Source organism: Staphylococcus schweitzeri (assembly GCF_002902405.1).
GTDB classification, from domain to species: Bacteria; Bacillota; Bacilli; order Staphylococcales; family Staphylococcaceae; genus Staphylococcus; species Staphylococcus schweitzeri.
Map to the genome: position 1 here is coordinate 32,308 of NZ_PPQS01000016.1, position 57,671 is coordinate 89,978.

Sequence of the window (57,671 nt, forward strand, 5' to 3'; positions counted from 1 at the left end):
AGGGGTTTATGTCCCAGCCTGATCTGATTTTTTTATATTTAAAAGATACGCGAATAATCCATGATGATTCAAATTAGAAAATCCTTCATCAAAGGGGATATATCTTTTTTTATTTAATAACTTATAGTTAATAGATTGTGATATAAATTTATAGTCTAATAATTTTATAAAGAATATGGAAAAGTCACATCATCTTGCTATTAAATACATAGTCAATTAACTATCGCTATACATTTACAGTTAGCAATTGAATTGCATTTGGTATTACTTCAATATCAAGAGGTGTTTCTAATGATATTTCTCCATCTATATCGACCTTCATAACAGGATTAGTTGTCAGTGTAATATGTTTACCAGGAATATGTTCAATACCTTGAGTAATTTCATTCCAATTCATGCTATCACGCTTTTTGAAAATATCATTTAAAATACTGAAACTTTGTTCGTTAAAAATGAATGTATTTAATTCACCATCTTGAGGTGATAAATCAGTCAAAGGTATTCGACTACCTCCAATAAATGGGCCGTTCGCTGTCAATATCATTGATGTCTCACCTGAATATGACTTTTGGTCAACAGTTAAATGATAATTAAATTGTGTTGGGTTTAGTAGCGTTTTAACTGTAGAGCCAATATAACTTAACTTACCAAATATATCTTTTGAGCCGTCTTGCACATTTTCGGCATTTTGAACTATTAAACCTAATCCAACAAAATTAAGTGCATATTTCTGATTAACTTTAATAACATCATATGTGCCAACTTGTGCTGAAATCATTTGCTCGCTCGCTAACTTGTGATTAGGTTCTATGTTAAGTGTTTTTGTAAAATCATTAAAAGTACCGCCTGGTAATATACCAATAGGTAATTGAAGGTCATATGTCATAATTCCATTTATAAGCTCATTAACGGTACCATCGCCACCGAGAATAAATAATATGTCTACATCATTTGCGTAGTCTTTGGCTTTGATTTCTTGGCAATATTTAATGATATCTCCTTCATTCTCACTCAATTGAATAGAAAGATGTTTACAAATTGAACTTAATGCTGTTGTAACTTCCCCAATACCTTGATTAATATTTTTTAATCCACTGTGTTCATGGTAAAAGAGGACGCCATGGTGATATTTATTTTCCATTATTTAGCCTACTTTCTAAAAATTGATTCACTAAGTATATATACCCATTTTTAATTGTAAATACCAAAGAGGTTAGGACAAAAGCATTTAGGATTTGAGCAGAACCGAACGATGAGCAAAATTGTTTTCCAAATTTTGTCGAACCGTGAGAGTTTCTGCCGAAAATCCTGCTTTTGGGACGCCGTTAATCGGTTTCCCAGAGCACAAAAACTTTATGTCTCAACCTCAACTATAACACTAATATTTAATTTTCAATGTGAAACACAAAAAACTGTAAGCCAATTGATTGACTTACAGTTTTTGATGTATATAAAAGTAATTTTAAATTGTTGATTAGCGGATTCCTTTCATTGCTTTAATGATTATAGGTGAGAATGCTAATACAATTGTTGTAACGACAATTGCTACGATACCTAAGAAGATAAAGTAATTTGTTTGACCAAGTGGTTCAATTAACTTAACCAACGTACCGTTAATTGCTTGTGCGGAAGCATTTGTTAAGTACCAAATACTCATCATTTGTGCATTAAATGCCTTTGGTGCTAATTTCACGGCTGCACTATTACCTGTTGGTGATAAGCAAAGTTCACCGATTACACAGATAATATAAGATAAAATTACCCAGTTAACTGAGAAATGTGCAGATCCTGATGTGTAACCTACAATACCGATAAGTATGTAAGATGCACCTGCTAAAAATGTACCAATTGCAAATTTCACTGGTAAACTAGGCTGTTTAGTACCAAGCTTTTGCCATAAAAGCGAAATAATTGGTGCCAATAATAAAATAAATAATGGATTAATTGATTGGAAAATTGCTTCTCCAAAGTTTGTTTTCCAGCCAAATAGATTTAATTTCATGTCTGATTGTTCGATTCCATATATGTTCAATACATTTGATCCTTGTTCTTGGATAGCCCAGAAAACCATTCCAAGAATAAACAATGGAATAAATGCTTTAACTCGAGAACGCTCAGTATCTGTCACATCTTTACTTTTAATAATTAATGTGAAGTAAACGATAGGTAATGTAATACCTAAAACTAAAACAGTGTTACTAACTAAGTTAAATGATAGTGAATTAGTTAGAGCACCAATTGTGATTATTAGCCCAATAGCTAATACAACACTTCCGATAATAATTCCATATTTTTTCTTTTCGGCTGGTGTTAATGGATTAGTTGGTTTCATACCCACATTACCTAAGTTTTTACGGTTGAAAAGTACATACCATACCAAACCTAGTGCCATACCTACGGCTGCGATTAAGAATCCGCCATGGAAATTTTTAACATTTACAAAGTGTTGCAAGATGATAGGTGATAACAATGCACCCATATTAACAGACATATAGAAAATTACAAAACCAGCATCCATACGTCTATCATTTTCAGGATATAAACGACCAACAATATTTGAAATGTTAGGTTTCATTAAACCTGAACCAATAATAATGAAGAACATTGATGTGAATAAGCCAATTAAAGCAAATGGTAGGCTTAGACAAATATGTCCGATAATAATAAAGACTGCACCTAATAAGGTAGCACCTCTTGTGCCTGTAATTCTGTCAGCAATCCATCCACCTGGTATTGATGTCATATAGATTAATGAACCATATACTGACATGATTGACATAGCTGTTGTTTTGTCAATTCCAAGGCCATTATCTGTTACAGCGAAGTACATGTAGAAAATGAGTAGGGCACGCATGCCATAATAACTAAACCTTTCCCAAAATTCTACAAAAAATAGTACGCCAAGGCCTCTAGGATGCCCGAAAAATCCTGTTTGAGGTATGTCTTGAATTTGACTTCCATGGGAGTTTTGTTGTGCCATTTATACATCCCATCCTTTCTTCCCCTAATACAATAGTTAGTTAAAAATGGTTGTGCGGCATCAACTAAATACTTTCAATAAAACACAAAAAAATAGAAATATTGAGAATATTCTGTTATTAAGCGCGCACAATTAATTAGAGATAATATAAAAATATACTTAATGACGTTAAAGTGCAATAGGTTTCTATAAAATTGTTATTTATTTTGTGTATTATTATCCTTTTTGATTACTTGGGATTTTAAATTTTAAAAATTAATTACAAAACACGTACAAAAAATACACACCAAAAAGTCGATGTCTGAACAATTTTTGGTGTGTATTTGTATAAATTCATTAACGATTATCTATTTTTTCAGGGTATAAATCATGATTCATCAAACGATGTTCTGCCATTTTTTCATATTTAGAGTTTGGACGTCCATAGTTAGTATATGGATCAATTGAAATACCGCCACGTGGAGTGAATTTACCCCATACTTCAATGTAGTGTGGATCCATTAGTTTAATCAAATCATTCATGATGATATTCATGCAATCTTCGTGGAAATCTCCGTGGTTTCTAAAGCTAAATAAATATAACTTCAACGATTTTGATTCAACCATTTTAACGTTTGGAATATATGAAATATAGATTGTTGCAAAATCTGGTTGTCCTGTAATTGGGCATAAAGATGTAAATTCAGGACAATTGAATTTAACGAAATAATCACGTCCTTGATGTTTATTGTCAAATGACTCTAATACATCTGGACGATAGTCAAAATTGTAAGTATTGTCTTGGTTTCCTAATAATGTAATATCCTGTAATTCATCTTGTTGACGACCTTGTGCCATAAAAAACACTCCTTTAATTTTATTTATTTAATGATACTTTAGCGTCGCGGCGTGCTTTTTCAAACATGTAATAACTTGCACCGATAATAACGACATAACCTAATGTTGCATAGAAATCTGGTGACTCTCCAAATAAAATAAAGCCAAGTATTGCTGTAAATATTATAGACGCATACGTAAAAATAGAAATGTCTTTCGCAGCAGCAAAACTATATGCCAAGGTGACGCCAATTTGACCAACTGCTGCAGCTAGTCCTGCTCCTAACAGGTACAGTATTTGCATTTGAGTCATTGGAACATATGTATATGCAGTGAAAGGTATTAAAACGATGACAGAGAATAATGAGAAGTAAAATACAATTGTATATGGTGCTTCTCTTGTACTAAGTGCTCTGACACAAGTGTATGCTGATGCTGCAAAGATACCTGAGAATAATCCAGCTAGTGAAGGAATTATTGATGAAGAAAATTCAGGTTTAACAATTAAAAGCATACCTAGTATTGCAACTATCATAGCTGTGATTTGATACTTTCTCACTTTTTCATGCAAGAAAATAATGCTTAATAAAATCGTCCAAAAAGGGTTGAGTTTCATTAAAGAGTCTGCATCACTTAGTACCATATGATCGATTGCATAAATATTTAGCAATACACCAATAAGTCCTAGGGTTGAACGCATTAATAATAATGGTTGGCTAGAAAGTCTACCAAACATGGGTTGATGATATTTATATATAAAAAATAGTGGAATAAACATTGCTACTAAGTTTCGTGCTAATGATTTTTGAAAAACAGGTAGATCACCTGCAAGTCTGAAAAACACTGACATAAAACTGAAACCAATAGCCGAAACTAATATGGCAATGATACCTTTTACTTTAGGATTCAATTTTATCGCCTCTTTTATATAAAATTAACGTATTTATATTAGCATAAATCAACATACTGTGCATAAATAGTTGAAATTTAAAAGAAAAGAACTATAATTATTTGTACGAACAAATGTTCTTATGTTTATTTGACGGAATTATAGGGCATTACTTAGTCATGAATGTTTGTGTTATTACAATTAAATAAAATCAATTAAGCATCTATGTAATTGATTATTTCTTGATTTTTGTTGATACGATTGAGTTTGTTACAGATTTTAAAAAAGCAAGCGATATCTACTGAAAAAATTTTTTAAATTTACCGAGGTTTTTCTATTTAAGTAATGGTGCCTAATTGGAACGTTTTACGAACATTTAACCGGAAAATGACACTTTAAATCATTGATGGTCTTATGTATAATGAAACACATAATATAGTGTTGCTAACACGAAGAAGACACAATATCTTGTGTTTTGTATGCAAATGCTTTATTTATGAAGAAATTAATTTTAAAAGTAATTTAACACTGAAATTTAATAGTTATTATCAATTTATAGTCATATTTTCAGAAAATGCACTAAGCAAATGGAAGATGTCAAATGATGTAAACACTACATATAGTGATTTTGATACATGCAACCCATATGAGCTACTATTTTCTCAAATATAAATCTATGCAATTGGTTTGGTTTACATTTGAGAAAATAAGTAGCTTCATTCATAGTTAAAGCAATGCTGAGATAAACATGAATTTTAATGTTATTAAAGCATTTTTTAATTGTAATGACTACTTAATTTAAAAGGGTTGAAGAAAGAAGGTGATCCAATGAAAATAATATATTTTTCATTTACTGGAAATGTCCGTCGATTTATCAAAAGAACAGAACTAGAAAATACACTTGAGATTACAGCAGACAATTGCATGGAACCAGTACATGAACCGTTTATTATCGTTACAGGCACTATTGGATTTGGAGAAGTACCAAAACCAGTTCAATCTTTTTTAGAAGTTAATCATCAATACATCAGAGGTGTGGCAGCAAGCGGTAATCGAAATTGGGGACTAAATTTCGCTAAAGCGGGTCGCACGATATCAGAGGAGTATAATGTCCCTTTATTAATGAAGTTTGAGTTACATGGAAAAAACAAAGACGTTATTGAATTTAAGAACAAGGTGGGTAATTTTAATGAAAACCATGGAAGAGAAAAAGTACAATCATATTGAATTAAATAATGAGGTCACTAAACGAAGAGAAGATGGATTCTTTAGTTTAGAAAAAGACCAAGAAGCATTAGCTGCTTATTTAGAAGAAGTAAAGGACAAAACAATCTTTTTCGATTCAGAAATAGAACGTTTACGTTACTTAGTAGTTAATGATTTCTATTTCAATGTGTTTGATATATATAGCGAAGCTGATCTTATTGAAATTACTGACTATGCAAAATCTATTCCATTTAAATTTGCAAGTTATATGTCAGCAAGTAAATTTTTCAAAGATTATGCTTTGAAAACTAATGATAAAAGTCAATATTTAGAAGACTACAATCAACATGTTGCTATAGTTGCTTTATACTTAGCAAACGGAAATAAAGAACAAGCGAAACAATTTATTTCTGCAATGGTTGAACAAAGATATCAACCAGCGACACCAACATTTTTAAATGCTGGTCGTGCGCGTCGTGGTGAGCTAGTTTCATGTTTCTTATTAGAAGTAGATGATAGCTTAAATTCAATTAACTTTATTGATTCAACTGCAAAGCAATTAAGTAAAATTGGTGGCGGCGTAGCGATTAACTTATCTAAACTGCGTGCACGTGGTGAAGCGATTAAAGGTATTAAAGGCGTAGCGAAAGGTGTTTTACCAATAGCTAAATCACTAGAAGGTGGTTTCAGTTATGCAGACCAATTAGGTCAAAGGCCTGGTGCTGGTGCCGTGTACTTAAATATCTTCCATTACGATGTAGAAGAGTTTTTAGATACTAAAAAAGTAAATGCTGATGAAGACCTACGTTTATCTACAATTTCAACTGGTTTAATTGTTCCATCTAAATTCTTTGATTTAGCTAAAGAAGGTAAAGACTTCTATATGTTTGCGCCTCATACAGTTAAAGAAGAATATGGTGTGACATTAGATGATATTGATTTAGATAAATTTTATGATGACATGGTTGCAAATCCAAATGTTGACAAAAAGAAAAAGAATGCGCGTGAAATGTTGAATTTAATTGCACAAACGCAATTACAATCAGGTTACCCGTATTTAATGTTTAAAGATAATGCGAACAAAGTGCATCCGAACTCAAATATTGGTCAAATTAAAATGAGTAATTTATGTACTGAAATTTTCCAATTACAAGAAACATCAATTATTAATGATTATGGTGTTGAAGATGAAATCAAACGTGACATTTCATGTAACTTAGGTTCATTAAATATTGTGAATGTAATGGAAAGTGGTAAGTTTAGAGATTCAGTACATTCTGGTATGGATGCATTAACTGTTGTAAGTGATGTAGCAAATATTCAAAATGCACCTGGCGTTAGAAAAGCAAATAGTGAATTACACTCAGTCGGTTTAGGTGTTATGAACTTGCACGGTTACTTAGCTAAAAATAAAATTGGTTATGAGTCAGAAGAAGCAAAAGACTTTGCAAATATCTTCTTTATGATGATGAACTTCTACTCCATTGAACGTTCAATGGAAATTGCTAAAGAACGTGGTATTAAATATCAAGATTTCGAGAAATCTGATTATGCAAATGGTAAATATTTTGAGTTCTATACGTCTCAAGAATTTGAACCACAATTTGAAAAAGTACGTGAATTATTTGATGGAATGACAATTCCTACTTCAGAAGATTGGAAGAAATTACAACAAGATGTTGAACAATATGGTTTATATCATGCTTATAGATTAGCGATTGCGCCAACTCAAAGTATTTCTTATGTACAAAATGCTACAAGTTCTGTAATGCCTATTGTTGATCAAATTGAACGTCGTACTTATGGTAATGCTGAAACATTCTATCCAATGCCATTCTTATCACCACAAACAATGTGGTATTACAAATCAGCATTTAATACAGATCAAATGAAATTAATTGATTTAATTGCAACGATACAAACACACATCGATCAAGGTATTTCAACAATCCTATATGTTAACTCTGAAATTTCTACTCGTGAGTTAGCAAGATTATATGTATATGCGCACTATAAAGGATTAAAATCACTTTACTATACTAGAAATAAATTATTAAGCGTAGAAGAATGTACTAGTTGTTCTATCTAATAAATCAACGTTTATAGACAATATCAGCTAATCATCTGTAAAAGGTGACAGATGATTAGACTGTCATGTCTATATTTATCAATAATTGATTAACATTACAGGAGGAAATTATATTCATGATAGCTGTTAATTGGAACACACAAGAAGATATGACGAATATGTTTTGGAGACAAAACATTTCTCAGATGTGGGTTGAAACAGAATTTAAAGTATCAAAAGACATTGCAAGTTGGAAAACATTATCTGAAGCGGAACAAGACACATTTAAAAAGGCTTTGGCAGGGTTAACAGGTTTAGATACACATCAAGCAGATGATGGTATGCCACTAGTTATGCTTCATACTACGGATTTAAGAAAAAAGGCTGTTTATTCATTTATGGCGATGATGGAACAAATTCATGCGAAAAGTTATTCACATATTTTCACAACCTTATTACCATCTAGCGAAACAAATTATTTATTAGATGAGTGGGTATTAGAAGAACCTCATTTGAAATATAAATCAGATAAAATCGTTGCAAATTATCACAAACTTTGGGGTAAAGAGGCTTCAATTTATGATCAATATATGGCTAGAGTAACAAGTGTATTTTTAGAGACATTTTTATTCTTCTCAGGTTTCTATTACCCGTTATACCTAGCTGGTCAAGGAAAAATGACTACATCAGGTGAAATCATTCGTAAAATTTTATTAGATGAATCTATTCATGGTGTATTTACTGGATTAGATGCACAACATTTACGTAATGAATTATCTGAAAGTGAAAAACAAAAAGCAGATCAAGAAATGTATAAACTTTTAAATGACTTATACTTAAATGAAGAGTCATATACAAAGATGTTATATGATGATCTTGGAATTACTGAAGACGTGTTAAACTACGTTAAGTATAATGGAAATAAAGCACTTTCTAACTTAGGTTTTGAACCATATTTTGAAGAACGTGAATTCAATCCAATCATTGAAAATGCATTAGATACAACAACTAAAAACCATGACTTCTTCTCTGTAAAAGGTGATGGCTATGTCTTAGCATTAAATGTTGAAGCACTACAAGATGATGACTTTGTGTTCGATAACAAATAAATAATTTTAAAAGACCTTCTCATGAAAAGGGATAGTGATATATATCACCGCTTTCATGTGAAAGGTCTTTTTCTATTTAAATTGGAGAAGACTGGTTCTATATTTTGATAATTCGTTGGCAATATTACATAACAGCGAGTTTCTTATTTCGTATTATGGGTTTAAATACACCGTTAAGAAAATTAATATTCAATTTAATTGCAAAAATCAATAATATTGACAATAAATTATCTGAAAGGCTATTGAAATGAGTTTCGAAAAACGATACTATTAATGAGAAATATTATCAATGATAATGATTATCATTGAATAAAAGGGAGAAAAATTTGTAATGAAGTATTTATTAAAGGGAAATATTTTGCTTCTATTACTTATATTGTTGACTATTATTTCGCTGTTTATTGGTGTGAGTGAATTATCAATTAAAGATATATTTCATTTAACTAAAGATCAGCAAAATATTTTATTTTCAAGTCGAATTCCTAGAACGATGAGTATTTTAATTGCAGGTAGTTCATTGGCGCTAGCGGGCTTGATTATGCAACAAATGATGCAAAATAAGTTTGTAAGTCCTACTACAGCTGGAACAATGGAGTGGGCTAAATTAGGTATTTTAATAGCCTTATTATTCTTTCCAACAGGTCATATATTATTGAAATTAGTATTTGCAGTTGTATGTAGCATATGCGGTACATTTTTATTTGTTAAAATAATTGATTTTATCAAAGTGAAAGATGTCATCTTTGTCCCACTATTAGGAATTATGATAGGTGGCATTGTTGCTAGTTTTACAACCTTCATCTCATTGCGTACGAATGCTGTACAAAGCATTGGTAACTGGCTTAACGGGAACTTTGCCATTATTACAAGTGGACGCTATGAAATTTTATATTTAAGTATTCCTCTTTTAGCATTGACATATCTTTTTGCTAATCACTTCACTATTGTAGGAATGGGTAAAGATTTCACTAATAATTTAGGTTTGAGTTATGAGAAGTTAATTAATATTGCGCTATTTATAACTGCAACAATTACAGCTTTAGTTGTTGTCACAGTTGGTACTTTGCCATTTTTAGGTTTAGTTATCCCGAATATTATTTCAATATATAGAGGCGATCATTTGAAAAATGCTATACCACATACGATGATGTTAGGTGCTATATTTGTATTGTTTTCTGATATCGTAGGTAGAGTTGTCGTTTATCCATATGAAATAAATATTGGTTTAACGATTGGTGTTTTTGGAACAATTATTTTCCTTATCTTATTAATGAAAGGTAGGAAAAAATATGCACAACAATAATAAAAAGCTTGCTATTTTAATCATTGTGACATGTCTTATCGCTTTATTCTATTTATTTGTAGGCATTGATTTTGACATTTTTGAATATCAATTTTCAAGTCGTTTGCGAAAGTTTATTTTAATTATTCTTGTTGGTGCTGCTATTGCGACTTCAGTTGTCATCTTTCAAGCAATTACGAATAATCGTTTGTTAACACCTTCGATTATGGGACTTGATGCAGTTTATTTGTTTATAAAAGTTATACCGGTATTTCTACTTGGCATACAATCGGTTTGGGTGACTAATGTATATTTGAATTTTATTTTAACGTTAATTACCATGGTGCTTTTTGCATTGATACTATTCCAAGTCATTTTTAAAATTGGACATTTTTCAATTTACTTTATTTTGTTAATAGGAGTATTACTAGGTACGTTTTTTAGAAGTATTACTGGATTTATTCAATTAATTATGGACCCTGAATCGTTTTTAGCGATACAAAGTAGTATGTTTGCGAATTTCAATGCTTCTAATTCTAATCTAGTAACTTTTTCAGCAGTCATTTTAGTAGTACTATTAATCATTACGATTTTTTTACTACCTTATTTAGATGTATTACTTTTAGGTCGTGCAGAAGCGATAAATTTAGGTGTTTCGTATGAACAATTAACGCGTATGTTATTAGTGATTGTGTCAATTTTAGTTTCAGTTTCAACTGCATTAGTAGGTCCCATTACGTTTTTAGGCCTGTTAACTGTGAACTTGGCTCATGAATTAATGAAGACATATGAACATAAATATATATTAATTGCGACAATTTGTTTAAGTTGGATGAGTTTATTTAGTGCACAATGGGTTGTTGAAAATGTTTTTGAAGCTACGACAGAGATGAGCTTGCTAATTGATTTGATAGGTGGAAGTTATTTCATTTATCTATTAGTTAAAAGGAGAAATGCGCAGTGATACAAGTTAAGAATTTAACTAAGACGATACATAATCAACCGATATTAAAAGATATCAGTATAGCTATTGAAAATGGGAAGTTGACGTCATTAATTGGACCAAATGGCGCTGGTAAAAGCACATTACTTTCTGCGATATGTCGTTTAATTCGCTTTGATAAAGGTGAAGTGAAAATTGATGGACAAGGTATGTCTGATTATAAAAATAATGATTTATCTAAAAAGATATCAATTTTAAAGCAAACAAATCATACTGAAATGAACATTACAGTTGAGCAATTAGTTAATTTTGGACGATTTCCATATTCAAAAGGACGATTAACAAAAGAAGATCATGCCATTGTTAATAATGCATTAGATTTATTACAGTTACAGGACATTAGACATCGAAACATAAAATCATTGTCAGGTGGACAACGCCAACGTGCCTATATCGCAATGACAATAGCACAAGATACGGAATATATTTTACTAGATGAGCCTTTAAATAATTTAGATATGAAACATGCTGTTCAAATTATGCAAACGTTGCAAATGTTAGCACATAAAATGAATAAAGCAATCGTCATTGTCCTACATGATATTAATTTTGCGTCCTGTTACTCAGATCACATTGTTGCACTGAAAAATGGGGAACTAGTTAAATCGGATTTGAAAGATAAGGTTATTCAAAGTAGTGTTTTAAGCGATTTATATGATATGGACATACAGATAGAATTTATTAGAAACCAAAGAATTTGCTTATATTTTAAAGATTAACTTTAGAAAACACTTTAAAGGGGTGATGCGTTAATCAAAGAAGTATTAACTAATCATTGTACGTTTGTCATTTTAAGCACACAGATTAAGTCAATAGAGGAGACATTTATATTATGAAGAAAACAGTCTTATATTTAGTGGTAGCATTAATGTTAGTATTAGCAGCATGCGGTAATAATTCTGGAAAAGAACAATCAAAATCAGATACTAAAAGTTCAAAAGAAACAGTAAAAATTGAAAATAACTACAAAATGCGTGGCGAGAAAAAAGATGGTAGCGATGCTAAAAAAGTTAAAGAAACTGTTGAAGTTCCAAAAAACCCTAAAAATGCAGTTGTACTAGATTATGGTGCACTTGATGTCATGAAAGAAATGGGCTTAGCTGATAAAGTTAAAGCATTACCAAAAGGTGAAGGTGGTAAGTCATTACCGAATTTTCTAGAGTCATTTAAGGATGATAAATATACTAATGTAGGTAATTTAAAAGAAGTGAATTTTGATAAAATCGCTGCAACTAAACCAGAAGTAATATTTATTTCTGGACGTACAGCAAATCAAAAGAATTTAGATGAATTTAAAAAGGCTGCACCTAAAGCGAAAATAGTTTATGTTGGTGCTGATGAGAAAAATTTAATTGGTTCAATGAAACAAATTACTGAAAACATCGGTAAAATATACGACAAAGAAGCTAAAGCTAAAGAATTAAATAAAAATTTAGATAATAAAATTGCTTCTATGAAAGACAAAACGAAACATTTCAATAAAACTGTAATGTATTTATTAGTTAACGAAGGTGAATTATCAACGTTTGGACCTAAAGGACGTTTTGGTGGATTAGTATACGATACATTAGGATTCAATGCTGTTGATAAAAAAGTAAGTAATAGTAATCATGGACAAAATGTTTCTAATGAATATGTAAACAAAGAAAATCCAGATGTAATTTTAGCGATGGATAGAGGACAGGCTGTAAGTGGAAAATCGACAGCAAAACAGACGTTAAATAACCCAGTATTGAAAAACGTAAAAGCAATTAAAGAAGATAAAGTTTATAACTTAGATCCAAAGTTATGGTATTTTTCAGCTGGATCAACTACAACTACAATGAAACAAATTGATGAACTTGAAAAAGTTGTAAAATAATTAACAAGTGGAGAGCAAAGGTTATCTATTATAATCAATGTTCTCCACGTTTTTTGTCAAAATTCAAAGTAAAGGGACTTACTACTTATCGTAACGATAAATATATAAGCCCCTAGATGTAATGATTTAGTAAATTAAATCTCAAAATAAATATGATAGTGATATTTACAGCGATTGTTAAACTTTGAATGACAATTTGGACAATGCTCTACCATCATGTACTCGTTAATTGTCAATTCATGTTGACATACTCCACACAAAATTGCTTTTTCATTAAATGTACGTTCTGGCCAACGTTTAATAGTATGCTTTTCAAATTCATTATGACACTTATAGCATGGATAATATTTATTGCAGCATTTAAACTTAATCGCAATAATATCTTGTTCGGTAAAATAATGGCGACAACGTGTTTCTGTATCAATTAAAGAACCATAAACTATAGGCATAAATAAATCTCCTTAACTCATGATTCCTTTGGATGTTCGCCAATTATACGAACTTCACGATTTAACTCAATATCAAATTTTTCTTTAACAGTCTTTTGTACATAATGGATAAGATCTTCATAATCTGTTGCAGTTCCATTATCAACATTTACCATGAAACCCGCATGCTTAGTTGACACTTCAACACCACCAATTCGATGGCCTTGCAAGTTAGAATCTTGTATTAATTTACCAGCAAAATGCCCTGGTGGTCTTTGGAATACGCTACCACAAGAAGGATATTCTAAAGGTTGTTTTGATTCACGACGTGCTGTTAAGTCATCCATTTTAGCTTGTATTTCAGTCATATTTCCTGGAGTTAGTGTGAATGCAGCTTCTAATACAACCAAGTGTTCTTTTTGAATTATACTGTTGCGATAGTCTAATTCTAATTCTTTTGTTGTAAGTTTGATAATTGCGCCTTGTTCGTTGACACATAAAGCATAGTCAATACAATCTTTCACTTCGCCACCATAGGCACCAGCATTCATATAGACAGCACCACCAATAGAACCAGGGATGCCACATGCAAACTCTAGGCCTGTTAAAGCGTGATCTCTAGCAACACGAGAGACGTCAATGATAGCAGCGCCACTTCCGGTTATAATAGCATCGTCAGATACTTCAATGTGATCTAATGATAATAAGCTTATTACTATACCGCGAATACCTCCTTCACGAATAATAATGTTAGAGCCATTTCCCAAATAAGTAACCGGTATGCCATGTTGGTAGGCATATTTCACAACGGCTTGTACTTCTTCATTTTTAGTAGGGGTAATATAAAAATCTGCATTACCACCAGTCTTTGTATAAGTGTATCGTTTTAAAGGTTCATCAACTTTAATCTTTTCATTAGAAATAAGTTGTTGTAACGCTTGATAGATGTCTTTATTTATCACTTTTAAGTACATCCTTTCTCATGTCTTTAATATCATATAGTATTATACCAATTTTAAAATTCATTTGCGAAAATTGAAAATAAAGTATTAAAATTAGTATAATTGTAAAACACGATATAACTACTGTTATAAATATTTTTTACATAGTTTTTCGAAGTATTGTTGCTTTTGAATCTCATATTCTCTTAATGATGAAGAGTGTTGTAATATTTGTTGTTTCTTGGAATTAAACAGCAATGCTATTTCATTGTTAGTCGATAACAAATGATCAAGTGCAAGATATGATTCAAATGTTTGAGTATTCATTTGGATTATATGTAAGCGTACTTCTTGTTTCAAATCATGGTAATTGTTAAACTTTGCCATCATAACTTTTTTATTATATTTATGATGAAGGCGGTAAAAACCAACATAATTTAAACGTTTTTCATCGAGTGCAGTTATATCATGTAAATTTTCAACACCTACTAAAATATCTAAAATCGGCTCAGTTGAATACTTAAAATGATACGTACCACCGATATGTTTTGTATATTTTACAGGGCTGTCTAATAAATTGAATAATAATGATTTTATTTCTATATATTGCGTATGAAAGGCATAATATGAATCATTATTAATGAATGGTTGAACATTTGAATACATGATAAACTCCTTTGGTAATAAAACTTAATTTAATCGCGATAAAGTCTGAAATACTATAACATAATTCATTTTCATAATAAACATGTTTTTGTATAATGTATCTAATAAGGAGTGCAGCCATGAAAAAAATTGTCATATTCGCTATGTTAGCGATTTTAATTATAGTAATTAGTGCATGTGGTAATAAAGAAAAAGAGGCACAACATCAATTTACTAAGCAATTTAAAGATGTTGAGCAAAAACAAAAAGAACTGCAACATGTCATGGATAATATTCATCTTAAAGAGATTGATCATCTAAGCAAAACTGATACGACGGATAAAAATAGTAAAGAATTTAAAGCTTTACAGGAAGATGTGAAAAATCATTTAATGCCAAAGTTTCAAGCATACTATAAATCGGTTGAAAGTTTACCAGATGATACTGCAAAGGTGAAAGAGTTAAAAAAAGAATACATGTCTATCGCAAATGAGAAAAAGAAGTCGATAAAGCAATTAAAGACATTTATAGATTTATGTAATCAATCGATTAAGTATAATGAAGATATTTTAGATTATACGAAGCAATTTGAAAAAAATAGATACAAAGTTGAATCGGAAATAAAATTAGCAGATAATAAAATTGAAGCAACAAGTTTAACAACAAAGTTAGAACAAAATAATAAAGCATTAAGAGATACCGCTAAGAAAAATTTAGATGATAGTAAGGAAAACGAAGTGAAGCGTGCTATTAAAAATCATATTATGCCAATGATTGAGAAACAAATTACAGATATTAATCAGACAAATATAAGTGATAAGCATGTTAATAATGCTCGTAAAAATGCTATAGAAATGTACTATAGTTTACAGAACTATTATAATACACGTATAGAGACGATTGAAGTAAGTGAAAAGTTATCAAAGATTGATGTAGATAAGTTGCCGAAAAAGGGTATAGATATAACTAGTGGCGATAAAGTCTTTGAAAAAAAGCTTAAAAAATTAGAAGATAAATAACTATCATTATTATTCAAAGTTAAAAAATTTGAATTTATGGTTAACAGGACAACATACTATGTGTATAATGGTAAACATTGATATTAACTATATGTATAGAAATGTCACGCAGATGCTATTTATATGTGATAATTATTTTTAGAGGTGAATAGAGTGGCTATAAAGCTAAGTTCAATTGACCAATTTGAACAGGTTATTGAAGAAAACAAATATGTTTTTGTATTAAAACATAGTGAAACTTGTCCAATATCGGCAAATGCGTATGATCAATTTAATAAATTTTTATATGAACGCGATATGGATGGATATTATCTCATTGTCCAACAAGAACGCGATTTGTCAGATTATATTGCTAAAAAAACGAATGTTAAACACGAATCACCTCAAGCATTTTATTTTGTGAATGGTGAAATGGTTTGGAATAGAGACCACGGTGATATTAATGTTTCGTCATTAGCACAAGCAGAAGAATAATAAAAACTATAAGGTTGGAACATATTTGCCTAGCAATATCTCATGTGAATTGTAATTTTAAATTCATATGCAAGGTAATAAGGTTATAATCATGTTCTAGCCTTTTATTTTTTAATTATGTAAAAGCAGTAACGTTAGTACTTTTTAATAAACACAGGTATAATGTATTCGAGTATTTTTATTAAAAAGTATACGAGGAAATGCTTGGAAAGCAAAACTATTTAAATATTTTTTAATGGAAAATTTAAGAAAAAATGACTGATAATGAAGATAAACTATATGTATGATATGTGTTAAATATCAGTGTAAATAAAGATGTAAGTGATTGTAAATTACAAAATTAAATGTAAATAATAAGATTAGTTATACATTAATTGAAACGTTACACAATAAATAATAAAGTAAGGTGGTCAAGGTTATGAAAGTATTAGTAGCCATGGATGAATTTAATGGTATTATTTCAAGTTATCAAGCAAATAGATATGTTGAAGAAGCAGTTGCTAGTCAAATTGAAACAGCGGATGTTGTACAAGTACCTTTATTTAATGGACGACATGAATTGTTGGATTCAGTATTTTTATGGCAATCAGGTCAAAAGTATCGTATACCTGTTCATGATGCAGACATGAATGAAACTGAAGGGGTTTATGGACAAACGGATACTGGTATGACAGTCATTGAAGGAAATTTATTTTTAAAAGGGCATAAATCAATTACAGAGCGTACGAGTTACGGCTTAGGTGAAATGATGAAACATGCATTAGATAATGAGGCTAATCATATTGTCATTTCTCTTGGTGGTATTGATAGCTTTGATGCTGGAGCAGGCATGTTACAGGCACTCGGTGCGGCATTTTATGATGATGAAGGTCGCATCGTTGATATGAGAAAAGGAGCAGGATTAATTAAATATATTAGACGAATAGATATGTCAAAATTACATCCTAAAATGGCAGGGACAAGAATTCAAGTAATGTCAGATTTCTCAAGTCGATTATATGGAAAGCAAAGTGAAATCATGCAAACTTATGGAGCGCATCAACTAAATCATAACCAAGCTGCTGAAATTGATAATTTAATTTGGTACTTTAGTGAATTGTTTAAGAGTGAATTGAAAGTAGCTATTGGTCCTGTTGAACGCGGTGGTGCAGGTGGTGGAATTGCGGCTGTATTGAATGGTTTATACCAAGCTGAAATCCTAACGAGTCATGCACTAGTAGACCAACTAACACATTTAGAAGATTTAGTAGGACAAGCTGATTTAATTATTTTTGGTGAAGGTTTAAATGAAAATGATCAATTGTTAGAGACTACAACTTTACGTATTGCAGAGCTTTGTCATAAACATCAAAAAATTTCAATTGCAATTTGCGCTACTGCTGAAAAGTTTGATTTATTTGAATCACAAGGTGTAACAGCGATGTTTAATACATTTATTGATATGCCTGAAAGTTATACAGACTTTAAAATGGGCTTACAAATACGACATTATACTGTTCAATCATTAAAGCTGTTGAAAACGCAATTTAATGTAGAAAGTTAGTACATTATAGAAGAGTTACAAATCAAATTATGCAACGTTAGTTTTGTGGTAAATTAAGTGATAAATATTTGTAAGTGATAACCATGCCTGATAATTAGGATGTTTGTGGCTATAATTTAATTTTCGAATCGGATACAAATGATAGATATATAATTAAAAATCACGCTAACACAGTACTGTGTTAGCGTGATTTTTAATGTCAATTAAGATTGTAACGAAGTTCGTTTACATTAATGTGTCAGTTATTTATTTTCAGCGATATCTTGAACGATTCTAACAATAACATGTACAGCTTTTTCCATAACATCAATCGATGCATATTCATAAGGTCCATGGAAATTGCCACAACCAGTGAAAATATTAGGTGTCGGTAATCCCATAAAGGACAATTGTGATCCATCAGTACCGCCACGAATAGGTTCAGTATTTGTTGGGATATTTAATTTATCAAAAACTCGTTTTGGAATATCAATGATATGTTGTAATGGCAATATTTTTTCAGCCATATTAAAATATTGATCAGTAATATCAACTTTTACAGGATAATTTTCAAAATGTGCATTGATATCGTCGCGTATTTCTAATATACGTTTCTTACGTAATTCAAATTGTTTTTTATCATGGTCACGAATAATATATTGCAATGTTGCTTTTTCGACAGTACCTTCAAAGCGCATTAAATGATAAAATCCTTCGTAGCCTTCTGTACGTTCAGGTACTTCGTTATCAGGTAATAAACTATCAAATTGTTCACCTAAACGTATCGCGTTAAGCATTGCATTTTTAGCTGAACCTGGATGAACATTTACACCATGACATGTAATCACCGCTTCAGCGGCATTAAAGCTTTCGTATTGTAATTCGCCATATTGACTACCATCCATCGTATAGGCAAAGTCAGCACTGAATCGTTCGACATCAAATTTATGAGGTCCACGTCCAATTTCTTCGTCGGGTGTAAATCCAATGCGAATTGTACCATGTTTAATTTCAGGATGTGCTTTTAAATAACAAATGGCTTCCATAATTTCAACGATACCAGCTTTGTCGTCAGCCCCTAATAAAGAGGTGCCATCAGTAACCATCAATGTATGACCAACTAGACTATTAAGTTCTGGAAATACTTTAGGATCTAATACACGTTTAGTATCACCTAATTTATATGGTTTAGCATCATAGTTTTCAATAATTTGTGGTTTGACATTAGAAGCATTGAAATCAGGCGAAGTATCTACATGTGCTAGAAAACCAACAGTTGGTACATCATCATCGATATTGCTTTCTAGTGTAGCGAATAAATATCCATTTTCATCTAAATCAGTCGGCAATCCTAATTGTTGTAATTCTGTTTCTAATACATGTAGTAAATCCCATTGTTTCTCAGTAGAAGGCGTAGTTGTGGATTGTGGATCAGATTGTGTATCAATTGTCGCATATCTTGTTAATCTATCTATTAATTGTTTCTTCATCCTATTCGACCCCTTAAACTCTATTATTCATGTTGTAAGATTTTTTATATGTCTTACCTTTAATTTTACCATACAGTTGTTTGATACGTGTGTATAGGTAATACAGTATCTCGGATACTAAAATACCAAATGCAATGGCACCTGATATTAGAGTAACTTCTAAAAAGGTATTTACAGCACTGGTATAATCATTTGAAACTAAAAATCGAGTTGCCTGATAAGCAGCACCACCGGGTACTAATGGGATGATACCTGGCACTATGAAAATAATTACGGGGCGCTTATATCGACGGCTCATCGTATGACTCATTAAACCTAAAATTAAACTTCCTAAAAATGACGCGCCAACTTTTCCAAATTCTAAATCAACTGTTAATTGATATATTGTCCATGCAATGGCACCTACAAAACCACATGCAACTAAAAGTTTTTTTGGTGCATTAAAGATAATAGAGAAAAGTACTGTTGAAATAAAGCTTATCGTAAAATGAAATAAATAAAATAACATGCTTTAACAGTCCTTTCTTAAATAATTAGTAAAACAATTGCGACACCAGCGCCTATTGCGAATGCCGTTAATGCAGCTTCAACACCACGCGACATGCCGGCAAGTAATTCACCAGCTAGTAAATCGCGAATCGCATTGGTAATTAAAATACCTGGTACTAGAGGCATAACACTGGCAATGGTTATAATATCTTGGTTTGTTGCAATTCCTAATTTTGTAAATGTAGCGGCAATCGATATGACGACTGCTGCTGCAACAAATTCTGAGAAAAATTTAATTTGAATATAGCGTTGTACAAAACTAAATGTTAAAAATGCTGCACCACCTGCTATTACTGCTATCCAACAATCTGATGCAACGCCACCAAACATGAAAAGAAAAAAGCCACATGCGATGGCTGCTGCAAAGAAATTTGTTAAAAATGAGTATTGCAATGATGCATGTTGTAAATGAATGAACTCTGACTTTGCTTCGTCAATTGTTAATTCTTGGTTTGATATTTTTCGGGAAAGACTATTTGTTAAAGCGATTTTTTCCAAATCCGTAGTACGTTCTTGTACACGAATTAATCGCGTGCTTGTTCGATCATTTAATGAAAAGATGATTGCAGTTGAACTGACAAAACTATATGTATTATGAAGACCATAACTATGTGCGATACGATTCATCGTATCTTCAACACGATATGTTTCTGCACCAGACTCTAGCAAAATTCTTCCTGCAATCAATACAACATCAATCACTTTATTTTCATCTATAATTGTGATTGAATCAGGCATATCAATTCACCTCCAATGATTTTGTTTATTTATTTGAACAATTGAAGTTTACAACTTGTTGTTGCAACTTTCAATAGTGAGACGCCGGATATGTATGAAGTAATTGCAAGGTTAAAATTAAAATAATAAAAAACTGTTAATCTTTGCTATTGTATCATGGTTTAATAATAGCAAATGATTAACAGTTTTGTCGTTGTTATAAATTGATAATAGGGTTAAACATGACTTTATTTCGTCCTTGATTTTTGGCTACGTGTACCATATCATCTGCATCTTTAAATACTTTTCGCTGTGATTTAGGGTCTTCGTCTGTTAGATAGCCGACACCTATTGATACAGATAATTTAATAACTTCTTTGTTTGGTAAATGAAATGAAGATTTTTCAACTCCTGAACGAATGTTTTCAGCTAATTTAACACTTTGATCTAGTGAGTAATTGTGTATAACTACAGAGAACTCTTCGCCGCCATTTCTAAAAATTTTAAATTGATTTGGTACATAATTTTTAAGTAATTGTGACATTTGTTTTAATACTGCATCACCAGATTTATGTGAATAGGTATCATTGACATCTTTAAAGCCATCGATATCAATTAATAATAACGCAATGCTTTGATGTTCTTTTTCAGCTTTCTGTGAAATTTCATTTAAGTATCTATCGAATTCTTTTACATTGCCTAAACCTGTTAAATAATCATACTTGTCTTCATTTTCATAACGATTAACAAGTGAGAAGAAATGCCATATATCTACAAAAGTTATTGCAGATGCTAACGTGATAATTAATGATATTGGTATTAAAATGATAACTTCAGATAAGTTATAAAGCGGGCTCACTAAAGCAACACCAAATAAAATAATAATTGTGACAACATTAAGAATTAATAATGATAGTACATCGTTTTGTTTTAAAAATGGTCCTATAGCACTTGTTACGGCAGCAATAACGATTAATGTGACACCGTACATAATTGAGTTGTTGAATACTACGACTTCAACAATTGATACAATTAAAGTAGCAGATAATGTATAGACCATATTGGTAAATCTACCTAAAAATAATAAAGGGACGAATGTTAAATGAATTAAATAATCCTCACGATAAGGAATAGGGTAAACAGATAATAATAATGAAACGATTGTCATCAATACTGTGACATAGGCTTTAGAAAAAACCATACGTTTGTTTTCTGAATACTGTAATCGATGGAACAAATAGATTCCAGCGACGATAACAGATATATTGTATATAAATGCTTCGAACATGTCTTAATCGACTCCTTTAATTGACCACTAGCTATTGTAAGTGAAAACTTACATTTTGTCATTAATTTATATATAAAATTAACGTTTAATATAGACTTTAATGTTAAAATGTTGCCTTAAATGATATGATAAAAAAATGAGTAATAAACGATATAAACAAAATGAATCGTATATTTGTAAATATGATATCATTTATTGAGCGAATTAATTTATAATAAAGGCATAAGATATACCTTGAAAGTATATATGACATTCTTTAAAGATTATATTAAATAAATACAACGTTAAAAACAATTAATATCGATGAAGGTGAATAAATGGTTACATTATTACTTGTTGCAGTCACGATGATTGTCAGTTTGATTATAACGCCAATCGTTATTGCAATATCGAAAAGATTAAATCTAGTTGATAAACCAAATTTTAGAAAAGTACACACAAAACCTGTATCTGTAATGGGTGGAACTGTGATTCTCTTTTCATTTTTAATAGGTATTTGGATTGGACATCCTATTGAAACAGAAATCAAGCCACTTATTATTGGTGCGATTATTATGTACATACTTGGACTTGTAGATGATATTTATGATTTGAAACCTTATATTAAGCTTGCTGGCCAAATTGCTGCAGCTCTTGTTGTTGCTTTTTATGGTGTGACCATTGACTTTATCTCATTACCAATGGGTACAACGATACACTTTGGATTTTTAAGTATACCAATTACAGTCATTTGGATTGTTGCAATTACAAATGCAATTAACTTAATTGATGGATTAGATGGATTGGCATCTGGGGTTTCAGCAATTGGACTTATTACAATTGGATTTATTGCGATTTTACAAGCGAACATATTTATTACTATGATTTGTTGCGTATTATTAGGTTCATTGATTGGATTTTTATTTTACAATTTCCATCCAGCAAAAATATTCCTTGGAGATAGCGGGGCATTAATGATTGGATTTATTATTGGATTCCTATCATTATTAGGGTTCAAAAATATTACAATTATTGCTTTATTCTTCCCAATCGTTATTTTAGCAGTACCTTTTATTGATACATTATTTGCCATGATTCGACGTGTTAAAAAAGGTCAACATATTATGCAAGCTGATAAGTCTCATCTACATCATAAATTATTAGCTTTAGGTTATACACATAGGCAAACAGTATTATTAATCTATTCAATTTCTATTTTATTTAGCCTTTCTAGTATTATTTTATATGTGTCACCACCATTAGGTGTCGTATTGATGTTTGTGTTAATTATTTTTAGTATTGAGCTGATTGTTGAATTTACAGGACTAATTGATAATAACTACAGACCGATTTTGAATTTAATTAGCCGTAAGTCTTCTCATAAAGAAGATTGAGAAGTGAGATGGACTTTGGATTAATACTTTATTGGAATTAAAAAAGATAATAAATAAAGCACTAGCATGATCGTGTTACTTCAATTTGCATTTGAAATACACCATCATTTGCTAGTGCTTTTATGTTGTTGGAATATCGAAAGGTAACTGTTTTGTATTATCTTCAGTTAATTCAAAATTACCAGCAGTTATTTGATTTAGAAAATTGATGAAATCGTTGTAGTCAGTTTTAACAACATCGATGTAATAACTAACTTTATCAGTATAAGTTTGATTTCTTAACATAAAATGTGTAGAGGTTAATTCATATTCGAATTTTCCAGTTTGATCATAATTAAGTGTGACAATACAAGGAATGGCTTCACGGAGTTCAACACGTCCAGCATCATAAATGACATCTCTTACGGCACCACTATATGCACGAATTAAGCCACCACCACCTAATTTGATACCTCCAAAATATCTTGTAACAACAACGCATGTATTATGAACATCCAGTTTTTTCAAAATGTCTAACATTGGCACTCCGGCAGTACCTGTAGGTTCACCATCATCATTGGCTTTTTGAATATTCATCTCAGGACCTATTGTATATGCTGAACAGTTATGTGTGGCATCTTTATGTTCTTTTTTTATTGCAGCAATAAATTCTTTAGCGTCATCCTCACTTTGAACTGGTTTAATATGAGCAATAAATCTCGACTTACTAATTATATTTTCAATGGTGTGTTCTTTTTTAATAGTAATGATATTTTGTGTCATAATAACTCCTTAATTCATAAGCTTTAGATTATTTAAACTACATTATACACTGAAAATGACACAACAATAAATCGTTTGATTGCCATTTTCTTTTTAACAGAAATATTGTATCATGACTATGAGTATATTTGAGGAGGACGACTATGAAAATTGCTGTGATGACCGATTCTACAAGTTATCTGTCGCAAGACTTAATTGATAAATATAACATTCAAATCGCGCCATTAAGTGTGACATTTGATGATGGTAAGAATTTTACAGAAAGTAATGAAATAGCAATTAATGAATTTTATAATAAAATGGCATCGTCACAAACGATACCAACGACAAGCCAACCTGCAATTGGCGAATGGATTACAAAATATGAAAAGCTAAGAGATCAAGGTTACACAGATATCATCGTCATTTGTTTATCAAGTGGAATCAGCGGTAGTTACCAATCTAGTTATCAAGCAGGAGAAATGGTTGACGGCGTTAATGTGCATGCTTTCGATAGTAAACTAGCAGCGATGATTGAAGGGTGCTATGTTTTAAGAGCTATTGAACTAGTTGAAAAAGGGTATGAACCACAGCAGATTATTGATGATTTAACTGAGATGCGAAAACATACAGGTGCATTTTTAATTGTTGATGATTTAAAAAACTTACAAAAAAGTGGTCGAATTACTGGAGCACAAGCATGGGTTGGTACATTATTAAAAATGAAACCAGTACTTAAATTTGAAGATGGTAAGATAATACCTGAAGAAAAAGTCCGTACTAAAAAGCGTGCTATCCAAACTCTTGAAAAGAAAGTATTAGAAATTGTTAAGGACTACGAGGAAATAACGTTATTTGTTATTAATGGAGATCACTATGAAGATGGTCAAGCATTATACAGAAAGTTGTTAGAAGATTGTCCGTCAAATTATCAAGTTGCATATTCAGAATTTGGTCCAGTAATTGCAGCACATCTAGGTTCAGGTGGATTAGGTTTAGGATACGTTGGTAGAAAAATAAGGTTAACGTAATTATAAAATTTTACTTGAAGAGTCTACATTATGATTAAAGTTTTAAGTTTAGTATTTTAAGTATTATTATGATTTATCATTTAAATGCTGAAATTCTATAGTTAAAACGTAATAATTATTATATGTAGGCTTTTTTATTGAAAAGAGGTAAATCACATCAAACATTATGGAAAATTAATACACCCCCGAACGCAACTAACGACTGAGGTAATTAAAACAGAAGCTATAGGTATAATAAAAGAAGGGCGATATTATCGGTGCCTTCAATGTGAAAGTAATGAACCTCAACATTTTTATCAATATTACTCGCCAACTCTTTCAAAAATGATTGTGTATTGTCGAAATTGTATCGCACTTGGTCGCATGGATGATATGACAGTTTATAAAATAACAGAGAGTTCTCAGAATCCTTCGCAAGCTTATTATAATCTACCGTTTGAATTATCTGTACAACAAGCATATGCTTCTGAACATATCGTTCGGGCAATTCAGAACCGGCAAACAATTTTGTTATATGCAGTTACGGGTGCTGGTAAAACAGAAATGATGTTTCAAGGTATTCAACATGCAAGACGTCAAGGAGATAACATTGCTGTCGTATCGCCACGTGTAGATGTAGTTGTAGAAATTAGCAAACGAATTCAAGACGCGTTTAAAGGAGAGAATATAGACGTCTTACATCAGCAGTCACAGCAACAATTTAACGGTCATTTTGTAGTAAGTACTGTTCACCAGCTTTACCGCTTCAAAAAACATTTTGATATTATTTTTGTTGATGAAGTAGATGCATTTCCATTAGCAATGGACAATATTTTACAACAAACATTAATTTCATCTGCTAAAGAAATTCACGCAATGATTTATATGACTGCCACACCACCCAATCACCTTTTAGCCAAAATTCCTCGAGATAATATTATTACATTACCTGCACGTTTTCATAAAAAGTCACTACCAGTTCCAAAATTCCATTATTTCAAATTAAAAGAAAACAAAATTCAGCATACACTTTATAAATTATTAATAGAACAAATTTCTAATAATCGATACACACTTGTCTTTTTTAGTAATATAGACATAATGATTAAAACATTCTCGGCTTATAAGAATAAAATTTCAAGATTAACATATGTACATGGTGAAGACGTTTTTCGTTTTCAAAAAGTAGAAAATTTGCGAAATGGAAAATATGATGTCATTTTTACTACAACGATTTTAGAACGAGGATTCACGATGGCTAATTTAGATGTTATCGTCATTGATGCGCATCAGTTTTCTAAAGAAGCATTAATTCAAATTGCTGGAAGAGTTGGACGTAAATTAGAATGTCCTAATGGTAAAGTATTGTATTTACATCAAGGTGTTAGTTTAAGTATGATGCTAGCAAGAAAGGAAATATTTCAAATGAATCGATTAGCTTTAAAAAGAGGTTGGATTGATGAATAAGTGTTTGAATTGTGGTAGAAAAATAAATGAATCTATTTCAATTTATAATTTATTTAAGAAGCCTAATCGATTATGTAAACTTTGCGAGAGTGCATGGGAAGAGATGAAAATCAATAGTAAAGAAAGGCGATGTGTTAAATGTCTAAAATGTTTAAGTGATAAGGAAGAAATATGCTTAGATTGTGAATTTTTAGCAACACATTTTAAATTAATGGAACAATTGTATTGTGGATATAATTATGATGGGATAATGAAAGAGGTTATTCATCAATTTAAGTTTATGAAGGATTATTATTTATGTGAATTGTTGGCACATTTAATTGAAATACCTTCGACAACGTATGATTATATTGTGCCAATACCTTCATCTGCATCAAATGATCAATATAGAACATATAATCCAGTTGAAGAGGTTTTAACAGCGAAAGAGATTCAATTTGAAAAGGTTTTAAAAATGGTTGACAGGCCAAAACAAGCCGGACTATCTAAAAAAGAACGACTTATAGAAGAAAATCCATTTATAGTTGATACAAGTTTAGATTTAACAGATAAAGAAATATTACTCATTGACGATATTTATACAACAGGATTAACAATTCATCGTGCAGGGTGTAAATTATATACTAAAAATATCAGAAAATTCAAAGTGTTTGCGTTTGCACGATAGCGTAAAAATGTTAAAATATAATAAAGAGTTACCAATAAAGAGGTTTAAGGAGAGATTACTATGATTAGATTTGAAATTCATGGAGATAACCTCACTATCACAGATGCTATTCGCAACTATATTGAGGAAAAAATTGGTAAGTTGGAACGTTATTTTAATGACGTACCAAATGCAGTCGCGCATGTAAAAGTTAAAACGTATTCAAATTCAGCAACTAAAATTGAAGTAACAATTCCATTGAAAAATGTAACGTTACGAGCTGAAGAGCGCAACGATGATTTATATGCAGGAATTGATTTAATTAATAATAAACTTGAAAGACAAGTTAGAAAATATAAAACACGTGTTAATCGTAAGAGTCGTGATCGAGGAGATCAAGAAGTGTTTGTTGCAGAGTTGCAAGAAATGCAAGAAACACCAGTTGACAATGAGACTTATGATGATAACGAAATCGAAATTATTCGTTCTAAAGAATTCAGCTTAAAGCCAATGGATTCAGAAGAAGCTGTATTACAAATGAATCTTCTTGGTCATGATTTCTTTGTATTCACAGATAGAGAAACAGATGGAACAAGCATAGTTTATCGTCGTAAAGATGGTAAATATGGTTTAATTCAAACTAGCGAACAATAAATGAAATTTTAAGCACTTGTGTTCTTGCACAAGTGCTTTTTTAAATTCAAAATAGTTAGTTAAATTATTTCGTGATTCACTTATGTAATTTGTTGAATGAAACATAGTGTCTATGCTAATGTTAATGGATGTATATATTTGAATGTTAAGTTAATTATAGTATGTCAGTTTATTGAACAATCCACTTAAATAATCACAAAACACTGATGTTATATTTTATAGGGAAGTATTAATATGTATTGAGATTATATTTGATAGTGATAAACTTGTTATCAATAGAATGTGAATGAAGTTTGTCGTAAATATATTTATATTGATTCCTTAAATGAGTAAATAAGTATAATTTTATAACTATAAATGATAAGATATATTGTTGTAGGCCAAACAGTTTTTAGCTAAAGGAGCGAACGAAATGGGATTTTTATCAAAAATTCTTGATGGCAATAATAAAGAAATTAAACAATTAGGTAAGCTTGCTGATAAAGTAATCGCTTTAGAAGAAAAAACGGCAATTTTAACTGATGAAGAAATTCGTAATAAAACGAAACAATTCCAAACAGAATTGGCTGACATAGAAAATGTCAAAAAACAGAATGACTATTTAGATAAAATTTTGCCAGAAGCATATGCACTAGTTAGAGAAGGTTCTAAACGTGTATTTAATATGATACCGTATAAAGTTCAAATTATGGGTGGTATTGCGATTCATAAGGGTGATATCGCCGAAATGAGAACTGGTGAAGGTAAAACGTTGACAGCGACAATGCCAACATATTTAAACGCACTTGCTGGTAGAGGCGTTCACGTTATTACAGTTAATGAATATTTATCAAGTGTTCAAAGTGAAGAAATGGCAGAATTATACAATTTCTTAGGTCTGACTGTAGGATTGAACTTAAATAGTAAGACAACTGAAGAGAAGCGTGAAGCATATGCTCAAGATATTACTTATAGTACTAACAACGAGTTAGGCTTTGACTATTTAAGAGATAATATGGTGAATTACTCTGAAGATAGAGTTATGCGTCCATTGCATTTTGCAATCATAGATGAGGTTGACTCGATTTTAATTGATGAAGCGCGTACACCATTAATTATTTCTGGAGAAGCTGAAAAGTCAACGTCACTTTATACACAAGCAAATGTATTTGCGAAAATGTTAAAGCAAGATGAAGATTATAAATATGATGAAAAAACAAAAGCTGTACATTTAACTGAACAAGGTGCAGATAAAGCGGAACGCATGTTTAAAGTTGAAAACTTATATGATGTACAAAATGTTGATGTTATTAGTCATATTAATACAGCCTTACGTGCACATGTAACATTACAACGCGATGTAGACTATATGGTAGTTGATGGTGAAGTATTGATTGTTGACCAATTTACAGGACGTACGATGCCTGGACGTCGTTTTTCAGAAGGGTTACACCAAGCTATTGAAGCTAAAGAAGGCGTACAAATACAAAATGAGTCTAAAACAATGGCTTCAATTACATTCCAAAACTATTTCAGAATGTACAATAAACTTGCAGGTATGACAGGTACAGCAAAAACTGAAGAAGAAGAGTTCAGAAATATTTACAATATGACAGTTACTCAAATTCCGACTAACAAGCCGGTGCAACGTCATGATAAGTCAGATTTAATTTATATTAGCCAAAAAGGTAAATTTGATGCCGTAGTTGAAGATGTTGTTGAAAAGCACAAAGCTGGACAACCAGTATTATTAGGTACAGTTGCGGTTGAAACGTCAGAATATATTTCTAACTTACTTAAAAAACGTGGTATTCGCCATGATGTGTTAAACGCGAAAAACCATGAACGAGAAGCCGAAATTGTTGCAGGAGCGGGACAAAAAGGTGCAGTTACAATTGCAACTAACATGGCGGGTCGTGGTACAGATATCAAATTAGGTGAAGGTGTAGAAGAACTAGGCGGCTTAGCAGTAATAGGTACAGAACGTCATGAGTCTCGTCGTATCGATGATCAACTCCGTGGTCGTTCTGGGCGTCAAGGTGATAAAGGTGATAGTCGTTTCTATTTATCATTACAAGATGAATTGATGATTCGTTTTGGTTCTGAACGTTTACAAAAAATGATGAGTCGGTTAGGCTTGGATGATTCAACACCTATTGAATCAAAAATGGTATCGAGAGCTGTTGAGTCAGCACAAAAACGTGTGGAAGGTAATAACTTTGATGCACGTAAACGTATATTAGAGTACGATGAAGTGTTACGTAAACAACGTGAGATTATTTATAACGAACGAAACAGCATTATTGATGAAGAAGATAGTTCACAAGTTGTAGATGCAATGTTACGTGCAACGTTGCAGCGTAGTATAAATTATTATATTAATACTGCTGATGATGAGCCAGAATATCAACCGTTTATCGACTATATTAATGATATCTTCTTACAAGAAGGTGATATAACTGAAGATGATATCAAAGGTAAAGATGCTGAAGATATCTTTGAAGTCGTATGGGCTAAAATTGAAAAAGCATATCAAAGTCAAAAAGATATTTTAGAAGAGCAAATGAATGAATTTGAACGTATGATATTATTACGTTCTATTGATAGTCATTGGACTGATCACATCGATACAATGGATCAATTGCGTCAAGGTATTCACCTACGTTCATATGCTCAACAAAATCCATTGCGAGATTATCAAAATGAAGGTCATGAATTATTTGATATTATGATGCAAAATATTGAAGAAGATACGTGTAAATATATTTTGAAATCTGTAGTACAAGTTGAGGATAATATTGAGCGTGAAAAAACGACTGAATTTGGTGAAGCTAAACATGTTTCAGCAGAAGATGGTAAAGAGAAAGTTAAAGCACAGCCAATCGTAAAAGGTGAACAAGTAGGTAGAAATGATGAATGTCCATGTGGCAGTGGTAAAAAATATAAAAATTGTCACGGTAAATAAATGACATTAATTACTCTTTCCAAGAAAACACAATAAAGTGTTTTGGAAGGGGTAATTTTTTGATATTTAATGAATAATATTTAGTTGGAAATGCTCATGAATTTACATATTTTTATGGCATATTTTATATTAATGTTATAGTAGCTTATAATAACGAAAATTATTATATTGAAGTCTGGGAAGTAAGTAAAAGTGTGACATTCTAATTTCGACGATATAATTTGAGTGCACTTAAATTTCTTATCGTTGTTATTTAACAAATTTATGTTAAAATTTAACATTATAAATTGCACTAGAGTGTGACATTATTTGAATAACAGCTAGGAGCGAAAACTATGGAATTATCAGAAATAAAACGCAATATAGATAAATATAATCAAGATTTAACACAAATTAGGGGGTCTCTTTGACTTAGAGAATAAAGAAACCAATATTCAAGAATATGAAGAGATGATGTCTGAACCGAATTTTTGGGATAATCAAACAAAGGCTCAAGATATTATAGATAAAAATAATGCATTAAAATCAATTGTTAATGGTTATAAAACGTTACAACAAGATGTGGATGATATGGAAGCAACTTGGGAATTGTTACAAGAAGAATTTGATGAAGAAATGAAAGATGATTTAGAACAAGAGGTAATTGATTTCAAATCAAAAGTTGATGAATATGAATTACAATTACTATTAGATGGCCCGCATGATGCCAATAATGCCATTTTAGAGTTGCATCCAGGTGCAGGTGGTACGGAATCACAAGACTGGGCAAATATGTTATTTAGAATGTATCAACGTTATTGTGAAAAGAAAGGATTTAAAGTTGAAACGGTTGATTATTTACCTGGAGATGAAGCTGGAATTAAAAGCGTGACATTGCTCATTAAAGGACATAATGCTTATGGCTATTTAAAAGCTGAAAAAGGTGTACATCGACTTGTTAGAATTTCACCATTCGATTCATCTGGTCGTCGTCATACATCATTTGCATCATGTGATGTGATACCTGATTTTAATAATGATGAAATAGAAATTGAAATCAATCCTGATGACATTACAGTAGATACATTTAGAGCCTCTGGTGCAGGTGGACAACATATTAACAAGACAGAATCAGCTATTCGAATTACCCATCATGCATCTGGTATAGTAGTTAATAACCAAAATGAACGATCTCAAATTAAAAACCGTGAAGCGGCAATGAAAATGTTGAAGTCTAAATTATATCAATTAAAATTAGAAGAACAGGCACGTGAAATGGCAGAAATTCGTGGTGAACAAAAAGAAATAGGATGGGGAAGTCAAATTAGATCGTATGTTTTCCATCCATACTCAATGGTAAAAGATCATCGTACAAACGAAGAAACTGGTAAAGTAGATGCTGTAATGGATGGAGAAATAAGTCCATTCATTGAATCATATTTGAGACAATCAATGTCACATGACTAAATTTTATGACAAACCGAGACCATATTTGGTTTCGGTTTTTTGGTGTATAAATTATAAATATGCATATTTAATGAAGCATTGATTAGGAGAATGGGATTATGAATAAATTAGTATTATTTATTTTTAAATCAAGTGGGTGAGTCTTTTGGTAAAATAGATTTATTTATAGAAAACATGTAGAGTACATTAAGAAATATTACCTATTACTAAATTTAAGACTAGATATAAAGTTTTGAAAGCGTTACCGAATCATTGGGATAGAAATATTTTACACTAAAATGTGTGTTTGTAAGAATTTTATATTGTTAACCATTTGATTACATAGTCATAACAATAGCTTTTGATAAAATGTATTGTGCTATAGTATTTTTATACTTAAAATACTAACAGCAAAGGAATGACAACAAGATGAAGAAAACTTTTACAGTGACAGTTTCGTCAGTGTTAGCTTTTTTAGCTTTTAATAATGCAGCACATGCACAACAACAAGGTTCAGTGGTTAAATCACCAATTAAACATAATTATGTATCAAATGTTCAAGCTCAAATACAATCTCAAACAACATACACAGTAGTACCTGGGGATTCATTATATAAAATTGCTTTAGAGCATCATTTAACATTGAATCAATTATATTCATACAATCCTGGTGTGACACCATTAATTTTCCCTGGTGATGTACTTTCATTAGTACCTCAAAATAAAGCACAACAAGTTAAGGTTATTAAAACACCGGTAAGTAAATCAACTCAAATAGCAAAGTTAACACAGCAACCAGCTAAGCAAATTTCAAAACATGAAGCAACTAAGAAAACGGTTGCTAAATCGGTTAATGTAACATATAAACCTGTGAAAGCACACACAGTAGCATCAACTAAACCAGTTGCTCATTATTACAATAAATCTGTTGCAAATAGAGGTAATTTATACGCATATGGAAATTGCACGTATTATGCTTTTGATCGCCGTGCACAATTAGGTAGAAGTATCGGTAGTCTTTGGGGTAATGCGAACAACTGGAATTACGCAGCGAAAAGTGCAGGATTTAAAGTAGATAAAACACCAGAGGTTGGTGCGATTTTCCAAACTGCTGCTGGTCCATATGGTCATGTTGGCGTAGTTGAATCAGTAAATCCTAATGGAACAATAACGGTATCTGAAATGAATTACGCAGGATTTAATGTTAAGTCAACAAGAACTATTTTAAATCCAAGTAAATACAATTATATTCACTAATTTGATGTTAGATTATCCTCTCAACCTATCTTGTGAAATGGGTTAAGAGGATTTTTTTGTTATAATATTAACGAAGATAAACAATTAAGATATTTAAATAATATTTAATTGAAGGATATGTAAAAAGAAAGTATAATTTATGATTAAATAATAAGGAGGTAATTGAAATGGGCGTACATCAATATTTTAAAAGATTATCAGACATGGAAAAACTTATAAGATTACCTGGAAAATTTAAATATTTTGAACATAATGTTGCTGCACACTCCTTTAAAGTAACTAAAATTGCTCAGTACTTAGCGACTGTAGAAGAATATCATGGGCAAAAAATAAATTGGAAAAGTTTATATGAAAAAGCATTAAATCATGATTTTGCGGAAGTGTTTACTGGTGATATTAAAACACCTGTGAAATACGCAAGCAGTGAATTAAAAAAACTATTTTCACAAGTTGAAGAAGAAATGGTAGAAACATTTATAGAGGAAGAAATTCCATTGCCATATAGAGAAGTTTATAAACAACGATTGCAAGAAGGTAAGGATGATTCCATAGAAGGACAAATCCTTTCAGTTGCGGATAAAATCGACTTATTGTATGAAACATTCGGTGAGATTCAAAAACGTAATCCTGAAGAATTATTTTTTGAAATTTATGCAATGAGTTTAGAAACAATTATTCAATTCGATCATTTAGCTTCTGTACAAGATTTTATTGATAATATCATTCCAGAAATGTTAACTGAAAACTTCATTCCTAAAACAGAATTAAGAGAAACTACAATGAACATTTTAAATAAAAGAAAAGAGGAAAATGAATGATATGGTATATTAGCGCTGCATTCTTTCCGTGTGTCTTAGTAGTGTTATTTAGTGTATTAACTAGAAATAAATGGGTTGGTACAACACTAACGTTGATTTTAATAGGGGCTTCTATATATAAGGAATACTTTCATAATGAGTGGATTATCTTTATTGACGTAGTATCACTATTAGCAGGTTATCTTATAATAGATCAGCTTGAATTTCATAAGCATCAAGATGGAGATCGCTAATTTTAACCTAATGACAATGTTCAAACAAATTAATTGAAACAATAAGGCGATTGATATAAAGTGTATATACTCACAAAATATAACTAGATAAATGAATTGACTAAATGCAAGCATAGTTAGAACAACTATGTTTGTTTTTCTTTGTATTAAAATATTGCGAACAAATGTTTGCTTTTTTGGCGATTATTTTGCTAAAATATGATGTAAGAAAGAGCAAATTTGAACGAGATAAATAAATAACACGTTAAATAGGAGGCGTATGTAACAATGGTTGAACATTATCCTTTTAAAATACATTCTGAATTTGAGCCTCAAGGTGACCAACCACAAGCAATTAAAGAAATTGTACAGGGTATTCAAGAAGGAAAGAGACATCAGACATTATTAGGTGCTACTGGTACTGGTAAAACTTTTACAATGAGTAATGTAATTAAAGAAGTTGGTAAACCTACTTTAATTATCGCACATAATAAAACATTAGCAGGTCAATTATATAGTGAATTTAAAGAATTTTTTCCTGAAAACAGAGTAGAATATTTCGTGAGTTATTACGATTATTATCAACCTGAAGCATATGTTCCATCTACAGATACATTCATTGAAAAAGATGCATCCATTAATGATGAGATAGATCAATTACGTCACTCAGCTACAAGTGCATTGTTTGAGCGTGATGATGTAATAATTATTGCAAGTGTAAGTTGTATCTACGGTTTAGGTAATCCTGAGGAATATAAAGATTTAGTAGTAAGTGTTCGTGTTGGTATGGAAATGGATAGAAGTGAGTTGCTTAGAAAACTTGTAGATGTTCAATATACACGTAATGATATCGATTTCCAACGTGGTACTTTTCGAGTTCGTGGAGATGTTGTAGAAATATTCCCAGCTTCAAAAGAAGAATTGTGCATTAGAGTTGAGTTTTTCGGAGATGAAATAGATCGCATAAGAGAAGTTAACTATTTAACTGGCGAAGTATTGAAAGAGCGAGAACATTTTGCAATATTTCCAGCGTCTCACTTCGTAACGCGTGAAGAAAAAATGAAAGTTGCAATAGAACGTATTGAAAAAGAATTAGAAGAACGATTAAAGGAATTGCGTAATGAAAATAAATTATTAGAAGCGCAACGCTTAGAGCAAAGAACTAATTATGATTTAGAAATGATGAGAGAAATGGGCTTTTGTTCAGGAATTGAAAATTATTCTGTACATTTAACACTACGTCCGCTAGGTTCAACGCCATATACATTATTAGATTATTTTGGTGATGACTGGTTAGTAATGATTGACGAATCGCATGTGACATTACCACAAGTGAGAGGTATGTATAATGGAGACAGAGCGCGTAAACAAGTGCTTGTAGATCATGGTTTCAGATTACCAAGTGCTTTGGACAATAGACCGCTTAAATTTGAAGAATTTGAAGAAAAGACAAAACAGTTAGTATATGTTTCGGCAACGCCAGGGCCTTATGAAATAGAACATACAGATAAAATGGTTGAACAAATTATTCGTCCAACAGGTTTACTTGATCCTAAAATTGAAGTTAGACCTACTGAAAATCAAATCGATGACTTATTAAGTGAAATACAAGCAAGAGTTGAACGAAATGAACGTGTTTTAGTAACAACGCTTACTAAAAAAATGAGTGAAGATTTAACAACGTATATGAAAGAAGCGGGTATTAAAGTTAACTACTTACATTCTGAGATTAAGACATTAGAGCGAATAGAAATTATTAGAGATTTACGTATGGGTACGTATGATGTCATTGTAGGTATTAATTTATTGAGAGAGGGTATTGATATACCAGAGGTCTCTTTAGTTGTGATTTTAGATGCAGATAAAGAAGGCTTTTTGCGTTCAAATAGGTCATTAATTCAAACCATTGGTAGAGCTGCACGTAATGAAAAAGGTGAAGTCATAATGTATGCTGATAAAATGACAGATTCGATGAAGTATGCAATAGATGAAACACAACGTCGTCGTGATATTCAAATGAAGCATAATGAAAAACATGGCATTACCCCTAAAACTATCAATAAGAAGATTCATGATTTGATTAGTGCAACTGTTGACAACGACGAAAACAATGAAAAAGAACAAACTGTAATACCTAAGAAAATGACAAAAAAAGAACGACAAAAAACAATCGAAAATATAGAAAAAGAAATGAAACAAGCAGCGAAAGATTTAGATTTCGAGAGAGCTACAGAACTAAGAGATATGTTATTTGAATTAAAAGCAGAAGGGTGACAAGTAAATGAAAGAACCATCTATAGTAGTAAAAGGTGCTCGTGCGCATAACTTAAAAGATATTGATATTGAATTACCCAAAAATAAATTAATAGTAATGACTGGTTTGTCAGGGTCAGGTAAATCTTCTTTAGCATTTGATACAATCTATGCTGAAGGCCAACGCCGTTATGTTGAATCATTAAGTGCCTATGCACGTCAATTTTTAGGTCAAATGGATAAACCTGACGTTGATACGATTGAAGGATTATCGCCAGCAATTTCAATAGATCAAAAAACAACGAGTAAGAACCCAAGATCTACTGTAGCTACGGTAACAGAAATATATGATTATATTCGTCTGTTATATGCACGTGTAGGTAAACCATATTGTCCAAATCACAATATAGAAATTGAATCTCAAACGGTACAACAAATGGTTGATCGTATAATGGAGTTAGATACACGTACAAAGATTCAATTATTAGCACCTGTCATCTCTCATCGTAAAGGTAGTCATGAAAAGCTAATAGAAGATATCAGCAAAAAAGGTTATGTACGTCTTAGAATTGACGGAGATATTGTTGATGTAAATGAAGTGCCAGCATTAGATAAAAATAAAAATCATACAATCGAGGTTGTTGTCGATCGTTTAGTTGTAAAAGAAGGCATTGAAACACGATTAGCTGATTCTATTGAAACAGCACTTGAACTTGCAGAAGGTCAATTAACTGTTGATGTTATCGATGGTGAAGACTTAAAATTTTCTGAAAACCATGCTTGTCCAATATGTGGCTTTTCAATAGGAGAATTAGAACCAAGAATGTTTAGTTTCAATAGTCCATTTGGTGCATGTCCAACCTGTGATGGTTTAGGACAAAAGTTAACAGTTGATGTTGATTTAGTTGTACCAGACAAAGATAAAACATTAAATGAAGGTGCCATTGAACCATGGATACCCACAAGTTCTGATTTTTATCCAACCTTACTAAAACGTGTTTGTGAAGTATATAAAATTAATATGGATAAGCCATTTAAAAAGTTGACAGATAGACAACGTGATATTTTATTATATGGTTCAGGTGAAAAAGAAATTGAATTTACGTTTACACAACGTCAAGGTGGTACTAGAAAAAGAACGATGGTATTTGAAGGGGTTGTTCCCAATATTAGTCGCCGTTTCCATGAATCGCCATCTGAATATACTCGTGAAATGATGAGTAAATATATGACAGAATTACCATGTGAAACTTGTCACGGACAACGATTAAGTCGAGAGGCTTTATCGGTGTATGTAGGTGGATTGAATATTGGAGAAGTTGTTGAATATTCAATTAGTCAATCATTAAACTATTATGAAAACATCAATTTATCAGAACAAGATCAAGCGATCGCTAATCAAATACTAAAAGAAATTATTTCACGATTAACATTTTTAAATAATGTAGGACTGGAATATTTAACATTAAATAGAGCTTCTGGAACGTTATCTGGTGGTGAAGCACAACGTATTCGATTAGCAACACAGATTGGATCACGATTAACAGGTGTATTATATGTACTTGATGAACCTTCAATTGGTCTTCATCAGAGAGATAATGATCGGTTAATAAATACTCTCAAAGAAATGAGAGATTTAGGAAATACTTTAATCGTAGTAGAACATGACGATGATACGATGAGGGCGGCTGATTATTTAGTTGATATTGGCCCTGGTGCCGGTGAACATGGTGGCCAAATTGTATCTAGTGGTACACCTCAAAAAGTAATGAAAGATAAAAAGTCTTTAACAGGTCAATATTTAAGTGGGAAAAAACGAATTGAAGTTCCAGAATACCGTAGACCTGCTTCAGATCGTAAAATTTCGATTCGTGGTGCAAAAAGCAATAATCTTAAGGGTGTGGATGTGGAGATTCCATTATCAATTATGACAGTAGTAACAGGTGTGTCAGGATCTGGTAAAAGTTCTCTAGTGAATGAAGTATTATACAAATCATTAGCACAAAAAATTAATAAATCAAAAGTTAAACCGGGATTATACGACAAAATTGAAGGTATTGATCAATTAGATAAAATTATCGATATCGACCAATCTCCAATTGGTAGAACGCCACGTTCTAATCCGGCAACTTATACAGGTGTATTTGATGATATACGGGATGTATTTGCGCAAACGAATGAAGCTAAAATTCGTGGTTATCAAAAAGGTCGTTTTAGTTTTAACGTAAAAGGTGGGCGTTGTGAAGCTTGTAAAGGCGACGGTATAATTAAGATTGAAATGCATTTTTTACCTGATGTATATGTGCCATGTGAAGTATGTGATGGTAAAAGATACAACCGCGAAACGTTAGAAGTAACATATAAAGGTAAAAATATCGCAGACATTTTGGAAATGACTGTGGAAGAAGCAACGCAATTTTTTGAAAATATTCCTAAGATTAATCGTAAACTTCAAACGCTTGTGGATGTAGGACTAGGCTATGTTACGTTAGGTCAACAAGCTACAACATTATCTGGTGGTGAAGCACAACGGGTAAAACTTGCTTCAGAGTTGCATAAACGTTCTACTGGTCGATCAATCTACATTTTGGATGAACCAACTACTGGATTACATGTTGATGACATTAGTAGGTTATTAAAGGTATTGAATCGATTAGTTGAAAATGGTGACACTGTAGTTATAATTGAGCATAATTTAGATGTGATTAAAACAGCTGATTATATTATTGACTTAGGACCAGAAGGTGGAAATGGTGGCGGTACGATTGTAGCAACAGGTACGCCAGAAGATATTGCACAAACAGAAGCATCATATACTGGTAAATATTTAAAAGAAGTGCTTGAACGAGATAAACAATATACTGAAAGCAAATAATAATAAAAGAAGTGAAAGATGTTATTAGGAGATCTTTCACTTCTTTTTATATAATGATATACAAACATCATTATATAAGAGATTGCTGAAAAGAAGTATGTTAATATATGATCAAAAAATAGACTAGCTAATTATAAATAAGGTAATTAAATTGTTATTAATATTTAAAATAACAGAAGACAATGCTTCTAATTTTTCAGTCATTTTATTTAGCAATGAATTAAAGAACAAATGAATGGTATTAATAGTGACTTGCAAAACATTAATAATAATGAACAATTAATATTTATTTTAGCTTTTCAATGTAGATTGTTGTCATATTTTTGATATGATAATAGGAGATGTAAGAGAAGGGATAAATATAATTGAGGTGAACCCATGTTAACGACAGAAAAACTAGTTGAAACGTTAAAGTTAGATTTAATAGCTGGTGAAGAAGGTTTGTCAAAACCAATTAAAAATGCAGATATATCAAGACCAGGATTAGAAATGGCAGGCTATTTTTCACATTATGCTTCAGATAGAATACAACTATTAGGAACTACGGAATTATCATTTTATAATTTATTGCCGGATAAAGACCGAGCAGGACGTATGCGTAAACTTTGTAGGCCGGAAACACCGGCAATTATTGTCACTCGTGGTTTGCAACCCCCAGAAGAACTTGTAGAAGCTGCAAAAGAATTAAATACACCTCTAATAATTGCTAAAGATGCGACAACAAGTTTAATGAGTCGTTTAACAACATTTTTAGAACATGCATTAGCGAAAACAACATCTTTACATGGTGTTTTAGTTGATGTATATGGTGTAGGTGTTTTAATTACTGGTGATTCTGGTATTGGTAAAAGTGAGACTGCTTTGGAATTAGTGAAACGTGGTCACAGATTAGTTGCCGATGACAATGTAGAGATTCGTCAAATTAATAAAGATGAATTAATCGGGAAACCACCAAAGTTAATCGAACATTTATTAGAAATACGTGGATTAGGTATTATTAATGTTATGACTTTATTTGGTGCAGGCTCTATTTTAACCGAGAAGCGAATTAGATTAAATATTAATTTGGAAAACTGGAACAAACAAAAGTTATATGATCGCGTAGGATTGAATGAAGAAACATTAAGTATTCTAGACACAGAAATTACGAAGAAAACAATTCCAGTTAGACCTGGTAGAAACGTAGCAGTTATTATCGAAGTTGCAGCAATGAATTATCGATTGAATATTATGGGTATTAATACTGCAGAAGAATTTAGCGAACGTTTGAATGAAGAAATTATAAAGAACAGTCATAAGAGTGAGGAGTAGGTTGAATGAATGTTGTATTTAACTATATAGATCCTGTGGCGTTCAACTTAGGACCACTTAGTGTACGATGGTATGGCATTATTATTGCTATTGGTATATTACTTGGCTACTTTGTTGCACAAAGAGCACTAGTTAAAGCAGGATTACATAAAGATACATTAGTAGATATCATTTTTTACAGTGCTTTATTTGGATTTATTGTGGCACGAATATATTTTGTCATTTTCCAATGGCCATATTACGCGGAAAATCCTGGTGAGATTATTAAAATTTGGCATGGTGGTATAGCAATTCATGGTGGCTTAATTGGTGGCTTTATTGCTGGTGTCATTGTATGTAAAATTAAAAATTTAAATCCGTTCCAAATAGGTGATATTGTTGCACCGAGCATAATTTTAGCGCAAGGTATTGGACGTTGGGGTAATTTTATGAACCATGAAGCACATGGCGGTTCTGTATCACGTGCATTTTTAGAACAGTTACATTTGCCTAATTTTATAATTGAAAATATGTATATTAACGGTCAATATTATCATCCAACATTTTTGTATGAATCTATTTGGGATGTGGCTGGATTTATCATTCTAATTAATATTCGAAAACATTTAAAACTAGGTGAGACATTCTTTTTATATTTAACGTGGTATTCCATTGGAAGATTCTTTATAGAAGGTTTACGTACTGATAGTTTAATGTTGACTAGTAATATAAGAGTTGCACAAGTTGTATCAATTATTTTAATTTTGATTAGTATTAGTTTGATTGTGTACAGAAGAGTGAAATATAATCCGCCTATTTATAGTAGCGTTGGACCACTAACATGGCCTATAAAAAAAGTGAAGTAGTGATATTTTGAGAAAATTCTTGTCTAAAACGTATCACCATGTAAATCCTTTGTGGCATGTTTATCGACTTGTTAAATTCCCGAAGGTATTGAAAAATACAATCATTATAGAAATCGCAAAATTTATACCTAGTATGTCCCTAAAAAGATATGTATATCAGTGTTTTTTAAATATTAATATTGGCAAACAAACTTCAATAGCATATAAAGTAATGATGGATATATTTTACCCAGAATTAATCACAATTGGAAGTAATAGTGTGATTGGATATAATGTAACAATATTAACGCATGAAGCTTTAGTAGAAGAGTTTAGATATGGTCCTGTTTGTATTGGATCAAATACTTTAATAGGTGCAAATTCAACAATTTTACCTGGAGTAAAGATTGGAAATAACGTTAAGATAGCAGCGGGTACAGTTATATCAAAGGATGTACCAGATAATGTATTTGCATATGGCAACCCTATGTATATAAAAAATGATTAGGAGGTGACAATTGCATGGCGCAAAGGAACAATAAAGTAATTCCGATGACTTTTGATGATGCTTTTTATCGAAAAATGGCTAGTCAAAAATTTAAACAAAGAGAATATAAACGAGCTGCAGAATATTTTGAAAAAGTGTTAGAATTGTCACCTGATGATCTGGAAATTCAAATTGATTATGCACAGAGTCTTGTGCAGCTTGGTGTTGCTAAAAAAGCAGAACATTTATTTTACGACAATATTATTTATAATAGACACATAGAAGATAGCTATTATGAATTGAGTCAGCTTAACATTGAACTTAATGAACCAAACAAGGCTTTCTTGTTTGGTATTAATTATATATTTGTTAGCGATGATCAGGAATACAGAGACGAATTAGAGCAAATGTTTGATGTGAAATATGAAAATGAGGAGCAAATTGAGCTTGAAGCCCAATTATTTGCAGTACAAATATTGTTCCAATACCTTTTTTCGCAAGGCCGCTTGAAGGATGCAAAAAAATATGTTCTACATCAACCACAACAAGTTCAAGACCATCGTGTCGTTCGTAATTTATTGGCGATGTGTTATTTATATCTTGGTGAATATGACACAGCAAAAGCACTATATGAAGCACTTTTAAATGAAGATAGTACTGATATTTATGCTTTATGTCATTACACTTTGTTGCTTTATAATACTAAAGAAAATGAACAATACCAAAAATACCTAAAGATATTAAACAAAGTTGCTCCGATGAATGATGATGAAAGTTTTAAATTAGGAATTGTATTAAGTTATTTAAAGCAATATCGTGCATCGCAACAGTTGCTGTATCCGTTATTTAAAAAGGGCAAATTTTTATCCATACAAATGTTTAACGCGTTAGCATACAATTATTATTATTTAGGTGATCAAGACGAGAGTCATTATTTTTGGGAAAGATTGACGCAAGTCTCTAAAGTGGAAGTTGGACATGCACCTTGGGTAATTGAAAAAAGTAAAGAAATATTTGAACGTAAAATTTTGCCAATGCTAGTAAGTGATGACAGTCATTATCGATTGTACGGAATTTTCTTATTAAATCAATTAAATGGTCGAGAAATTGTCATGACTGAAAGTATTTGGCAGGTATTGGAAAATCTCAATAACTATGAAAAGTTATATTTGACGTATTTAGTTCAAGGGTTAACATTAAATAAATTAGATTTTATACATCGTGGTTTAACCTTACTTTATCACAATGAGTTATTTACAAATAATAATGATTTGATGGTTGCATGGATTAATCAAGCTGAGCTGATTATTGCTGAAAAAGTAGATTTAACTGACGTTGAGCCATATATTGGTGCGTTTGTATATTTATATTTTAAAAATGATTCGCAAAATATAACCAAAAAACAAATCACAACATGGCTAGATATAACACAATATAAACTGAATAAAATGATAGAATTTCTCTTGAGCATATAGATTTATGAAAAGTTAGATTTATTATATAATGCGCATAATGATTAATAATGAGGAGGCGTTGTTAAAATGACTGAAGTAGATTTTGACATTGCAATTATCGGTGCAGGTCCAGCTGGTATGACAGCAGCAGTGTACGCATCACGTGCAAACTTAAAAACAGTTATGATTGAAAGAGGTATTCCAGGTGGTCAAATGGCCAATACAGAAGAAGTGGAAAACTTCCCTGGATTTGAAATGATTACAGGTCCAGATTTATCTACAAAAATGTTTGAACATGCTAAAAAGTTTGGTGCTGTTTATCAATATGGCGACATTAAATCTGTAGAAGATAAAGGTGACTACAAAGTCATTAATTTTGGTAATAAAGAATTAACTGCTAAAGCAGTAATTATTGCTACAGGTGCAGAATACAAAAAAATCGGCGTACCAGGTGAACAAGAACTTGGGGGACGCGGTGTAAGTTATTGTGCAGTTTGTGATGGTGCATTCTTTAAAAACAAACGCTTATTCGTTATTGGTGGTGGTGACTCAGCAGTTGAGGAAGGTACATTCCTTACTAAATTTGCTGATAAAGTTACAATTGTACACCGTCGTGATGAGTTACGTGCACAACGTATTTTACAAGATAGAGCTTTCAAAAATGATAAAATAGATTTTATTTGGAGTCATACTCTTAAATCAATTAATGAAAAAGATGGTAAAGTGGGATCAGTTACTTTAGTATCTACTAAAGATGGCTCAGAAGAAACGCATGACGCAGATGGTGTATTCATTTATATTGGTATGAAACCATTAACAACTCCATTCAAAGACTTAGGTATTACAAACGATGTAGGTTATATTGTTACAAATGACGATATGACAACATCTGTTCCAGGTATATTTGCAGCTGGAGATGTTCGTGACAAAGGTTTACGTCAAATTGTTACTGCAACTGGTGACGGAAGTATTGCAGCGCAAAGTGCAGCTGAATATATTGAACATTTAAATGATCAAGCTTAAGTGTTTAATTTATATGAAAAGTGATATTGTGTTTTAGTTACACAAGTATTTTATATAACAGTGACGGTGGATAGATTTTGTTGCGTTATATAAAATAAATTAAACAACATCGAAAACTAGAACTTTGTACGTATTAAATATGCGTTTCAATGAGTTCTAGTTTTTTTCTATGTTATATTAAAGTTATAACTTAACATGTGGAAAAGATTAACAGTCCACAACTGGTAGATGGTGTATATTTTTTTTAATTAATCTATGTATAGTTAAAATAAAAACATATCTTTGTTTAAATTTCTCATAGACAATTAAAATTAACATCAAGAAATACATGTTGGCGGTGAATAATTATGGATAACAATGAAAAAGAAAAGAGTAAAAGTGAATTATTAGTAGTAACAGGTCTATCTGGAGCAGGTAAATCATTAGTCATACAAAGTTTAGAGGATATGGGGTATTTTTGTGTAGATAATTTACCACCAGTGTTATTACCTAAATTTGTAGAATTGATGGAACAGGGCAATCCTTCATTAAGAAAAGTTGCCATTGCAATTGACTTAAGAGGTAAGGAACTATTCAATTCACTTGTTGCAGTAGTGGATAAAATCAAAAGTGAAAGTGACGTTATTGTTGATGTCATGTTTTTAGAAGCGAATACTGAAAAATTAATTTCTAGATATAAAGAAACACGTCGTGCACATCCATTGATGGAACAAGGTAAACGATCATTAATCGATGCTATAAATGACGAACGGGAGCATTTATCACAAATTAGAAGTATTGCTAACTTTGTTATAGATACAACAAAATTATCTCCTAAAGAATTAAAAGAACGTATTCGTCGATATTATGAAGATGAAGAATTTGAAACATTTACGATTAATGTTACGAGTTTTGGCTTTAAACATGGAATACAAATGGATGCAGATTTAGTGTTTGATGTTAGATTTTTACCAAATCCTTATTATGTTGTTGATTTAAGACCATTAACAGGATTAGATGAAGACGTATATAATTATGTAATGAAATGGAAAGAAACGGAAATTTTCTTTGAAAAATTAACTGATTTGTTAGATTTTATGATACCTGGGTATAAAAAAGAAGGAAAATCTCAGCTAGTAATTGCTATTGGTTGTACGGGTGGGCAGCATCGTTCAGTAGCATTAGCTGAACGACTTGGTAATTATTTAAATGAAGTATTCGAATATAATGTTTATGTGCATCATAGAGACGCACATATTGAAAGTGGCGAGAAAAAATGAGACAAATCAAAGTTGTACTTATAGGTGGTGGCACTGGCTTATCGGTCATGGCTAGAGGATTGAGAGAATTCTCAATTGATATTACAGCAATTGTAACGGTTGCTGATAATGGCGGAAGTACAGGTAAAATTAGGGACGAAATGGATATACCAGCACCAGGAGACATCAGAAATGTAATCGCAGCTTTAAGTGATTCTGAGTCCGTACTAAGCCAACTTTTCCAGTATCGTTTTGAAGAAAATCAAATTAGCGGGCATTCATTAGGTAATCTTTTAATTGCTGGTATGACAAATATTACGAATGATTTTGGTCATGCAATTAAAGCGCTAAGTAAAATTTTGAATATAAAAGGTAGAGTTATACCTTCAACTAATACCAGTGTACAATTAAATGCTGTCATGGAGGACGGCGAAATTGTATATGGTGAAAAGAATATTCCAAAAAAACATAAAAAAATAGAACGTGTATTTTTAGAACCTAGTGACGTGAAACCTATGGAAGAAGCAATCGATGCTTTAAGAGAAGCAGATTTAATCGTTCTAGGACCAGGTTCATTATATACCAGTGTTATTTCTAACCTGTGTGTCAATGGTATTTCGGATGCGTTAATTCATTCTGATGCACCTAAATTATATGTTTCAAATGTTATGACGCAACCTGGAGAAACTGATGGATATAGTGTCAAAGATCACATCGATGCCATTCATAGACAAGCGGGACAACCCTTTATTGATTATGTCATATGTAGCACGCAAACATTTAATAAACAAGTATTGAAAAAATATGATGAAAAACATTCTAAACCAGTAGTAGTAGATAAATTAGAACTTGAAAATCAAAACATTAATGTGAAAACTTCCTCAAACTTAGTTGAAATTTCAGATGATCATTTAGTAAGGCATAATACTAAAGTTTTATCGACAATGATTTATGATATCGCTTTAGAATTAATAAGTACTATTCCTTTCGTGCCACGTGATAAGCGTAAAAAATATTGAGCGAGTGCATATTATGATATGATAATAGGGCTGTGTTTAATAAATGAACAATGACGATGGTTTGTATAAGAATCATGTTATAAATTAGAAAGGAATGACTGTACGATGAGCTTTGCATCAGAAATGAAAAATGAATTAACGAGAATTGACGTCGATGAAATGAATGCAAAAGCAGAGCTCAGTGCATTAATTCGAATGAATGGTGCGCTTAGTCTTTCGAATCAACAATTTGTCATCAATGTACAAACTGAAAATGCTACTACAGCAAGACGAATTTATTCTTTAATCAAACGAGTCTTCAATGTTGAAGTAGAAATTTTAGTTCGTAAAAAGATGAAACTTAAAAAGAATAACATTTATATTTGTCGTACAAAAATGAAAGCGAAAGAAATTCTTGATGAGTTAGGTATTTTAAAGAATGGCGTTTTTACGCATGAAATTGATCAATCAATAATACAAGATGATGAAATGAAACGTAGTTATTTGCGTGGGGCTTTTTTAGCGGGGGGATCAGTTAATAACCCTGAAACTTCATCATATCATTTGGAAATTTATTCTCAAAATGAAAGTCACGCTGAAGGCTTAACGAAACTAATGAATAGTTATGAACTAAATGCAAAACATTTAGAACGAAAAAAGGGTAGTATAACGTATTTAAAAGAAGCTGAAAAAATTTCGGACTTTCTAAGTTTAATTGGAGGCTATCAAGCATTACTAAAATTTGAAGATGTGCGTATCGTTAGAGATATGCGTAATTCTGTTAATCGACTTGTTAATTGTGAAACAGCAAATTTAAATAAAACTGTTAGCGCGGCTATGAAACAAGTTGAAAGTATTAAATTAATTGATAAAGAAATTGGTATTGAAAATTTGCCAGACAGACTTAGAGAGATTGCTAGACTTAGAGTCGAACATCAAGAGATATCATTGAAAGAACTTGGAGAAATGGTATCTACTGGGCCGATTTCAAAGTCAGGCGTGAATCATCGATTAAGAAAATTAAACGATTTAGCTGATAAAATTAGAAACGGCGATCAAATAGAATTATAAGTAAGTTAGGAATTTTTGATAGTTTGTTTTTAAGCGTTTAATGGACATGGAGGAAATTAAATAATCAAATGGCACATTATTTTTCATGCCTATGTTGAGTCCCTAAAAAGTCTCTGTGTGAGCCGCAAAAACAAAATCTACCTAAAAAAAGAATCCCGACAATGCAGGATTCTTTGTGTTGAAAAGTATTGTATTTTATTAAAAGCCTCCTTGAAGTGAGGTAGATATAATGAGTTGGGCAAGATGGTTGTCGTGCTATTTGTATGGTCATAAATGTAAGTAATTTTTTTAGTCAGTGCTTCGGCACTGGCTTTTTATTATTGTTGTAATAGTGGTAATATACAAAAGTGAGCAAATTGGATAGATGGTGGCTATCTGAGTATAAGGAGGTGGTGCCTATGGTGGCATTACTGAAATCTTTAGAAAGGAGACGCCTAATGATTACAATTAGTACCATGTTGCAGTTTGGTTTATTCCTTATTGCATTGATAGGTCTAGTAATCAAGCTTATTGAATTAAGCAATAAAAAATAACCATCGCTAACTTTGGCTGGTTTCGATGGTTAAATGGTTATTAATTTAATCTTTAATCTAAAATAGCCACCGTCTTTTTAACGGGTTCATTAGGGTAACGTGTTTGCGCATGTTGCCCTTTTTCTATATATAAATTAACACACCATAATATAAATATCAAATAGACGGCTTATTAGTCGTCTTTTTATTTTGGATAAAAGGAGCAAACAAATTGATACAAAAGTAATATCAAGATATTTTGTATTAATTTTAGCATTAGGAAATCAGTTTTTAGCGAACAAAGGTATTAGTCCTATTCCAGTTGACGACGAAACAATATCATCAATAAGATTTATAGTTGTTGCTTTCTGTACTAATTACAAAAACAATTCAATATCTCAAGAAGGAAAATGGGCAAATCAAAAGCTAAAGAAATATAAAGCTGAGAACAAATATAGAAAAGCAACGGGGCAAGTACCTATTAAAGAAGTAATGACACCTACAAATATGAACGACACAAATGATTTAGGGTAGGTGTTGACCAATGTTGATGACAAAAAATCAATCAGTAATTAAACCTAAAAAATTATGCTTGTATCTAATCATAGTTACAATGATTCTGGTGCAGTCGGTAATGAAACAAACGAATGTGATTATATCCGTAAATATATAACACCAAATATCGCTAAGTATTTAAGACATGAAGGTCATGAAGTTACTTTATATGGTGGTTCAAGCCAATCATAAGACATGTATCAAGATACTGCTTACGGTGTTATTGATAACGATGTAGCTGAAAAGCTCGATATTATATGGTTTTGCCTTTTGAATAGCAAGAAATTTTATGTTAAAAGCCTCCTTGAAGGGAATCGAACCCCTATCTTAAGAACCGGAATCTTACGTGTTATCCATTACACCACAAGGAGTAATTTAGTTAATCATATTTCTGTACTATAAGAAGTAAAATAAGTACAATCTAAAATAGATAATATCAGTTTACAAAGGAAAGATAAAAGCGTCAAACAATGTGCTAATTTAAAATCAAAGTGTTTGACCAAATTTGACTTAATATGTAAAATAATGAGTAACAGTTATTACAAGGAGGAAATATAGATGAATTTAATTCCTACAGTTATTGAAACAACAAATCGCGGTGAACGTGCATATGATATTTACTCACGTTTATTAAAAGACCGTATCATTATGTTAGGTTCACAAATTGATGACAACGTAGCAAATTCAATCGTATCACAGTTATTATTTTTACAAGCACAGGATTCAGAGAAAGATATTTATTTATACATTAATTCACCGGGTGGAAGTGTAACAGCTGGTTTTGCAATTTATGATACAATCCAACACATTAAACCAGATGTACAAACAATTTGTATTGGTATGGCTGCATCTATGGGTTCATTCTTATTGGCAGCAGGTGCAAAAGGTAAACGTTTTGCATTACCAAATGCTGAAGTAATGATTCACCAACCATTAGGTGGTGCGCAAGGGCAAGCAACTGAAATCGAAATTGCTGCAAACCATATTTTGAAAACACGTGAAAAATTAAACCGTATTTTATCAGAACGTACTGGTCAAAGTATTGAAAAAATTCAAAAAGACACTGATCGTGACAACTTCTTAACTGCAGAAGAAGCTAAAGAATATGGCTTAATTGATGAAGTTATGGTACCAGAAACAAAATAATTAATTAAGAGAAGTAGGCTGAATAGCCTACTTTTTTATTTATCATTATTAAATCTTAATTGATTGAGCTTAATCTATTGTCTGATATTGATAATACGTGGGTAAAACATATAAGTATATGTTAATAAAGATAAGCACATATTTTCACAATCTAAAATAAAGTATAAAGGATGATTCCATGAAAGGCATTGAATTATTAAATAATCCATTTTTAAACAAAGGTACCGCTTTTACTAATGAAGAAAGAAAACAACTAGGTTTAGAAGGTTTGCTTCCGGCTAATGTACGCACAATAGAAGAACAAACTGTACAATGTTATGAACAATTTAAAGCAAAACAAACTGATTTTGAGAAACGAATGTTTTTAATGGCAATTTTCAATCGTAACCGCACATTGTTTTATAAACTAACATCTGAGCATTTAGTTGAATTTATGCCAATTATTTATGATCCTGTTATAGCTCAATCAATTGAACAATATAATGAAAATTTCAGTAGACCTCAAGATGCAGCATTTTTATCAGTTGATCGGCCAAATAATGTTGAACAAGAATTAAAAAACGTGGCAAATGGTAGAGATATTCGTTTAATCGTTGTGACAGATGCTGAAGGTATTTTAGGTATTGGAGATTGGGGTGTTGATGGCGTAGACATTGCAATTGGAAAATTAATGGTCTATACCGCCGCAGCAGGAATTAATCCATCTCAAGTTTTGCCGGTTTCTTTAGATGTCGGTACAAATAATGAACAATTACTAAATGATGAACTTTATTTAGGTAATCGTCATAAACGTGTAGATGATGAAACGTATTATGGTTTTGTTGATAAATTTGTAAGTGCAGTGCGCAAAGAATATCCCAATGCATTGTTACATTGGGAAGATTTTGGAAGAGGTCATGCTAAAAATATTTTAGATAAATATGAGAATGTGTTACCAACATTTAATGATGACATTCAAGGAACAGGAATTGTTGTATTAGCTGGTGTATTAGGTGCATTAAATATTACTAAAGAAGACTATACGAAACAGAAATTTTTAGTTTATGGTGGCGGCACAGCTGGTATGGGTATTACTAATATTTTAAAAAATGAAATGATTAAACAAGGTGCTTCAAAAGAGGAGGCACATCAACGTTTCTATATTATGGATAAGCAAGGCTTATTATTTGATGATATGAATGACTTAACTGATGCACAAAAAGATTTTGCTAAAAAAAGAGATGATTTTTCAAATTCAGTAAATTGGAAAGATTTACACGAAGTAGTCGAACAAATTGAACCGACAGTATTAATCGGTACATCAACACAAGCAGGGGCGTTTACAGAAGACGTGGTTAAAGCAATGTTGAGATACGTGGAATGTCCGATGATTTTCCCTTTATCTAATCCAACAAAACTAGCGGAAGCAACGGCACAAGATTTGTTGAAATGGTCAAACGGTAAAGCATTAATTGGAACAGGAATTCCGTATAAAGATATTGAATATAATGGGATAAATTATAGTATTGGTCAAGCTAATAATGCATTAATGTATCCTGGTTTGGGGTTAGGTCTTATTGCTTCTAAAGCGACAAAAGTAAATCAACGTATCCTTTCAGAAGCGAGTCATGCTCTTGGAGGAATGGTTAATCCAGAAGAATCTGGAGCTGCTGTATTACCTCCAGTTGAAAAAATACATCAATGTTCCCATGCTATAGCGAAAGCTGTTGCTCAGAGTGTCATTGATCAAGGGTTAAATGCAGAACCAATCAATGATATTGAAAAGGCAATTGAAGAAGTAATTTGGGAACCAAAATATCAGTCATATATTTAAAATTAAAAGGTCAGTTGAACGTGTTTATGGTTCAATTGACCTTTATCGCATTAATGAAAATAACATAAAGACGTGCTTTCGAAGTTACATCAATTACTGATACAGTGAAATTAAAAAGTTTAGGAAGTTATTTAAAATAATCTCCTAGACTTTATTTTTTATAGTGTGAATAGGATTGATGATCACTGATATTTCTAGCTATTCATTAATTAAATTTTCAAGTGCCATTTTTAAATTATTATATTTAAATTGGAATCCTAAGGCTTGAATTTTATTTGGTAGGACTTTTTGAGTATCTAAAACAACCGTTGACATCTGGCCGAGAATTAAACGCATTGCAAGAGTAGGCGCCCATGTTTCATGAGGTTTATGCATAGCTTTAGCCAATGTATAGCCAAATAAATTCTGCCTTTCAGGTATAGGTGCAGTTAAGTTAAAAGGTCCAAATGCAGAATCATTATTGATTAAAAATAAAATAGCATCAATTAAATCATCAATATGAATCCAAGAATACCATTGTCGACCGTTGCCTAATTTACCGCCAACGTAATATTCATAAGGTAATTTCATGGTTTGAAGGGCACCGCCGTCATTTGATAATATAATGCCAAAACGCCCTATAACAACGCGCGTGCCTAATTGTTCAAATTGTTTTGCAAAACGTTCCCATTGATACACAATATCGGATAAGAAATCAAAAGGTAATGTTTTATAAACTTCGGTGTAACTTATAAATAAATCAGGTGGATAGTAACCTGTGGCACTAGCATTAAATAACACCTTAGGTCCTTTGTTTCGTGATTTAAACAATTCGAATAGCGATTGTGTAGATTGAATTCGACTTAACATTAAAGTTTGTTTATATTCAGGCGTCCATCGTTTATTCAAAGTTGCCCCTGCAAGATTTATAGCGACATCAATATTTTGAGGTACTTTATTTTCCCAACCAGGTTTGTTCCAGTTTACGTATGATATTTTGGAGTCATTTGAGATTTGATCGTGTCGCGTAAGAACTGTAATATGTGAATTTGATTTTTTAATTGCATCAACTAAGTGAGAACCAACCATACCAGTTCCGCCAGTAATTAAGTATTGCTTCATTTTCTTTCACCCCATGTTATTTAAAATAAGTCACTATTTAATAATTATTATTGTTGTTCAAAGGTTATACATTATTTAGACAATAATATGTCAATAACTTTTTTTGAATTGTATTTTAATAAAAATAATATAAGTTATAATAAAGGTGTACCTTCGATAACGAATAAACATCTCTTAAAAGTATGTGTAAAACGCTGCATGATACAAACGAAGGTAAAAATTTGACTCCCTTTAGTAGTGGACCCGTGCGAGTAGCGTGCGGGTCATTTTTTTATACAATACATATTCCCATTATACATTAAGTTAAAGCAATTCATTGGATTAAAATTTAACAATATCAAATAGGTGAATACATTTTAATATTTAAAAACTTTGTTTTAAGTATTGAAAATACTATGGTAGCGCTGAATAGTATTAGCAACCGCTAAAGAATAATTAAATGTTTATTTTTTAAAATAGGCTAAATATGTTTCATTTAGTTATTAAATGTTAAGATATATAAGACTACTATTTCTTTGTATAAGTGAATACATTTTACAAAAATGAAAATAGTAAAAAAGCATATTTTTGATTACGGCATAACGTAACGATGAAAGGTAAAAGTCTATATTATTTGAAACATTAGTAAAATAAATAGGCAAATTAATTGCAAACATAGCAGAAAGTGAGTAATAATTTTTATATTTAAAATAGTTTGAAGTGAGGGAGAGTATGTCGAATCGAAATTACGACTACAATAATAGTGAAGATGTCAATAAGAAGAAAATGAGCACGACAGCAAAGGTAGTGAGTATCGTAACGGTATTGTTATTACTTGGAGGTCTAGTATTTGCTATTTTTGCATTTGTAGATCATTCAAATAAAGCAAAAGAACGTATGTTAAATGAGCAAAAGCAAGAACAAAAAGAAAAGCGTCAAAAAGAAAATGAAGAAAAAGAGAAGAAGAAAAAAGAACAAGAGGAAAGAGAACAAAATGAATTAGATTCACAAGCAAGTCAATATCAGCAAGTTCCTCAACAAAATCAATATCAAAATGTGCAGCCTCAACAGCAAGCACCAACAAAACAAACCCCAGCTAAGAAAGAAAAAGACGACGATAAAGAATCAAAAGATGATTCAAATGATGATAAAGATAAATCAACTCAAGATAAAACAGACGATAACCAAAATAAGACGGATGATAATAAGCAACCAACACAACCAAAGCCACAGCCACAGCAACCAACAACAAAGCCAACCAATAACAATCAATCGAACCAACAATCCAAGCCACAATCATCAACACAACAAAACAATCAATCATCAGCAAATAAACAAAATAATGCTAACGACAAACAATAAGTTTTATAATAAAGCTTTGTGATTAACCAATATGATGGACAACTAATTAAATTTAGTTTTCTTGAATATTGGTTTTTTAATTTTTAATTGAGGCAAGTAACCAAGCAGTAAGAGCGTAGTTATCATTAGCAATAATAATGCAATAAAATGTAATCTACCGCAATAGTTACATAAGTAGCATGGTATTTAATGATTAATAGAACAATTTAAGGGTATACATTTCATTACAGTGGATAAACTGAGGTGAATGTTTACCCAATATTTAATTTTATATTGCAAGCGCTTTATCAAATTATTTAGAAAATTTAAGTTTTATGCTTGCAATTTTCTAAATAGAATAGTACTATTGCAAGTGTAAAGAGGTTAATTTTTGTCCCAGGTGGGACTTAAAAAGGCAACCACTGGTTGTAATTGATCCTTATTTACATTAAAACTATAAGGAGGAGGTAGTAGTGAAAGACTTATTGCAAGTACAGCAAAAGCTTATACCAGATCTTATAGAAAAAATGTATAAACGTTTTTCTATTCTTACTACTATCTCAAAACATCAGCCTGTTGGACGTCGAAGTTTAAGTGAACATTTGGATATGACTGAGCGTGTGCTTCGATCTGAAACTGATATGCTTAAGAAACAAGATTTGATAAAAGTAAAGCCCACTGGTATGGAAATTACAGCAGAAGGGGAACAGCTTATTTCACAATTGAAAGGTTACTTTGATATTTATGCAGATGATAATCGTTTATCTGAAGGTATTAAAGAGAAATTTCAAATTAAAGAAGTGCATGTTGTACCGGGAGATGCTGATAACAACCAAGCTGTTAAAACAGAATTAGGAAGGCAAGCTGGACAATTACTTGAAAGCATATTACAAGAAGATGCAATTGTTGCAGTAACAGGTGGATCTACAATGGCATGTGTGAGCGAAGCAATACATTTATTACCATATAATGTGTTCTTTGTTCCAGCTAGAGGTGGATTAGGTGAAAATGTTGTTTTTCAAGCAAACACCATTGCAGCTAGTATGGCGCAACAAGCTGGAGGTTATTATACGACAATGTATGTACCTGACAATGTCAGCGAAACAACATATAACACGTTGCTATTAGAGCCATCAGTCATAAACACGCTAGACAAAATTAAACAAGCAAACGTTATTATACACGGCATTGGTGATGCGCTGAAGATGGCGCATCGACGACAATCACCTGAAAAGGTCATTGATCAACTTCAACATCATCAAGCTGTCGGAGAGGCATTTGGTTATTATTTTGATACACAAGGTCAAATAGTCCATAAAGTTAAGACGATTGGACTTCAATTAGAAGACCTTGAATCAAAAGACTTTATTTTTGCAGTTGCAGGAGGCAAATCGAAAGGCGAAGCAATTAAAGCTTACTTAACAATTGCCCCAAAGAATACAGTATTAATCACTGATGAAGCAGCAGCAAAAATAATACTTGAATAAGAGATAAAAAGTTTAATACTTTTTAAATATCATTTTAAAGGAGGCCATTATAATGGCAGTAAAAGTAGCAATTAATGGTTTTGGTAGAATTGGTCGTTTAGCATTCAGAAGAATTCAAGAAGTAGAAGGTCTTGAAGTTGTAGCAGTAAACGACTTAACAGATGACGATATGTTAGCGCATTTATTAAAATATGACACTATGCAAGGTCGTTTCACAGGTGAAGTTGAGGTAGTTGATGGTGGTTTCCGCGTAAATGGTAAAGAAGTTAAATCATTCAGTGAACCAGATGCAAGCAAATTACCTTGGAAAGACTTAAACATCGATGTAGTATTAGAATGTACTGGTTTCTACACTGATAAAGATAAAGCACAAGCTCATATCGAAGCAGGAGCTAAAAAAGTATTAATCTCAGCACCAGCTACTGGTGACTTAAAAACAATCGTATTCAACACTAACCACCAAGAGTTAGATGGTTCTGAAACAGTTGTTTCAGGTGCTTCATGTACTACAAACTCATTAGCACCAGTTGCTAAAGTTTTAAACGATGACTTTGGTTTAGTTGAAGGTTTAATGACTACAATTCACGCTTACACAGGTGATCAAAATACACAAGACGCACCTCACAGAAAAGGTGACAAACGTCGTGCTCGTGCAGCAGCAGAAAACATCATCCCTAACTCAACAGGTGCTGCAAAAGCTATCGGTAAAGTAATTCCTGAAATTGATGGTAAATTAGATGGTGGTGCACAACGTGTTCCTGTAGCTACAGGTTCATTAACTGAATTAACAGTAGTATTAGAAAAACAAGACGTAACAGTTGATCAAGTTAACGAAGCAATGAAAAATGCTTCTAACGAATCATTCGGTTACACTGAAGACGAAATCGTTTCTTCAGACGTAATTGGTATGACTTACGGTTCATTATTCGATGCTACACAAACTCGTGTAATGTCAGTAGGCGACCGTCAATTAGTTAAAGTTGCAGCTTGGTATGATAACGAAATGTCATATACTGCACAATTAGTTCGTACATTAGCATACTTAGCTGAACTTTCTAAATAATTTTAGTATAGTTTTTATTCAAATACGCTAGTGCTCAGAACTATTTGGCATTAAATAAAGCTTATGAGTAAGCGGGGAGCACAAACGCTTCTCCGCTTATTTTTATATAAAATTTCCTAATTACAAGGAGGAAACACCATGGCTAAAAAAATTGTTTCTGATTTAGATCTTAAAGGCAAAACAGTCTTAGTACGTGCCGACTTTAACGTACCTTTAAAAGACGGTGAAATTACTAATGATAACCGTATTGTTCAAGCTTTACCTACAATTCAATATATTATTGAACAAGGTGGTAAAGTTGTTCTA

Annotated in this window: 51 protein-coding genes and 2 pseudogenes (1 of these 53 running past the window's edge); 39 read left to right on the top strand and 14 right to left on the bottom strand. The window is 31.6% G+C overall.

From position 1 onward, the window contains the following. Window positions 1-226 precede the first annotated feature (226 nt). The 4 genes from CD116_RS03770 to CD116_RS03785 form a co-directional block, all read right to left on the bottom strand. A complete protein-coding gene (locus CD116_RS03770; protein ID WP_047551102.1) occupies window positions 227-1,141 on the bottom strand; it encodes a diacylglycerol/lipid kinase family protein in 915 nt (304 codons plus the stop codon). Between the two features lie 333 nt (window positions 1,142-1,474). Further along, window positions 1,475-2,980, bottom strand: coding sequence for a peptide MFS transporter (locus tag CD116_RS03775; RefSeq protein ID WP_047427001.1), 1,506 nt, complete (start codon window positions 2,978-2,980; stop codon window positions 1,475-1,477). Between the two features lie 336 nt (window positions 2,981-3,316). Next, the gene (gene queF, locus CD116_RS03780) at window positions 3,317-3,817 is read right to left on the bottom strand and encodes a preQ(1) synthase (RefSeq protein WP_047427004.1); all 501 of its coding nucleotides are present in this window, start codon (window positions 3,815-3,817) and stop codon (window positions 3,317-3,319) included. A gap of 19 nt (window positions 3,818-3,836) precedes the next feature. Then, window positions 3,837-4,706 carry a DMT family transporter gene (locus tag CD116_RS03785; protein ID WP_047447872.1) on the bottom strand — a complete coding sequence of 290 codons (870 nt, stop codon included), beginning with the start codon at window positions 4,704-4,706 and terminating at the stop codon, window positions 3,837-3,839. A gap of 807 nt (window positions 4,707-5,513) precedes the next feature. Between CD116_RS03785 and nrdI the strand changes: the two genes are divergently transcribed. From nrdI to CD116_RS03825, 7 genes are all read left to right on the top strand, one after another. Beyond that, the gene (gene nrdI / locus CD116_RS03795; RefSeq protein WP_047427011.1) at window positions 5,514-5,912 is read left to right on the top strand and encodes a class Ib ribonucleoside-diphosphate reductase assembly flavoprotein NrdI; all 399 of its coding nucleotides are present in this window, start codon (window positions 5,514-5,516) and stop codon (window positions 5,910-5,912) included. Beyond that, window positions 5,875-7,980, top strand: a complete 2,106-nt coding sequence (gene nrdE, locus CD116_RS03800; protein ID WP_000855501.1) for a class 1b ribonucleoside-diphosphate reductase subunit alpha — start codon at window positions 5,875-5,877, stop codon at window positions 7,978-7,980. Before nrdI ends, nrdE begins: the two co-directional genes overlap by 38 nt. A 116-nt stretch (window positions 7,981-8,096) precedes the next feature. Further along, window positions 8,097-9,068 carry a class 1b ribonucleoside-diphosphate reductase subunit beta gene (nrdF, locus tag CD116_RS03805; protein ID WP_000562498.1) on the top strand — a complete coding sequence of 324 codons (972 nt, stop codon included), beginning with the start codon at window positions 8,097-8,099 and terminating at the stop codon, window positions 9,066-9,068. Between the two features lie 331 nt (window positions 9,069-9,399). Further along, the gene (locus CD116_RS03810) at window positions 9,400-10,371 is read left to right on the top strand and encodes an ABC transporter permease (RefSeq protein ID WP_047551107.1); all 972 of its coding nucleotides are present in this window, start codon (window positions 9,400-9,402) and stop codon (window positions 10,369-10,371) included. Continuing rightward, the gene (locus CD116_RS03815) at window positions 10,358-11,314 is read left to right on the top strand and encodes an iron chelate uptake ABC transporter family permease subunit (protein WP_047551111.1); all 957 of its coding nucleotides are present in this window, start codon (window positions 10,358-10,360) and stop codon (window positions 11,312-11,314) included. Before CD116_RS03810 ends, CD116_RS03815 begins: the two co-directional genes overlap by 14 nt. Next, window positions 11,311-12,072, top strand: a complete 762-nt coding sequence (locus CD116_RS03820) for an iron ABC transporter ATP-binding protein (RefSeq protein ID WP_047551114.1) — start codon at window positions 11,311-11,313, stop codon at window positions 12,070-12,072. The genes CD116_RS03815 and CD116_RS03820 overlap by 4 nt, the downstream gene beginning before the upstream one ends. Before the next feature lie 113 nt (window positions 12,073-12,185). Next, window positions 12,186-13,214, top strand: coding sequence for a ferrated catecholamine ABC transporter substrate-binding lipoprotein SstD (locus CD116_RS03825; RefSeq protein ID WP_047551117.1), 1,029 nt, complete (start codon window positions 12,186-12,188; stop codon window positions 13,212-13,214). A 134-nt stretch (window positions 13,215-13,348) separates the two neighbouring features. Here CD116_RS03825 and CD116_RS03830 read toward each other — a convergent pair whose 3' ends face one another. From CD116_RS03830 to CD116_RS03840, 3 genes are all read right to left on the bottom strand, one after another. Beyond that, window positions 13,349-13,663, bottom strand: a complete 315-nt coding sequence (locus CD116_RS03830; protein WP_001123295.1) for a CHY zinc finger protein — start codon at window positions 13,661-13,663, stop codon at window positions 13,349-13,351. A 17-nt stretch (window positions 13,664-13,680) separates the two neighbouring features. Next, complete coding sequence (gene murB, locus CD116_RS03835) at window positions 13,681-14,604, bottom strand: UDP-N-acetylmuramate dehydrogenase (RefSeq protein WP_078101787.1); 924 nt, start codon at window positions 14,602-14,604, stop codon at window positions 13,681-13,683. Window positions 14,605-14,730: 126 nt separating this feature from the next. After that, window positions 14,731-15,249: a GrpB family protein gene (locus CD116_RS03840; RefSeq protein ID WP_047551120.1), complete on the bottom strand. Its 519-nt coding sequence runs from the start codon at window positions 15,247-15,249 to the stop codon at window positions 14,731-14,733. A 119-nt stretch (window positions 15,250-15,368) separates the two neighbouring features. Between CD116_RS03840 and CD116_RS03845 the strand changes: the two genes are divergently transcribed. From CD116_RS03845 to CD116_RS03855, 3 genes are all read left to right on the top strand, one after another. After that, complete coding sequence (locus CD116_RS03845) at window positions 15,369-16,247, top strand: EMYY motif lipoprotein (protein WP_047530967.1); 879 nt, start codon at window positions 15,369-15,371, stop codon at window positions 16,245-16,247. Between the two features lie 153 nt (window positions 16,248-16,400). Continuing rightward, on the top strand, window positions 16,401-16,721 hold the full coding sequence (gene ytxJ / locus CD116_RS03850; protein ID WP_000985617.1) for a bacillithiol system redox-active protein YtxJ: 321 nt from the start codon (window positions 16,401-16,403) through the stop codon (window positions 16,719-16,721). 418 nt (window positions 16,722-17,139) lie between these two features. Beyond that, window positions 17,140-18,264: a glycerate kinase gene (locus CD116_RS03855; protein ID WP_047551121.1), complete on the top strand. Its 1,125-nt coding sequence runs from the start codon at window positions 17,140-17,142 to the stop codon at window positions 18,262-18,264. Between the two features lie 242 nt (window positions 18,265-18,506). Here CD116_RS03855 and pepT read toward each other — a convergent pair whose 3' ends face one another. From pepT to gdpS, 4 genes are all read right to left on the bottom strand, one after another. Then, window positions 18,507-19,733, bottom strand: a complete 1,227-nt coding sequence (pepT, locus tag CD116_RS03860) for a peptidase T (protein ID WP_047551122.1) — start codon at window positions 19,731-19,733, stop codon at window positions 18,507-18,509. 13 nt (window positions 19,734-19,746) lie between these two features. After that, complete coding sequence (locus CD116_RS03865; RefSeq protein ID WP_000899889.1) at window positions 19,747-20,241, bottom strand: threonine/serine exporter family protein; 495 nt, start codon at window positions 20,239-20,241, stop codon at window positions 19,747-19,749. A gap of 17 nt (window positions 20,242-20,258) precedes the next feature. After that, window positions 20,259-21,020, bottom strand: coding sequence for a threonine/serine exporter family protein (locus CD116_RS03870; RefSeq protein WP_001113407.1), 762 nt, complete (start codon window positions 21,018-21,020; stop codon window positions 20,259-20,261). Window positions 21,021-21,216: 196 nt separating this feature from the next. After that, window positions 21,217-22,287, bottom strand: coding sequence for a GGDEF domain-containing protein GdpS (gene gdpS / locus CD116_RS03875; protein ID WP_047427046.1), 1,071 nt, complete (start codon window positions 22,285-22,287; stop codon window positions 21,217-21,219). 317 nt (window positions 22,288-22,604) lie between these two features. Between gdpS and CD116_RS03880 the strand changes: the two genes are divergently transcribed. Next, the gene (locus CD116_RS03880; RefSeq protein ID WP_047427048.1) at window positions 22,605-23,660 is read left to right on the top strand and encodes a glycosyltransferase family 4 protein; all 1,056 of its coding nucleotides are present in this window, start codon (window positions 22,605-22,607) and stop codon (window positions 23,658-23,660) included. A gap of 120 nt (window positions 23,661-23,780) precedes the next feature. Here CD116_RS03880 and CD116_RS03885 read toward each other — a convergent pair whose 3' ends face one another. Then, the gene (locus CD116_RS03885; RefSeq protein ID WP_047530970.1) at window positions 23,781-24,422 is read right to left on the bottom strand and encodes a YigZ family protein; all 642 of its coding nucleotides are present in this window, start codon (window positions 24,420-24,422) and stop codon (window positions 23,781-23,783) included. A gap of 143 nt (window positions 24,423-24,565) precedes the next feature. Between CD116_RS03885 and fakB1 the strand changes: the two genes are divergently transcribed. The 20 genes and pseudogenes from fakB1 (at window position 24,566) to pepG1 (ending at window position 48,901) form a co-directional block, all read left to right on the top strand. Beyond that, window positions 24,566-25,432 carry a fatty acid kinase binding subunit FakB1 gene (fakB1, locus tag CD116_RS03890; RefSeq protein ID WP_047530971.1) on the top strand — a complete coding sequence of 289 codons (867 nt, stop codon included), beginning with the start codon at window positions 24,566-24,568 and terminating at the stop codon, window positions 25,430-25,432. Between the two features lie 363 nt (window positions 25,433-25,795). Then, on the top strand, window positions 25,796-26,878 hold the full coding sequence (locus CD116_RS03895; RefSeq protein WP_047551123.1) for a DEAD/DEAH box helicase family protein: 1,083 nt from the start codon (window positions 25,796-25,798) through the stop codon (window positions 26,876-26,878). Further along, window positions 26,871-27,545, top strand: a complete 675-nt coding sequence (locus tag CD116_RS03900) for a ComF family protein (RefSeq protein ID WP_047530973.1) — start codon at window positions 26,871-26,873, stop codon at window positions 27,543-27,545. The genes CD116_RS03895 and CD116_RS03900 overlap by 8 nt, the downstream gene beginning before the upstream one ends. Window positions 27,546-27,605: 60 nt before the next feature. Next, the gene (gene hpf / locus CD116_RS03905) at window positions 27,606-28,178 is read left to right on the top strand and encodes a ribosome hibernation-promoting factor, HPF/YfiA family (RefSeq protein WP_000617737.1); all 573 of its coding nucleotides are present in this window, start codon (window positions 27,606-27,608) and stop codon (window positions 28,176-28,178) included. A gap of 412 nt (window positions 28,179-28,590) precedes the next feature. Beyond that, a complete protein-coding gene (gene secA / locus CD116_RS03910) occupies window positions 28,591-31,122 on the top strand; it encodes a preprotein translocase subunit SecA (RefSeq protein WP_047530974.1) in 2,532 nt (843 codons plus the stop codon). Between the two features lie 335 nt (window positions 31,123-31,457). Next, window positions 31,458-32,568 (top strand): peptide chain release factor 2 gene (gene prfB, locus CD116_RS03915; RefSeq protein ID WP_103325188.1). Its coding sequence is split into 2 segments (ribosomal slippage): window positions 31,458-31,529 and window positions 31,531-32,568, totalling 1,110 coding nucleotides; the frame shifts between segments, so codons are not numbered across the junction. Window positions 32,569-32,976: 408 nt separating this feature from the next. Continuing rightward, window positions 32,977-33,804 (top strand): COG3942 and LysM peptidoglycan-binding domain-containing protein, encoded by an 828-nt coding sequence (locus tag CD116_RS03920; protein ID WP_047551127.1) that lies wholly within the window; start codon window positions 32,977-32,979, stop codon window positions 33,802-33,804. Window positions 33,805-33,971: 167 nt separating this feature from the next. Next, window positions 33,972-34,622, top strand: coding sequence for a YfbR-like 5'-deoxynucleotidase (locus CD116_RS03925; RefSeq protein ID WP_047530976.1), 651 nt, complete (start codon window positions 33,972-33,974; stop codon window positions 34,620-34,622). Then, window positions 34,619-34,855, top strand: a complete 237-nt coding sequence (locus CD116_RS03930; protein WP_047427074.1) for a CsbA family protein — start codon at window positions 34,619-34,621, stop codon at window positions 34,853-34,855. Before CD116_RS03925 ends, CD116_RS03930 begins: the two co-directional genes overlap by 4 nt. A gap of 267 nt (window positions 34,856-35,122) precedes the next feature. Further along, a complete protein-coding gene (uvrB, locus tag CD116_RS03935; RefSeq protein ID WP_047551130.1) occupies window positions 35,123-37,108 on the top strand; it encodes an excinuclease ABC subunit UvrB in 1,986 nt (661 codons plus the stop codon). Window positions 37,109-37,115: 7 nt separating this feature from the next. Then, a complete protein-coding gene (uvrA, locus tag CD116_RS03940) occupies window positions 37,116-39,962 on the top strand; it encodes an excinuclease ABC subunit UvrA (protein WP_047551134.1) in 2,847 nt (948 codons plus the stop codon). 378 nt (window positions 39,963-40,340) lie between these two features. Beyond that, entirely contained in the window at window positions 40,341-41,273 is a 933-nt protein-coding gene (gene hprK, locus CD116_RS03945) for an HPr(Ser) kinase/phosphatase (RefSeq protein ID WP_000958222.1), read from the top strand. 5 nt (window positions 41,274-41,278) lie between these two features. Beyond that, window positions 41,279-42,118 (top strand): prolipoprotein diacylglyceryl transferase, encoded by an 840-nt coding sequence (gene lgt / locus CD116_RS03950; protein ID WP_047530980.1) that lies wholly within the window; start codon window positions 41,279-41,281, stop codon window positions 42,116-42,118. Between the two features lie 7 nt (window positions 42,119-42,125). Next, window positions 42,126-42,612 (top strand): annotated as a pseudogene (locus CD116_RS03955) (acyltransferase). Window positions 42,613-42,619: 7 nt separating this feature from the next. Further along, on the top strand, window positions 42,620-44,059 hold the full coding sequence (locus tag CD116_RS03960) for a tetratricopeptide repeat protein (RefSeq protein ID WP_047551139.1): 1,440 nt from the start codon (window positions 42,620-42,622) through the stop codon (window positions 44,057-44,059). Window positions 44,060-44,125: 66 nt separating this feature from the next. Then, window positions 44,126-45,061 (top strand): thioredoxin-disulfide reductase, encoded by a 936-nt coding sequence (gene trxB, locus CD116_RS03965; protein WP_047427095.1) that lies wholly within the window; start codon window positions 44,126-44,128, stop codon window positions 45,059-45,061. Window positions 45,062-45,408: 347 nt separating this feature from the next. Next, entirely contained in the window at window positions 45,409-46,320 is a 912-nt protein-coding gene (gene rapZ / locus CD116_RS03970) for an RNase adapter RapZ (RefSeq protein ID WP_031787679.1), read from the top strand. Further along, window positions 46,317-47,318, top strand: a complete 1,002-nt coding sequence (locus CD116_RS03975) for a YvcK family protein (RefSeq protein WP_047551142.1) — start codon at window positions 46,317-46,319, stop codon at window positions 47,316-47,318. Before rapZ ends, CD116_RS03975 begins: the two co-directional genes overlap by 4 nt. Before the next feature lie 105 nt (window positions 47,319-47,423). Next, the gene (gene whiA / locus CD116_RS03980) at window positions 47,424-48,368 is read left to right on the top strand and encodes a DNA-binding protein WhiA (RefSeq protein ID WP_047427100.1); all 945 of its coding nucleotides are present in this window, start codon (window positions 47,424-47,426) and stop codon (window positions 48,366-48,368) included. Window positions 48,369-48,766: 398 nt separating this feature from the next. Next, window positions 48,767-48,901 (top strand): type I toxin-antitoxin system toxin PepG1, encoded by a 135-nt coding sequence (gene pepG1 / locus CD116_RS03985; RefSeq protein WP_000226108.1) that lies wholly within the window; start codon window positions 48,767-48,769, stop codon window positions 48,899-48,901. Between the two features lie 52 nt (window positions 48,902-48,953). On the opposite strand, the gene CD116_RS03990 is transcribed toward pepG1, so the two are convergent. Then, entirely contained in the window at window positions 48,954-49,061 is a 108-nt protein-coding gene (locus CD116_RS03990) for a hypothetical protein (RefSeq protein ID WP_047551145.1), read from the bottom strand. A 50-nt stretch (window positions 49,062-49,111) separates the two neighbouring features. Here CD116_RS03990 and CD116_RS03995 point away from each other — a divergent pair, with 50 nt between their 5' ends. From CD116_RS03995 to CD116_RS04015, 4 genes and pseudogenes are all read left to right on the top strand, one after another. Then, window positions 49,112-49,414: a phage holin gene (locus CD116_RS03995; RefSeq protein ID WP_047530997.1), complete on the top strand. Its 303-nt coding sequence runs from the start codon at window positions 49,112-49,114 to the stop codon at window positions 49,412-49,414. A 22-nt stretch (window positions 49,415-49,436) separates the two neighbouring features. Beyond that, window positions 49,437-49,624 (top strand): annotated as a pseudogene (locus CD116_RS04000) (N-acetylmuramoyl-L-alanine amidase); the annotation flags it as partial. Between the two features lie 369 nt (window positions 49,625-49,993). Then, a complete protein-coding gene (clpP, locus tag CD116_RS04010) occupies window positions 49,994-50,581 on the top strand; it encodes an ATP-dependent Clp endopeptidase proteolytic subunit ClpP (protein ID WP_001049165.1) in 588 nt (195 codons plus the stop codon). A 178-nt stretch (window positions 50,582-50,759) separates the two neighbouring features. Continuing rightward, window positions 50,760-52,394, top strand: a complete 1,635-nt coding sequence (locus CD116_RS04015) for a malolactic enzyme (RefSeq protein WP_047551149.1) — start codon at window positions 50,760-50,762, stop codon at window positions 52,392-52,394. Between the two features lie 198 nt (window positions 52,395-52,592). Here CD116_RS04015 and CD116_RS04020 read toward each other — a convergent pair whose 3' ends face one another. Further along, window positions 52,593-53,495: a TIGR01777 family oxidoreductase gene (locus tag CD116_RS04020; RefSeq protein ID WP_047551151.1), complete on the bottom strand. Its 903-nt coding sequence runs from the start codon at window positions 53,493-53,495 to the stop codon at window positions 52,593-52,595. A 711-nt stretch (window positions 53,496-54,206) separates the two neighbouring features. Here CD116_RS04020 and CD116_RS04025 point away from each other — a divergent pair. From CD116_RS04025 to CD116_RS04040, 4 genes are all read left to right on the top strand, one after another. After that, the gene (locus CD116_RS04025; RefSeq protein WP_047551154.1) at window positions 54,207-54,836 is read left to right on the top strand and encodes a DUF4887 domain-containing protein; all 630 of its coding nucleotides are present in this window, start codon (window positions 54,207-54,209) and stop codon (window positions 54,834-54,836) included. 452 nt (window positions 54,837-55,288) lie between these two features. Further along, on the top strand, window positions 55,289-56,302 hold the full coding sequence (locus tag CD116_RS04030; RefSeq protein ID WP_047551157.1) for a sugar-binding domain-containing protein: 1,014 nt from the start codon (window positions 55,289-55,291) through the stop codon (window positions 56,300-56,302). Window positions 56,303-56,354: 52 nt separating this feature from the next. Next, window positions 56,355-57,365, top strand: a complete 1,011-nt coding sequence (gene gap, locus CD116_RS04035; RefSeq protein ID WP_047530991.1) for a type I glyceraldehyde-3-phosphate dehydrogenase — start codon at window positions 56,355-56,357, stop codon at window positions 57,363-57,365. Between the two features lie 138 nt (window positions 57,366-57,503). Then, window positions 57,504-57,671, top strand: the 5' portion of a protein-coding gene (locus CD116_RS04040) for a phosphoglycerate kinase (protein WP_047427122.1). It continues 1,023 nt past the right edge of the window; only the first 168 of its 1,191 coding nucleotides appear in the window; it begins with the start codon at window positions 57,504-57,506; its stop codon lies off the right edge, out of view.

Coding starts and splice junctions, on each gene's coding strand:
- CD116_RS03770 (WP_047551102.1), bottom strand. CDS start 1,141: ATGGAAAATAAATATCACCATGGCGTCCTCTTTTACCATGAACACAGT.
- CD116_RS03775 (WP_047427001.1), bottom strand. CDS start 2,980: ATGGCACAACAAAACTCCCATGGAAGTCAAATTCAAGACATACCTCAA.
- queF (WP_047427004.1), bottom strand. CDS start 3,817: ATGGCACAAGGTCGTCAACAAGATGAATTACAGGATATTACATTATTA.
- nrdI (WP_047427011.1), top strand. CDS start 5,514: ATGAAAATAATATATTTTTCATTTACTGGAAATGTCCGTCGATTTATC.
- nrdE (WP_000855501.1), top strand. CDS start 5,875: ATGAAAACCATGGAAGAGAAAAAGTACAATCATATTGAATTAAATAAT.
- nrdF (WP_000562498.1), top strand. CDS start 8,097: ATGATAGCTGTTAATTGGAACACACAAGAAGATATGACGAATATGTTT.
- CD116_RS03810 (WP_047551107.1), top strand. CDS start 9,400: ATGAAGTATTTATTAAAGGGAAATATTTTGCTTCTATTACTTATATTG.
- CD116_RS03815 (WP_047551111.1), top strand. CDS start 10,358: ATGCACAACAATAATAAAAAGCTTGCTATTTTAATCATTGTGACATGT.
- CD116_RS03825 (WP_047551117.1), top strand. CDS start 12,186: ATGAAGAAAACAGTCTTATATTTAGTGGTAGCATTAATGTTAGTATTA.
- CD116_RS03830 (WP_001123295.1), bottom strand. CDS start 13,663: ATGCCTATAGTTTATGGTTCTTTAATTGATACAGAAACACGTTGTCGC.
- CD116_RS03840 (WP_047551120.1), bottom strand. CDS start 15,249: ATGTATTCAAATGTTCAACCATTCATTAATAATGATTCATATTATGCC.
- CD116_RS03845 (WP_047530967.1), top strand. CDS start 15,369: ATGAAAAAAATTGTCATATTCGCTATGTTAGCGATTTTAATTATAGTA.
- CD116_RS03855 (WP_047551121.1), top strand. CDS start 17,140: ATGAAAGTATTAGTAGCCATGGATGAATTTAATGGTATTATTTCAAGT.
- pepT (WP_047551122.1), bottom strand. CDS start 19,733: ATGAAGAAACAATTAATAGATAGATTAACAAGATATGCGACAATTGAT.
- CD116_RS03865 (WP_000899889.1), bottom strand. CDS start 20,241: ATGTTATTTTATTTATTTCATTTTACGATAAGCTTTATTTCAACAGTA.
- CD116_RS03870 (WP_001113407.1), bottom strand. CDS start 21,020: ATGCCTGATTCAATCACAATTATAGATGAAAATAAAGTGATTGATGTT.
- gdpS (WP_047427046.1), bottom strand. CDS start 22,287: ATGTTCGAAGCATTTATATACAATATATCTGTTATCGTCGCTGGAATC.
- CD116_RS03880 (WP_047427048.1), top strand. CDS start 22,605: ATGGTTACATTATTACTTGTTGCAGTCACGATGATTGTCAGTTTGATT.
- CD116_RS03885 (WP_047530970.1), bottom strand. CDS start 24,422: ATGACACAAAATATCATTACTATTAAAAAAGAACACACCATTGAAAAT.
- fakB1 (WP_047530971.1), top strand. CDS start 24,566: ATGAAAATTGCTGTGATGACCGATTCTACAAGTTATCTGTCGCAAGAC.
- CD116_RS03895 (WP_047551123.1), top strand. CDS start 25,796: ATGGATGATATGACAGTTTATAAAATAACAGAGAGTTCTCAGAATCCT.
- CD116_RS03900 (WP_047530973.1), top strand. CDS start 26,871: ATGAATAAGTGTTTGAATTGTGGTAGAAAAATAAATGAATCTATTTCA.
- hpf (WP_000617737.1), top strand. CDS start 27,606: ATGATTAGATTTGAAATTCATGGAGATAACCTCACTATCACAGATGCT.
- secA (WP_047530974.1), top strand. CDS start 28,591: ATGGGATTTTTATCAAAAATTCTTGATGGCAATAATAAAGAAATTAAA.
- CD116_RS03920 (WP_047551127.1), top strand. CDS start 32,977: ATGAAGAAAACTTTTACAGTGACAGTTTCGTCAGTGTTAGCTTTTTTA.
- CD116_RS03925 (WP_047530976.1), top strand. CDS start 33,972: ATGGGCGTACATCAATATTTTAAAAGATTATCAGACATGGAAAAACTT.
- CD116_RS03930 (WP_047427074.1), top strand. CDS start 34,619: ATGATATGGTATATTAGCGCTGCATTCTTTCCGTGTGTCTTAGTAGTG.
- uvrB (WP_047551130.1), top strand. CDS start 35,123: ATGGTTGAACATTATCCTTTTAAAATACATTCTGAATTTGAGCCTCAA.
- uvrA (WP_047551134.1), top strand. CDS start 37,116: ATGAAAGAACCATCTATAGTAGTAAAAGGTGCTCGTGCGCATAACTTA.
- hprK (WP_000958222.1), top strand. CDS start 40,341: ATGTTAACGACAGAAAAACTAGTTGAAACGTTAAAGTTAGATTTAATA.
- lgt (WP_047530980.1), top strand. CDS start 41,279: ATGAATGTTGTATTTAACTATATAGATCCTGTGGCGTTCAACTTAGGA.
- CD116_RS03960 (WP_047551139.1), top strand. CDS start 42,620: ATGGCGCAAAGGAACAATAAAGTAATTCCGATGACTTTTGATGATGCT.
- trxB (WP_047427095.1), top strand. CDS start 44,126: ATGACTGAAGTAGATTTTGACATTGCAATTATCGGTGCAGGTCCAGCT.
- rapZ (WP_031787679.1), top strand. CDS start 45,409: ATGGATAACAATGAAAAAGAAAAGAGTAAAAGTGAATTATTAGTAGTA.
- CD116_RS03975 (WP_047551142.1), top strand. CDS start 46,317: ATGAGACAAATCAAAGTTGTACTTATAGGTGGTGGCACTGGCTTATCG.
- whiA (WP_047427100.1), top strand. CDS start 47,424: ATGAGCTTTGCATCAGAAATGAAAAATGAATTAACGAGAATTGACGTC.
- pepG1 (WP_000226108.1), top strand. CDS start 48,767: ATGGTGGCATTACTGAAATCTTTAGAAAGGAGACGCCTAATGATTACA.
- clpP (WP_001049165.1), top strand. CDS start 49,994: ATGAATTTAATTCCTACAGTTATTGAAACAACAAATCGCGGTGAACGT.
- CD116_RS04015 (WP_047551149.1), top strand. CDS start 50,760: ATGAAAGGCATTGAATTATTAAATAATCCATTTTTAAACAAAGGTACC.
- CD116_RS04020 (WP_047551151.1), bottom strand. CDS start 53,495: ATGAAGCAATACTTAATTACTGGCGGAACTGGTATGGTTGGTTCTCAC.
- CD116_RS04025 (WP_047551154.1), top strand. CDS start 54,207: ATGTCGAATCGAAATTACGACTACAATAATAGTGAAGATGTCAATAAG.
- gap (WP_047530991.1), top strand. CDS start 56,355: ATGGCAGTAAAAGTAGCAATTAATGGTTTTGGTAGAATTGGTCGTTTA.